55 protein-coding genes and 2 tRNA genes (2 of these 57 running past the window's edge) are annotated in these 56,810 nt (G+C 56.8%); 30 read left to right on the plus strand and 27 right to left on the minus strand.

Annotation, left to right across the window (positions count from 1 at the left end; all coding sequences use genetic code 11):
- The 3 genes from folE2 to AC07ED_RS03145 all read left to right on the plus strand — a co-directional run.
- Window positions 1-825, plus strand: partial view of a GTP cyclohydrolase FolE2 gene (gene folE2, locus AC07ED_RS03135; protein WP_067551638.1) — the 3' portion only. The gene continues 276 nt to the left of window position 1, outside the view; the window shows 825 of its 1,101 coding nt (coding positions 277-1,101); its start codon lies off the left edge, out of view; its stop codon occupies window positions 823-825.
- 117 nt (window positions 826-942) lie between these two features.
- Complete coding sequence (locus tag AC07ED_RS03140) at window positions 943-1,170, plus strand: hypothetical protein (protein WP_105234529.1); 228 nt, start codon at window positions 943-945, stop codon at window positions 1,168-1,170.
- Window positions 1,171-1,248: 78 nt separating this feature from the next.
- Window positions 1,249-2,697, plus strand: coding sequence for a TrkH family potassium uptake protein (locus AC07ED_RS03145; protein ID WP_105234530.1), 1,449 nt, complete (start codon window positions 1,249-1,251; stop codon window positions 2,695-2,697).
- 27 nt (window positions 2,698-2,724) lie between these two features.
- Here the strand turns inward: AC07ED_RS03145 and AC07ED_RS03150 are convergent, their stop codons facing one another.
- Entirely contained in the window at window positions 2,725-4,455 is a 1,731-nt protein-coding gene (locus tag AC07ED_RS03150; protein ID WP_105234531.1) for a trypsin-like peptidase domain-containing protein, read from the minus strand.
- Window positions 4,456-4,628: 173 nt separating this feature from the next.
- On the opposite strand from AC07ED_RS03150, the gene AC07ED_RS03155 reads away from it, so the two are divergent.
- The 8 genes from AC07ED_RS03155 to glmM all read left to right on the plus strand — a co-directional run bounded on the left by AC07ED_RS03155 (window position 4,629) and on the right by glmM (window position 14,961).
- Window positions 4,629-5,561, plus strand: coding sequence for a glycine--tRNA ligase subunit alpha (locus AC07ED_RS03155; protein ID WP_105234532.1), 933 nt, complete (start codon window positions 4,629-4,631; stop codon window positions 5,559-5,561).
- Window positions 5,558-6,091: a DUF6446 family protein gene (locus AC07ED_RS03160; protein ID WP_105234533.1), complete on the plus strand. Its 534-nt coding sequence runs from the start codon at window positions 5,558-5,560 to the stop codon at window positions 6,089-6,091. The genes AC07ED_RS03155 and AC07ED_RS03160 overlap by 4 nt, the downstream gene beginning before the upstream one ends.
- Window positions 6,091-8,151, plus strand: a complete 2,061-nt coding sequence (gene glyS / locus AC07ED_RS03165; RefSeq protein WP_105234534.1) for a glycine--tRNA ligase subunit beta — start codon at window positions 6,091-6,093, stop codon at window positions 8,149-8,151. Before AC07ED_RS03160 ends, glyS begins: the two co-directional genes overlap by 1 nt.
- A gap of 126 nt (window positions 8,152-8,277) precedes the next feature.
- Window positions 8,278-10,782: a putative PEP-binding protein gene (locus tag AC07ED_RS03170; RefSeq protein WP_105236296.1), complete on the plus strand. Its 2,505-nt coding sequence runs from the start codon at window positions 8,278-8,280 to the stop codon at window positions 10,780-10,782.
- A 145-nt stretch (window positions 10,783-10,927) separates the two neighbouring features.
- A complete protein-coding gene (locus AC07ED_RS03175) occupies window positions 10,928-11,605 on the plus strand; it encodes a cell wall hydrolase (RefSeq protein WP_245918116.1) in 678 nt (225 codons plus the stop codon).
- A 91-nt stretch (window positions 11,606-11,696) separates the two neighbouring features.
- Window positions 11,697-12,617, plus strand: a complete 921-nt coding sequence (locus tag AC07ED_RS03180) for a dihydroneopterin aldolase (RefSeq protein ID WP_105234535.1) — start codon at window positions 11,697-11,699, stop codon at window positions 12,615-12,617.
- On the plus strand, window positions 12,614-13,618 hold the full coding sequence (gene folP, locus AC07ED_RS03185; RefSeq protein WP_105234536.1) for a dihydropteroate synthase: 1,005 nt from the start codon (window positions 12,614-12,616) through the stop codon (window positions 13,616-13,618). The genes AC07ED_RS03180 and folP overlap by 4 nt, the downstream gene beginning before the upstream one ends.
- Window positions 13,618-14,961 (plus strand): phosphoglucosamine mutase, encoded by a 1,344-nt coding sequence (glmM, locus tag AC07ED_RS03190; protein ID WP_105234537.1) that lies wholly within the window; start codon window positions 13,618-13,620, stop codon window positions 14,959-14,961. Before folP ends, glmM begins: the two co-directional genes overlap by 1 nt.
- Window positions 14,962-15,047: 86 nt before the next feature.
- Here glmM and ilvC read toward each other — a convergent pair whose 3' ends face one another.
- Window positions 15,048-16,070, minus strand: coding sequence for a ketol-acid reductoisomerase (gene ilvC, locus AC07ED_RS03195; protein ID WP_067551008.1), 1,023 nt, complete (start codon window positions 16,068-16,070; stop codon window positions 15,048-15,050).
- A gap of 138 nt (window positions 16,071-16,208) precedes the next feature.
- Here ilvC and AC07ED_RS03200 point away from each other — a divergent pair, with 138 nt between their 5' ends.
- From AC07ED_RS03200 to AC07ED_RS03210, 3 genes are all read left to right on the plus strand, one after another.
- Complete coding sequence (locus AC07ED_RS03200) at window positions 16,209-16,664, plus strand: Lrp/AsnC family transcriptional regulator (RefSeq protein WP_067551005.1); 456 nt, start codon at window positions 16,209-16,211, stop codon at window positions 16,662-16,664.
- Window positions 16,661-17,116, plus strand: coding sequence for an Lrp/AsnC family transcriptional regulator (locus AC07ED_RS03205; RefSeq protein WP_105234538.1), 456 nt, complete (start codon window positions 16,661-16,663; stop codon window positions 17,114-17,116). Before AC07ED_RS03200 ends, AC07ED_RS03205 begins: the two co-directional genes overlap by 4 nt.
- 64 nt (window positions 17,117-17,180) lie before the next feature.
- On the plus strand, window positions 17,181-17,723 hold the full coding sequence (locus tag AC07ED_RS03210; protein WP_245918117.1) for a hypothetical protein: 543 nt from the start codon (window positions 17,181-17,183) through the stop codon (window positions 17,721-17,723).
- A 1-nt stretch (window position 17,724) separates the two neighbouring features.
- Here the strand turns inward: AC07ED_RS03210 and AC07ED_RS03215 are convergent, their stop codons facing one another.
- Window positions 17,725-18,936: a UbiH/UbiF family hydroxylase gene (locus tag AC07ED_RS03215; RefSeq protein WP_245918118.1), complete on the minus strand. Its 1,212-nt coding sequence runs from the start codon at window positions 18,934-18,936 to the stop codon at window positions 17,725-17,727.
- Window positions 18,937-18,966: 30 nt separating this feature from the next.
- Window positions 18,967-19,611, minus strand: coding sequence for a pyrimidine 5'-nucleotidase (locus AC07ED_RS03220; protein ID WP_105236299.1), 645 nt, complete (start codon window positions 19,609-19,611; stop codon window positions 18,967-18,969).
- 103 nt (window positions 19,612-19,714) lie between these two features.
- On the opposite strand from AC07ED_RS03220, the gene AC07ED_RS03225 reads away from it, so the two are divergent.
- Entirely contained in the window at window positions 19,715-20,365 is a 651-nt protein-coding gene (locus tag AC07ED_RS03225; protein ID WP_067550996.1) for a GntR family transcriptional regulator, read from the plus strand.
- Here the strand turns inward: AC07ED_RS03225 and AC07ED_RS03230 are convergent.
- Together AC07ED_RS03230 and carA are read right to left on the minus strand one after the other, a co-directional pair.
- Window positions 20,362-22,179 (minus strand): glycosyltransferase, encoded by a 1,818-nt coding sequence (locus tag AC07ED_RS03230; RefSeq protein WP_105234540.1) that lies wholly within the window; start codon window positions 22,177-22,179, stop codon window positions 20,362-20,364. The genes AC07ED_RS03225 and AC07ED_RS03230 overlap by 4 nt on opposite strands.
- Window positions 22,180-22,275: 96 nt before the next feature.
- A complete protein-coding gene (gene carA, locus AC07ED_RS03235) occupies window positions 22,276-23,436 on the minus strand; it encodes a glutamine-hydrolyzing carbamoyl-phosphate synthase small subunit (RefSeq protein ID WP_105234541.1) in 1,161 nt (386 codons plus the stop codon).
- Window positions 23,437-23,587: 151 nt separating this feature from the next.
- Between carA and AC07ED_RS03240 the strand changes: the two genes are divergently transcribed.
- Window positions 23,588-24,046, plus strand: coding sequence for a GatB/YqeY domain-containing protein (locus AC07ED_RS03240; protein WP_105234542.1), 459 nt, complete (start codon window positions 23,588-23,590; stop codon window positions 24,044-24,046).
- 41 nt (window positions 24,047-24,087) lie between these two features.
- Here AC07ED_RS03240 and AC07ED_RS03245 read toward each other — a convergent pair whose 3' ends face one another.
- A complete protein-coding gene (locus AC07ED_RS03245; protein WP_211096426.1) occupies window positions 24,088-25,299 on the minus strand; it encodes an aminotransferase-like domain-containing protein in 1,212 nt (403 codons plus the stop codon).
- Window positions 25,300-25,654: 355 nt separating this feature from the next.
- Between AC07ED_RS03245 and ctaD the strand changes: the two genes are divergently transcribed.
- Together ctaD and AC07ED_RS03255 are read left to right on the plus strand one after the other, a co-directional pair.
- Complete coding sequence (gene ctaD, locus AC07ED_RS03250; protein WP_105234543.1) at window positions 25,655-27,328, plus strand: cytochrome c oxidase subunit I; 1,674 nt, start codon at window positions 25,655-25,657, stop codon at window positions 27,326-27,328.
- 120 nt (window positions 27,329-27,448) lie between these two features.
- Window positions 27,449-27,949 carry a DUF2244 domain-containing protein gene (locus AC07ED_RS03255; RefSeq protein ID WP_105234544.1) on the plus strand — a complete coding sequence of 167 codons (501 nt, stop codon included), beginning with the start codon at window positions 27,449-27,451 and terminating at the stop codon, window positions 27,947-27,949.
- On the opposite strand, the gene lipB is transcribed toward AC07ED_RS03255, so the two are convergent.
- Both lipB and AC07ED_RS03265 read right to left on the minus strand, forming a co-directional pair.
- The gene (lipB, locus tag AC07ED_RS03260; protein WP_105234545.1) at window positions 27,946-28,608 is read right to left on the minus strand and encodes a lipoyl(octanoyl) transferase LipB; all 663 of its coding nucleotides are present in this window, start codon (window positions 28,606-28,608) and stop codon (window positions 27,946-27,948) included. The two genes, AC07ED_RS03255 and lipB, sit on opposite strands and share 4 nt — an antisense overlap.
- A 3-nt stretch (window positions 28,609-28,611) precedes the next feature.
- The gene (locus AC07ED_RS03265) at window positions 28,612-29,382 is read right to left on the minus strand and encodes a LytTR family DNA-binding domain-containing protein (protein WP_105234546.1); all 771 of its coding nucleotides are present in this window, start codon (window positions 29,380-29,382) and stop codon (window positions 28,612-28,614) included.
- 90 nt (window positions 29,383-29,472) lie between these two features.
- Here AC07ED_RS03265 and AC07ED_RS03270 point away from each other — a divergent pair, with 90 nt between their 5' ends.
- The 7 genes from AC07ED_RS03270 to AC07ED_RS03300 all read left to right on the plus strand — a co-directional run bounded on the left by AC07ED_RS03270 (window position 29,473) and on the right by AC07ED_RS03300 (window position 37,038).
- The gene (locus AC07ED_RS03270; RefSeq protein ID WP_105234547.1) at window positions 29,473-29,964 is read left to right on the plus strand and encodes a DUF2306 domain-containing protein; all 492 of its coding nucleotides are present in this window, start codon (window positions 29,473-29,475) and stop codon (window positions 29,962-29,964) included.
- A 68-nt stretch (window positions 29,965-30,032) separates the two neighbouring features.
- Window positions 30,033-30,119 (plus strand) — tRNA-Leu (locus tag AC07ED_RS03275).
- 97 nt (window positions 30,120-30,216) lie between these two features.
- Window positions 30,217-31,989, plus strand: coding sequence for a Hint domain-containing protein (locus AC07ED_RS03280; protein ID WP_105234548.1), 1,773 nt, complete (start codon window positions 30,217-30,219; stop codon window positions 31,987-31,989).
- A 224-nt stretch (window positions 31,990-32,213) separates the two neighbouring features.
- Complete coding sequence (locus AC07ED_RS03285) at window positions 32,214-33,314, plus strand: ABC transporter ATP-binding protein (RefSeq protein ID WP_105234549.1); 1,101 nt, start codon at window positions 32,214-32,216, stop codon at window positions 33,312-33,314.
- 82 nt (window positions 33,315-33,396) lie between these two features.
- Window positions 33,397-34,506, plus strand: a complete 1,110-nt coding sequence (locus tag AC07ED_RS03290; protein WP_105234550.1) for an extracellular solute-binding protein — start codon at window positions 33,397-33,399, stop codon at window positions 34,504-34,506.
- A gap of 91 nt (window positions 34,507-34,597) precedes the next feature.
- Entirely contained in the window at window positions 34,598-36,139 is a 1,542-nt protein-coding gene (locus tag AC07ED_RS03295; protein ID WP_105234551.1) for an ABC transporter permease, read from the plus strand.
- Window positions 36,140-36,144: 5 nt separating this feature from the next.
- Window positions 36,145-37,038 (plus strand): ABC transporter permease, encoded by an 894-nt coding sequence (locus AC07ED_RS03300; protein ID WP_067550953.1) that lies wholly within the window; start codon window positions 36,145-36,147, stop codon window positions 37,036-37,038.
- 48 nt (window positions 37,039-37,086) lie between these two features.
- Here the strand turns inward: AC07ED_RS03300 and AC07ED_RS03305 are convergent, their stop codons facing one another.
- The 7 genes from AC07ED_RS03305 to AC07ED_RS03335 are packed head-to-tail and all read right to left on the minus strand — an operon-like array spanning window position 37,087 to window position 43,431.
- A complete protein-coding gene (locus AC07ED_RS03305) occupies window positions 37,087-38,016 on the minus strand; it encodes an AEC family transporter (RefSeq protein ID WP_105234552.1) in 930 nt (309 codons plus the stop codon).
- A 25-nt stretch (window positions 38,017-38,041) separates the two neighbouring features.
- Window positions 38,042-38,839 (minus strand): MBL fold metallo-hydrolase, encoded by a 798-nt coding sequence (locus tag AC07ED_RS03310; protein WP_105234553.1) that lies wholly within the window; start codon window positions 38,837-38,839, stop codon window positions 38,042-38,044.
- Window positions 38,839-39,630: a TatD family hydrolase gene (locus AC07ED_RS03315; RefSeq protein WP_105234554.1), complete on the minus strand. Its 792-nt coding sequence runs from the start codon at window positions 39,628-39,630 to the stop codon at window positions 38,839-38,841. Before AC07ED_RS03315 ends, AC07ED_RS03310 begins: the two co-directional genes overlap by 1 nt.
- Window positions 39,631-39,637: 7 nt before the next feature.
- Window positions 39,638-40,762, minus strand: coding sequence for a DNA polymerase III subunit delta' (locus tag AC07ED_RS03320; RefSeq protein WP_105234555.1), 1,125 nt, complete (start codon window positions 40,760-40,762; stop codon window positions 39,638-39,640).
- Window positions 40,759-41,379 carry a dTMP kinase gene (gene tmk, locus AC07ED_RS03325; protein ID WP_105236301.1) on the minus strand — a complete coding sequence of 207 codons (621 nt, stop codon included), beginning with the start codon at window positions 41,377-41,379 and terminating at the stop codon, window positions 40,759-40,761. The genes AC07ED_RS03320 and tmk overlap by 4 nt, the downstream gene beginning before the upstream one ends.
- A gap of 7 nt (window positions 41,380-41,386) precedes the next feature.
- Window positions 41,387-42,565, minus strand: coding sequence for a D-alanyl-D-alanine carboxypeptidase family protein (locus AC07ED_RS03330; protein ID WP_105234556.1), 1,179 nt, complete (start codon window positions 42,563-42,565; stop codon window positions 41,387-41,389).
- Window positions 42,566-42,585: 20 nt separating this feature from the next.
- Window positions 42,586-43,431 (minus strand): SPOR domain-containing protein, encoded by an 846-nt coding sequence (locus AC07ED_RS03335; RefSeq protein ID WP_105234557.1) that lies wholly within the window; start codon window positions 43,429-43,431, stop codon window positions 42,586-42,588.
- Window positions 43,432-43,617: 186 nt separating this feature from the next.
- On the opposite strand from AC07ED_RS03335, the gene AC07ED_RS03340 reads away from it, so the two are divergent.
- Window positions 43,618-43,707: transfer RNA gene (locus tag AC07ED_RS03340), tRNA-Ser, on the plus strand.
- Window positions 43,708-44,060: 353 nt separating this feature from the next.
- Window positions 44,061-44,468, plus strand: a complete 408-nt coding sequence (locus AC07ED_RS03345) for a hypothetical protein (protein WP_158664486.1) — start codon at window positions 44,061-44,063, stop codon at window positions 44,466-44,468.
- An 8-nt stretch (window positions 44,469-44,476) separates the two neighbouring features.
- Here the strand turns inward: AC07ED_RS03345 and AC07ED_RS03350 are convergent, their stop codons facing one another.
- From AC07ED_RS03350 to AC07ED_RS03400, 11 genes are all read right to left on the minus strand, one after another.
- Window positions 44,477-44,698, minus strand: a complete 222-nt coding sequence (locus AC07ED_RS03350) for a hypothetical protein (RefSeq protein ID WP_245918119.1) — start codon at window positions 44,696-44,698, stop codon at window positions 44,477-44,479.
- A gap of 164 nt (window positions 44,699-44,862) precedes the next feature.
- Complete coding sequence (locus tag AC07ED_RS03355; RefSeq protein WP_105236302.1) at window positions 44,863-46,176, minus strand: recombinase family protein; 1,314 nt, start codon at window positions 46,174-46,176, stop codon at window positions 44,863-44,865.
- 5 nt (window positions 46,177-46,181) lie between these two features.
- The gene (locus tag AC07ED_RS03360; protein ID WP_105234560.1) at window positions 46,182-46,637 is read right to left on the minus strand and encodes a DUF2924 domain-containing protein; all 456 of its coding nucleotides are present in this window, start codon (window positions 46,635-46,637) and stop codon (window positions 46,182-46,184) included.
- The gene (locus AC07ED_RS03365) at window positions 46,634-46,837 is read right to left on the minus strand and encodes a hypothetical protein (protein WP_105234561.1); all 204 of its coding nucleotides are present in this window, start codon (window positions 46,835-46,837) and stop codon (window positions 46,634-46,636) included. The genes AC07ED_RS03360 and AC07ED_RS03365 overlap by 4 nt, the downstream gene beginning before the upstream one ends.
- Window positions 46,834-48,516, minus strand: a complete 1,683-nt coding sequence (locus AC07ED_RS03370; RefSeq protein ID WP_105234562.1) for a DEAD/DEAH box helicase — start codon at window positions 48,514-48,516, stop codon at window positions 46,834-46,836. The genes AC07ED_RS03365 and AC07ED_RS03370 overlap by 4 nt, the downstream gene beginning before the upstream one ends.
- An 11-nt stretch (window positions 48,517-48,527) precedes the next feature.
- Window positions 48,528-49,163, minus strand: a complete 636-nt coding sequence (locus AC07ED_RS03375; RefSeq protein WP_105234563.1) for a hypothetical protein — start codon at window positions 49,161-49,163, stop codon at window positions 48,528-48,530.
- Between the two features lie 3 nt (window positions 49,164-49,166).
- Complete coding sequence (locus tag AC07ED_RS03380; RefSeq protein ID WP_105234564.1) at window positions 49,167-50,069, minus strand: ATP-binding protein; 903 nt, start codon at window positions 50,067-50,069, stop codon at window positions 49,167-49,169.
- On the minus strand, window positions 50,066-50,356 hold the full coding sequence (locus AC07ED_RS03385; RefSeq protein ID WP_105234565.1) for a hypothetical protein: 291 nt from the start codon (window positions 50,354-50,356) through the stop codon (window positions 50,066-50,068). The genes AC07ED_RS03380 and AC07ED_RS03385 overlap by 4 nt, the downstream gene beginning before the upstream one ends.
- Window positions 50,357-50,506: 150 nt before the next feature.
- Complete coding sequence (locus tag AC07ED_RS03390; protein WP_105234566.1) at window positions 50,507-51,124, minus strand: RNA polymerase sigma factor; 618 nt, start codon at window positions 51,122-51,124, stop codon at window positions 50,507-50,509.
- 169 nt (window positions 51,125-51,293) lie between these two features.
- The gene (locus AC07ED_RS03395) at window positions 51,294-52,409 is read right to left on the minus strand and encodes a hypothetical protein (RefSeq protein WP_105234567.1); all 1,116 of its coding nucleotides are present in this window, start codon (window positions 52,407-52,409) and stop codon (window positions 51,294-51,296) included.
- Entirely contained in the window at window positions 52,378-53,580 is a 1,203-nt protein-coding gene (locus tag AC07ED_RS03400; protein WP_105234568.1) for a hypothetical protein, read from the minus strand. Before AC07ED_RS03400 ends, AC07ED_RS03395 begins: the two co-directional genes overlap by 32 nt.
- 326 nt (window positions 53,581-53,906) lie before the next feature.
- On the opposite strand from AC07ED_RS03400, the gene AC07ED_RS03405 reads away from it, so the two are divergent.
- The 3 genes in view from AC07ED_RS03405 to AC07ED_RS03415 are tightly spaced (each overlapping or abutting the next) and all read left to right on the plus strand, a layout consistent with a single transcriptional unit that may run on beyond the window.
- Window positions 53,907-54,113, plus strand: a complete 207-nt coding sequence (locus AC07ED_RS03405) for a DUF6511 domain-containing protein (RefSeq protein WP_105234569.1) — start codon at window positions 53,907-53,909, stop codon at window positions 54,111-54,113.
- Entirely contained in the window at window positions 54,110-54,859 is a 750-nt protein-coding gene (locus AC07ED_RS03410) for a hypothetical protein (RefSeq protein ID WP_245918120.1), read from the plus strand. Before AC07ED_RS03405 ends, AC07ED_RS03410 begins: the two co-directional genes overlap by 4 nt.
- A protein-coding gene (locus AC07ED_RS03415) for a phage/plasmid primase, P4 family (RefSeq protein WP_478241817.1) crosses the window boundary here: on the plus strand, window positions 54,856-56,810 show its 5' portion. 436 nt of this gene lie beyond the right edge of the window; the window shows 1,955 of its 2,391 coding nt (coding positions 1-1,955); the start codon lies at window positions 54,856-54,858; its stop codon lies off the right edge, out of view. The genes AC07ED_RS03410 and AC07ED_RS03415 overlap by 4 nt, the downstream gene beginning before the upstream one ends.

Below are 56,810 nucleotides of genomic sequence, written 5' to 3' on the forward strand. Positions count from 1 at the left end.
CAAATCCAGCACGTCGGGATATCGAACTTCCGTCTGCCGATCCGTTTTCACACCCGCGACAATGGTGATGTGACGCTCGAAACCTCTGTGACGGGGACGGTGAGCCTTGAAGCGGAAAAGAAGGGCATCAACATGTCCCGCATCATGCGGTCCTTCTACAAGCACTCAGAGCAGACGTTCAGCTTTGAGGTGATGGAGAACGCGCTGGACGCCTATATGGCCGACCTCGAAAGCTTTGATGCGCGTATCCAGATGCGGTTCCGTTTCCCGATGAAGGTCCGTTCGCTGCGTTCGGGGCTTGAGGGGTTCCAGTATTACGATATCGCGCTCGAACTGGTCGAACGCGCAGGCGTGCGCAAAAAGATAATCCATCTCGATTACGTCTATTCGTCGACATGCCCCTGTTCGCTCGAACTGTCCGAACACGCGCGCCAATTCCGTGGTCAGTTGGCCACGCCGCATTCGCAGCGCTCTGTGGCCCGTATGTCGGCGGTGATGGAAGACGGCCCGATGCTATGGTTCGAAGACCTGATCGACATGGCGCGTGTTGCTGTCCCGACCGAGACCCAAGTGATGGTTAAGCGTGAAGACGAACAGGCATTCGCCGAACTCAACGCGGCCAATCCGATCTTTGTCGAAGATGCGGCGCGTCTCTTCTGCGAGCAGCTTCAGCAGGACCCGCGTGTCGGTGATTTCCGCGTTGTGGCCAGCCACCAAGAGAGCCTGCACAGCCATGACGCTGTGTCGGTCTTGGTCGAGGGGGAGACCTTTGACAGCGACAGCATTGACCCGCGTTTGTTCACAACGTTGTTCCACGTCGGATAAGTTCTGCATTGCAGCGGGTGAAATGCTGCAATGCAAAAACAACGGTGCACATGCTGACCTATTGGCGCTATCGTTCATGTATGGGGGAAACAACCCGTTCTACATGGATGTTCCAAAATGGCACAAATCGCAGTTAATCCGACCTTTGACGCAGCGCCGCTTCGCGAGAAATTCGACCAGTTCGTTTCTGCTCTTGGTCGCGGTTTTAAGGCTTATGGGGAACGCAAATCCCGCGCTGGCGAATTTGCTGCTCTTAACGCAAAGACCGATGAACAGCTGGCTGCGATGGGTCTTCGTCGTGATCAGATCGCCGTTCACGTCTTCCGCGATATGTTCTACGTTTGATGATGATGTGATCCGCGGCAGGGAATTTGCCCGTGTCGCGGCTTGACAGACAAGCAGCCTAACGCCAAGCCTTCGGCCATGATTGATATGCGCCCAGTTGGATATGTGATAGGATTGCTGACAGCCGTAATGGGGTTGACCATGGTCGCCCCGATGCTGTTCGACCTTTTTCACAACGACCCCGAATGGCAGACCTTTCTGCAAAGTTCGGTACTGACAACTATGGCTGGGGTGTTTCTCGCCTTGGCCTGCTCGAACCAATTGGGCGATGGGTTGACGCTCAAACAGAGCTTTATCCTCACCACAGGTGTTTGGATCGCTTTGCCCGCCTTCGGGGCTATTCCGTTTATGATCGGGGAAACCCAGCTTTCGCTCGTTGATGCGATGTTCGAATCCATGTCGGGCATGACCACGACAGGGGCCACGGCGATTGAGGGGCTAGAGACCCACTCTTACGGCATTCTGCTCTGGCGCGGGATCCTGCAATGGCTTGGTGGCCTCGGGATTGTCATTGTTGCAATGATTTTTCTGCCCGTGATGAAAGTCGGCGGGATGCAGTTCTTTCAGTCCGAGGGCTTTGATACCTCGGGAAAATCGCTGCCCCGTGCCTTGGACATCGCAAAGGGCCTGCTGAATATCTACATCGGTCTCACGGTGCTCTGTGCTATTTGTTACGGGATCTCTGGGATGAATATGCAGGAATCGATCGTGCATGCCTTCACGACGATTGCGACGGGGGGCTATTCGACCTCGGATGCATCCTTCGCCGCGTTCCCTGGTGCGCCGCAGTATGTCGCGGTGGTCTTTATGTTCCTTGCCTCAGTGCCGTTCTTGCGATTTTTGCAAATGGTCACAGGTGATCCGAAACCCTTGTTCCAAGACGCGCAGGTGCGGGCCTATTTCACATGGACCCTCTACGCGACGGCATTGATTGTTGTGTTTCGTATGTTCGCCCATGGGGACTACAGCGAAGAGATGTTCCGCTCTACCCTGTTCAACGTTGTCTCGATCTTTTCGGGGACTGGGTATGGGGACGGGGATGTGGTCGCTTGGGGGCCATTTGCCTTTGCGATCTTATTTGCCGTAGGCATGATTGGCGGCTGTTCGGGATCGACGGGATGTTCGATCAAAGTGTTCCGCTATCAGTTTATGCTGCGTGCGATTTCGGCCCAAATTCGGCGACTTTATAGCCCGAGCCGTGTTGTATCCGTTCGGTTCGAAGGTCGGGCCGTGAGCGACGAGGTCTTAAGTTCCGTCATGCTGCTTTTTAGCTGCTTTGTGATGACCTTCGGTATTCTGGTTGTTCTGATGGGCATGACGGGGCTTAGCTTTTTTGCGGCGATCACTGGGGCGTGGACATCGATCTTTAATATCGGTCCCGTGTTCGGCCCAGAGGTGGGACCGTCGGGCGCCGTGCATCCGTTCCCAGATACGGCGAAATGGTTGATGATCTTGGGAATGCTCTTGGGACGGCTAGAGATCGTATCGGTGTTCGTTCTCATCCTGCCACGGTTCTGGCGCTCGTAAAAAGGGGCGCCGAAGCGCCCCAATTCGTTACCAGCAGCTGACCAAGACGGTCATGTCTGACGCCATGGATGTGAGCGTCTCTGGCGGCATGTAAGCCATCGAGTCCGTTGTTTTTGCCGTCACCCCTGCCGAAGTGAGCGCGTTCAAAATGCCCTGAGCGGAATAGGCAAAGCTGACCTCTTCGGGCAGGATTTGGTTGCCCGTCGCAGGGTGCGGCAAGAGCATGCCGATCACAGCACCGCCATTGTCGAACACCGGACCACCAATGTCGCCATCCTCGGTCTGCATGTCTAGGCGCAGGGTGCTGTCAGACCCATCCAAGCCACGCACATCGGCGAGCGTGCCGAATGTCAGCGTCGGCAAGGTGAGAGCGCCGCCGTAGGGGTAACCACCCACGGTGATTTGCGACTGGATTCGGGGCAGGGCGGTTTGAATGTCCGCCGACCCCATCGGGGCAAGGCGGCTCTGCGGGCGCAGGATGGCAACGCTGCCGTCGTCGAACACAACATCCGCGTCGAAACTATCGTCGAGCGTCACCCGTTCACAGTTCGCAACGGTGGTTGCCGCCGTCACAACTGTGCCCGCGCCATCCACATAGAATCCAGAGCGTGCGAGTTGCGGTTTACGGATCGCGAGGCCAGAAACCAGATCAATGGACTGTTCGTCGGCAGCTTGGGCGGGGTTGAGCACACCGTCCAGCGTTTCAAAGCTCGCTTTCATGATCTCGGTCACGCGGGTGCGGCGTTCGTCGTCTCCAGCGGGCCAAACGAGGGCAAAGCCTTTAATCTGACCACCAGAGAGCGACGCAGTCACATAGGTGTGGATGCTGTCATTCACGCCTTCGATTTCAAACGAGCTGTCGCGGCGATTACGGTCACCCGTTGTCGGCACGATTTCCAGCGTTTGTAGGATTTCATAAAGACCAAAGAACCGTGTCCGATCCCCAGGCTGTGAAATCAGCAGGACCGTTACGCCCGACCCATCCTTTTCCTCGAACCGCGCGAAGGGGGAATCATAAGCTTTGAATTCAACAGCGCCGGTCGGGATTTCAATGGCGATGCCCGTGGCGTCGTCACGGATCAATTCCATGTCCAGACCCTCGAGGACGGCGTTGTATTGCGCCAAGAGGTCGGCACGTTGAAGCGTGGTCAGAACGCCGGTGTTGGTGTAGCCGTTCGCTTCTTGCCATGCGCTCATGGAGGCGCGGGTGCCACGACCAAATGCGCCGTCGATGGAGGAGTTGTAGAACCCCGCCCATTTCAGCGCGATCTGAAGCATCTCACGTTCGCCACGGTCCAGCGCCGCTTCGCTCGCGCGGGCCTCGGCCAGTGTTTCGTCGACGATGGCGGGTTCCGCAGGTGCTTCATCAGGAACAATCGTCACAACGGGGAGGTCGACTGTTTCAGTCGGCAGAGGTTGCGGTTTGATCGGTGCACCAACGCCAATCGGCCAGAATTGTTGGCCAAAGCGTTCGCCGTCGCTGACAAACGCATCGCGCGGGATTTGGCCCGAGCTGCGCAGCTGACGACGCAGGGCTTCGGCATCAGGACGGGTGTAGGGCCCGAGCGCCACGCCATACCAATCCGAGCCCAGATAGAATCCGTTCACATCGTCCAGCTCAGCCGCATATTTACGCGCTGCATCCTGTGCGGCGGTCAATGTGGGGTGCGCTTCGAGTTGGACCCAAGACGACTGCTGGGCAGCCGCAGAAAAAGACGTAAACACAAAAATAAGAAAAACGGATAGGCGACGGATCATACTGTTCCCAATGCTACAGTCAAAGTATGGGGCTTTATGACACCACTCGACGGGCATTACCAAGCCCTCGACGCCCGAAAATAACTGCATTGAAGCGAATGTGACACCGACGCCCCAATTGACCCCGCCCCATGTGCAGCCTATTCAGGCGCGGAACCGAAAAGAGGGCGACCATGGCCGATAAACCCCGTTCTTTCCAAGAGATCATCCTGAGGCTCCAGACCTACTGGGCTGAAAAGGGCTGCGCAGTTCTGCAACCCTACGACATGGAGGTTGGTGCTGGCACCTTCCACCCTGCGACGACATTGCGTTCGCTCGGTGATCGGGCATGGGCCGCGGCCTATGTTCAGCCGTCCCGCCGTCCGACCGATGGTCGCTATGGTGAAAACCCGAACCGTCTGCAGCACTACTATCAGTATCAAGTACTGATCAAACCGTCGCCGCCTGATCTTCAGGACCTTTACCTTGGTTCGCTTCAGGCGATCGGTATCGACCTTGGTCTGCATGATGTCCGCTTTGTTGAGGACGACTGGGAATCCCCGACCTTGGGTGCGTGGGGTCTTGGCTGGGAAGTATGGTGTGACGGCATGGAAGTGTCGCAGTTCACCTATTTCCAGCAGGTTGGCGGACACGACTGTAAGCCTGTCTCGGGCGAGTTGACCTACGGCCTTGAACGTCTGGCGATGTATGTCCTTGGCGTGGATCACGTGATGGAGATGCCGTTCAACAACCCTGACGCTCCGATTGCGCTGAAATATGGCGACATCTTCCGTCAGACCGAAGAAGAATATTCGCGCCATAACTTTGATGCAGCGGATACCGAGAAACTTTTGCGTCACTTCATCGACGCAGAGGCTGAATGCCAGCGTATCCTCGACAACCCCGCGGTTGATCCGAAAACGGGCAAACGTATCGTCATGGCGCACCCTGCATACGACCAGTGCATTAAGGCATCGCACCTGTTCAACTTGCTCGACGCGCGCGGCGTGATTTCGGTCACCGAACGTCAGGCTTATATCGGCCGTGTTCGTGCCTTGGCAAAGCTGTGTGCGGACGCCTTCGTTCAGACAGAGGCCGGTGGATATACCGCCGAGGCTGCGGAATGAATGCGGTAAAAGTGGCTCTTTCGGGGATTGTTGTGTCTGCGCTTCTGGCTGGTGCTGTTCTTTACTACAATCAGGTCTACGCTTTCTATGATCGCGTGGACGCTGCATCGTTTGGTGAGGTTGAACTGACCTCGATCCATACTGGCCAGCCAGAAGGTATCATGACCGAAGGGTTCGAGGCGATCGATAGCGATAGCTCTCCGATCCGTTTCCGCGCGTGTTTCTCGACCCCGATCAGCATGGGGTCGCTGACCGACAATTATGAAATGTATGCAGATCCAGTGCCGCTGAACGGACCAAACTGGTTCGATTGCTACGACGCGAGTAACGTCGGCGCAGCGCTCGAAACTGGTGAAGCTGTGGCCTTTATGGGTCATGAAAATATCACCTACGGCGTTGATCGCGTGGTGGCCTTTACGGGCGACGGACATGGCTATGTCTGGCACCAGATCAACAAATGTGGCGAAGCCAAATTCAACGGCGATCCGCTGCCCGAAGGATGCCCGACACCCGTCGAAGGGACAAACTAATGCCTAATCTTCTGATCGAACTTTTCTCTGAAGAAATCCCCGCACGTATGCAGGCCAAAGCGGCTGACGATCTGCGCAAGATGGTCACCGATGGACTGGTCGAGGCTGGTTTGACCTATGTTGGCGCCGCTGCCTTTTCGACCCCGCGCCGTTTGACGTTGTCGATTGATGATCTTCTGGCGGAATCCAAACCTGTGCGCGAAGAGCGCAAGGGCCCAGCGACCACCGCACCAGAACAAGCCATCGAAGGGTTCCTGCGTTCGACAGGTCTGACGATTGATCAGTTGGAAGTGCGTGACCAGAAAAAGGGTCAGGCCTATTTCGCTGTGATTGAAAAGCCAAGGCGCAAAGCGGCAGAGGTGATCGCAGAGGTTCTCGAACAAACGATCCGCAATTTCCCATGGCCGAAATCCATGCGCTGGGGCGCTGGCCCGCTGCGTTGGGTGCGTCCGCTGCATTCCATCGTTTGTATCCTGTCTGATGCTGACGGCAACGAAGTTGTTCCTGTTGATATCGACGGCATCACCTCGTCGAACACGACCAAAGGGCACCGTTTCATGGCGCCTGACGCCTTTTCGGTCACTGGGTTTGATGACTACGAGGCGAAACTAAAACGCGCGAAGGTTATCCTGCGTGCGGACGAACGTGCTGACGCGATCTGGCAGGACGCCACCAACATGGCATTCGCCGCTGGTCTGGAAGTCGTCGACGATAAGGGCCTTCTGGCTGAAGTGTCGGGCCTTGTTGAATGGCCTGTTGTTCTGATGGGATCGATTGACGACGCCTTCCTCGGTCTCCCGCCAGAGGTTCTGCAAACCTCGATGAAAGAGCACCAGAAGTTCTTCTCGGTTCGCAACCCAAAAACGGGACGTATCGAGAAGTTCATCACGGTCGCCAACATTGAGACCGCCGATCAAGGCGCGACAATCCTGAAGGGCAACCAAAAAGTTCTCTTTGCGCGTTTGTCGGACGCAAAGTTCTTCTGGGAAAACGACCTGCGCACGGTCGAACGTGCAGGGCTCGAGGCGATGGGCGCTCCGCTCGCCAATGTGACCTTCCACAACAAACTCGGTTCGCAGGCGGAACGCATTGGTCGCATTGCGGTGCTTGCCAAAGAGCTCGCGCCTGTTGTTGGTGCGGATGCGGCAGAGGCAGAGCTGGCAGCGAAAGTTGCTAAATGTGACCTATCATCGGAAATGGTCTACGAATTCCCTGAATTGCAGGGGATTATGGGTCGTTATTACGCGAAAAGTGCAAATCTGTCCGATGCCGTAGCTGATGCCTGCCGCGATCACTATAGCCCGCTAGGCCCGTCTGACGACGTTCCAACCGAAGCTGTTTCGGTGGCTGTGGCGCTTGCTGATAAACTCGACACGCTGACTGGATTCTGGGCGATTGATGAGAAACCCACAGGTTCCAAAGACCCGTTCGCGCTGCGTCGTGCAGCCCTCGGTGTGATCCGTTTGATCCTGTCGAATGGCCTGACCTTGAAACTGTCTGACGTCATCGCAAAGGCAAACGCTGGCGCGGATGCGGCGGACCTGCTGTCGTTCTTCCATGATCGACTGAAGGTGTTCCTCCGCGACGAGGGCATTCGTCACGACGTAATCGACGCTTGTCTCGCGATGGACGGAAGCGATGACATCGCGTTGTTGGTCAAACGCGCACGGGCGCTGCAGGACATGATGGGCACCGAGGACGGCACCAACCTTCTGCAAGGTTACAAACGTGCATCGAACATCCTGTCCCAAGCCGAAGACAAAGACGGCGTCGAATATTCGTTCGGTGCGGATGTGAAATTCGCCGAAGGCGATGCGGAAAAGGCGCTCTTTGCGGCACTCGATACCGCAGAGGCCGCGATTGCACCTGCGATGAAGGCTGAGGACTTTGCCGCAGCTATGTCGGCGATGGCCTCCCTGCGTGGACCGATTGATGGGTTCTTTGAGGCGGTTCAGGTGAACTCTGAGAACGAGATCATCCGTCGCAACCGACTGAACCTTCTGTCGCGTATTCGGACGATTTGTACCTCGGTGGCCGATCTTTCGCGCGTCGACGGTTAATAAAACCGTCACGTTACCCTTGCTGCGAATCGCGCTTGCTCTAAAGTGCATCGCAGCAAGGAGTTCGCCGCAGTGCAGCAAGACCGTATTTACGACCCGATTACTCTAATCACCCCGACCGCTTCGATGTCGCCATCGGTGCATGGCGGACGGGCGAAATGTTTGCAGCGTTTGGTGCGCTTGGACATGCCTGTGCCGACGACGGTCGCGCTGTCGTTCGATGCGGTGCGCGATATTGCACGCGGTCAGATGCCCGACATGGAAGAGCTGATCGCGCCATTCGGTGATGCGCCTCTTCTGTCCGTCCGTCCGTCGAGCCAAGATCCCGATTGGGGCGGTCCTTCGGCCATTCTGAATATCGGGATGAACGACGAACGCCATGCCGCTCTGTGTGCCGAAATTGGCGAAGAAGCGGCGACCGCGATTTATCTGCGGTTCATTCAGTCCTACGCTGTGCAGGTGGCTCGCCTCGATCCAGAGCCGTTCTACCTGCCCGACACGCCGACACTTGAATCGGTGCGCGTGATGTTGGATGCGTTTGAATACGAAACCGATGAGGTTTTCCCCCAAGACCCCGTTCAGCAGCTGGGCGAAGTTCTGCGTTCGATGGCGCGGGCGTGGGATGGGACAACGGCGCGTTTGTTGCGGCAGGCCAAAGGTGCGCCGATTGATGCGGGCCTCGGCCTCGTCGTTCAGCGGATCGCCTTGGGCGTGGGGCAGGGGACTTCTGGGTCTGGCGTCATTCAATTCGTGGACGAAGTGACAGGCGAACGTCGGATCAAAGGGCGTTACCTAAGCCAAAGCCAAGGCCGCGAGGCCCTGTCTGCTGCGAAGGGCGCACTCTACCTCGTTCAAGACGGGCGCGGTCCATCTGTCGAAGAGGAACTGCCCGAGTTGTTTGCAGAGCTCGTCCGATTTGGCGAATTGGTTCGTGTTCGTCTGCGCGAGGAAATGCAGATCGAATTCACGATTGAAAACGGTAAGTTGCATATCCTTGACGGTGTTCGGGTTCAGCGATCCAACCGCGCGTCGGTGCGTATTGCCGTTGCGCTAGCCGAGGATGGGATTATCCCAACCGATGAAGCCGTGATGCGGGTTGATCCTGCGGTTCTGTCTGAATTGCTCCACCGTCAGGTTGCGCCAATGACGGAACGCGATCGGATCGTTCGCGGTATCGCGGCGAGCCCCGGTGCTGCGGTGGGGCGCATTGTGTTTTCGGCGAATGATGCGCAGGCCAGTGCCGCGCGGAGCGAGCCTTGTATCCTCGTTCGTCGCGAAACAACGCCCGAGGATATTCGCGGGATGCACGCCGCCAATGCGGTTTTGACCGTGCGTGGCGGTATCACCAGCCACGCGGCTGTGATCGGACGCGGTCTTGGTCTGCCCTGTGTGGTTGGCGCCTCCGACCTTGTGATTGACAAAAAGCGCCGCGTGATGATCGCGCCTGACGGCCGCGAATTTGCCGAGGGTGAGGTAATCACCGTCGATGGTTCGTCTGGCGATGTTCTGGCAGGGACGGCGACGCTCGAAGAACCCGCGCTGGATAACGCGTTCCAAACATTGCTGAAATGGGCGGATGAATACCGTGACATTGGCGTGCGTGCGAACGCCGATACGCCTGCCGATGCGCAAACTGCGCGGAACTTCCTGGCCCAAGGGATCGGTCTGTGCCGTACGGAACATATGTTCTTTGAAGGGGACCGTTTGGGTGTGATGCGCGAGATGATCTTTGCGCATACTTCAGAGGATCGTCGCGCCGTGCTCGAGCGCCTATTGCCAATGCAGCGTGGCGATTTCATCGAGTTGTTCGAGATTATGCAGGGCAAACCCGTCTGCATCCGCTTGTTCGACCCGCCCTTGCACGAATTCTTGCCCGCCGACAAATCGGGCCACCGTGAATTGGCGGAACAGTTGTCCTTGCCTCTGTCCGAAGTAAATGCGCGGGTCGAAGCCCTGTCTGAATACAACCCGATGCTTGGCATGCGGGGGGTTCGGCTGGGACTGACTTATCCCGAAATCTACGACATGCAGGCCCGCGCAATTTTTGAAGCGACCGTCGAGGCGAGCCGTTCCGGTGACCCCGTAGTCCCTGAAATCATGATTCCGCTCGTCAGCGCGATGCGCGAAGTTGAACTGGTCAAGAGCCGGATCGACGCCGTTGCGGGTCACGTGCGGGCCGAGACAGGCACCAATTTCACCTATCGCTATGGCGTCATGGTTGAAACGCCACGTGCGGCTTTGCGGGCGGAAGACATCGTTCAATACGCGGCCTTCTTGTCCTTCGGGACGAACGATTTGACCCAGATGACTTACGGTTTGTCCCGCGATGACGCTGGCCGTTTCATGTCATCCTACGTCAATGCGCATGTTTACGCCGAAGATCCATTCCATACTCTCGACATCGAAGGTGTCGGTGAGTTGCTCAAAATCGGGGCTGAACGGGGGCGTTTGGGTCGCCGCGATGTGGTGCTTTCGATCTGTGGTGAGCATGGCGGAAGCCGCAGCGCGATCGACTTCTGTCGCCGCCAAGGCTTTGATTACGTGTCATGTTCGCCGTTCCGTGTTCCATCTGCGCGACTTTCTGCTGCACAATTGGCAATTTCTGACTCTCGCAGAAACAGTATGCGGTAGTCGAATTCGACCATTGCGCGATATGTTGCTGGAACACTCATTCGTGTTTAAATTTGCACGAATGGGTGGGTAGACTCTGTTCTAATGTTTCTTGTAGTCCCCTCCGGCCAGCGTGGGGCAGACCGCGTGAAACCGGAGCAGAGTGATGAAGAAGTCACTCGTCACTATGACGATCCGCGCCGCAATGACTGCGGCGCTTCTTTTGTCGGGCAGCGCTTATGCGTCCGCACAGAACCTTTTGGCGAGCCGCCTGTCCTCTTTGCTGGGGCAAGAGCGTGAAGCCATCGCAGAGATTTCGTCGTCGAGCATGACTGCTCTGGCGACCCCGCCCGCGCCCGAAGTGCGGAACATCGCGACTGTCCCAGCTGGCCTGTACGAAACCGCGACCCTCGACGCTATGCCGAGCGCGTCCGGCGGTGCCCAGTGGGAATGTCTCGCCGAAGCCCTTTATTTCGAAGCCCGCGGTGAAAGCCTCAAAGGTCAGTTCGCTGTCGGCGAAGTGATTTTGAACCGCGTTGATAGCAGCGCTTACCCGAATTCGGTTTGTGGCGTTGTCAATCAAGGCACGGGCCGTTTGCACGCCTGCCAGTTTTCCTACACCTGCGATGGTCGCGCCGAAGCGATCAACGAACGTGGTGCGTGGGAAGAGGTGGGTAAGGTCGCGCGCCTGTTGCTGGACGGTGCACCGCGTGACCTGACCGCAGGTGCAACCCACTATCACACACGTAACGTGAACCCGACATGGGCCCGCCGTTTCCCGCAGACGGCAGCGATTGACTCGCATCTTTTCTATCGTCAGCCGACCCGCACGGCGTCGAACTAGTCGCGTTTCGGAACCAAAGGGGCGTGCGTGATCGCTTGTCCCTTTGGTGTCGGCCTAGTATGCCGACACTCGAACGACCGAAAGTGCGACAATGACCGACGATATCCGCATGGCTTTTGCCCATCCCTCGGAACGAGCCGAAGCTAGCGCAACCCAACCCTGTGACCGTATTTCCCTGAGCGACTATGTTGTTGAGGTCGAAATCGGTGCGTTTCAGCAGGAACGCGGGCACCTTCAGCGGGTGCGTTTTAACGTCGTGGTCGAAGTCGCGCCGCAGACCGGTGAAATCGACGACGATGTGGATCGGATTTTGTCATACGACACGATTACGGAATCCATTGATGTCGAATTGGGTGCAGAACGGATCAACCTTTTGGAAACCTTGGCCGCACGGGTGGCCGAACGCATCTTGCGTGAACCGCAAGCCCTGCGCGTCTTTGTTCGCATTGAAAAGCTAGACCGCGGTCCGTTCTCCCTTGGCGTCGAAATCGTTCGTGCCAAAGGCGAGGTTGCGCGCAAAGGCCAAGACCACGTTCAGGTGCCGCATCCTCGGGTTCTGTTCCTGTCGAATGACGCCATCATGTCCGACCGTCTCAAAGGTTGGATTGATGAGCTGTCGGCAGAGAAGGCGCCGCTTATCATTGCCGTTGGTGCAGCCGATACATCGGCTCCACAATCTGCTGCAGCATTGGCGCAGCGTCGGATTGATCTCCTGGCCATTGAGCAGAACGCATGGGTTTTGGCGGGCCGCGATAAGCGTTGCATGGTGGTCGGGACGCGGACTGAATTGGATTGGGCGATGAAACATTCGCAGATTTGCGTTTGGGCCCCGTCGAAAATCGTCCTTGATGCAGTCGAAAGCCCCTCAGCCAGCCCGCGTGAGGCCTTGGCGCTGGTGTCGTGGTTCGCTGAACACATGCAAGCCGCAGAGCTTTTGGTCATCGGTGCTGATGCGCCATCGGCCTCTATCCCCGTTCGAACGGCGGAGGTTACGGCGGAGCATCTGCTATGACCCATTATTACCGCGCCATCCCGATGACCGATCCTGCGCGGCCTGCAGGCGCGCTGCCAATTGCGGGGGGCTGGTGCTGGTTTGATCGGGTTGAGGTTCTGTCACGCGGCAAAGCTGCCGAGATTATCCCCGTGACCGAAGCTCCGCAGAGCATTCTGCATGCGATCGCTTCGCCCCGTGGGGATATCGCGGGGCTGTCGATGGCCGAGCCGCAGGTCATGGGTATCCTAAACGTCACCCCAGATAGTTTTTCAGACGGTGGGCGATATATCGACCCTGAAAACGCGCTGTCCCAAGCGCAAACCATGATCCGCGAAGGTGCGACGATTATTGACGTTGGGGGGGAAAGTACTCGCCCTGGTGCGGCTGTCGTTCCTGTCGAAGAAGAGACCGCACGTGTCGCGCAGGTTGTTGAAGCGCTGGCAAATGGCGGCGTTTGCGTTTCGATTGATACGCGAAAGGCAGCCGTCGCTGCAAAGACCGCCGAATTGGGGGCCAAGATCCTCAATGATGTGTCGGCAATGTCCTATGATTCAGCGATGGCCGAGGTTGCAGCCGCTACTGGTTTGCCGATCTGCCTGATGCACGCGCAGGGCACACCAGAAACCATGCAGGCTGACCCGCGTTACGACGATGTTGTGCTCGACGTTTATGACTATCTGGCGGAACGGATTGAGGTGGCCATCGCCGCCGGGATCAAGCGATCACAGATCATCGTTGATCCGGGTATCGGCTTTGGCAAAACACAACAGCATAACCTTGCGCTTTTGCGGCGCTTGTCGATCTTTCACAGCTTGGGCTGTCCGATCCTACTCGGGGCGAGCCGCAAACGTTTCATTGGTGAAATAACCGGTGCGCAGGATGCTGCCGAAAGGATGGCTGGATCGGTCTCTGTCGCGCTCGATGGTATTCGCCAAGGGGTGCAGATCGTGCGAGTCCATGATACTTTGCACACCAGACAGGCCATTAGCCTGCAGACTGCATTGTTTGGGACACTTTAATGACTCGAAAATTATTTGGTACGGATGGGGTGCGTGGGACCGCAAACCAGTATCCGATGACTGCTGAGATGGCCTTGAAAATCGGGGCCGCTGCTGGGCGATATTTTCGCAACGACGGATCGAACGGCCACCGTGTGGTGATCGGTAAGGACACGCGACTGTCGGGCTATATGTTTGAAAATGCTCTGACGGCGGGTCTGACCTCAACTGGTATGAACGTTCTATTGCTCGGCCCCGTGCCGACACCTGCTGTTGGGATGCTGACCACGACAATGCGTGCCGACGTTGGCATCATGATTTCGGCGAGCCACAACCCGCACCACGACAACGGCATCAAATTCTTTGGCCCTGACGGGTTCAAGCTGTCGGACGAAGCTGAGGCCGAGATCGAAGCAATGGTGTTCGCGGATATCCAGCTCGCTCAGTCGATCAATATCGGTCGTGCAAAGCGTATAGACGACGGTCGATTCCGTTACGCTGAACGGGTCAAGGCGACCTTCCCTCAGGGGCAGAACCTCAAGGGTTTGAAGGTCGTGATCGACTGCGCGAATGGCGCGGCGCATAAGGTTGCGCCTGAAGTTCTTTGGGAACTTGGCGCAGAGGTTATCCCCGTTGGCGTTGCGCCGAACGGCTATAACATCAACGAAAACTGTGGCTCGACCAGCCCACGCACTGCGGCTGAAACAATCGTGAGCCATGGCGCTGACGTTGGTATCTGCCTTGATGGCGATGCGGACCGCATCATGATCCTCGATGAAAAGGGCAATGTCGCGGACGGCGACCAGTTGATGGCGCTGATGGCGGGACGTTGGGCGGACGAAGGTCGTCTGTCGGGCGGTGCCTTGGTTGCGACGGTGATGTCGAACCTTGGCCTAGAGCGTTACCTGGACGGTCGCGGCCTGCGGCTGGAGCGTACCAACGTTGGTGACCGCTATGTCGTCGAACGGATGCGGGCAGGGGGCTATAACCTCGGTGGTGAACAGTCTGGCCACATCGTGATGACGGATTTTGCGACGACTGGGGATGGCCTCTTGGCTGGTCTGCAGTTCCTTGCTGCAATGATCGCGACAGGTAAGAAAGCCAGCGAACTGACGAAGTCGTTTGAGACGGTTCCGCAGATGCTGAAGAACGTGCGGTATTCGGCGGGCAGTGATCCGCTCTCTGCAGAGAGCGTGAAGCAGGCGATTGCTGATGCAGAGGGTCTTTTGGTCGGCAAAGGGCGTCTGTTGATCCGTAAATCGGGGACTGAACCGCTCGTGCGCGTCATGGCCGAATGCGAAGATGCGGCTCTGCTAGAGCAGGTCGTTGATGGGATCGTGGCCGAGGTTCAGACCGCGGCTTAACCGCTAGGACACCAGACATGAAAAAAGCGCCCCGTTTGGGGCGCTTTTGCATTTGGGGTGGCGGGTTTTCCCGCCACGCGGCCAAATTAGTTTTTCGCTTTGTCGACCATTTTGCCTTTGGAGATCCAAGGCATCATTTCGCGAAGTTTAGCACCAGTTGCTTCGATCAGGTGCTCGTCGTTTGCACGACGCGACGCTTTGAGGGTCGGCTGACCAACAGCGTTTTCCAGCATGAAGTCGCGAACGAATTTGCCCTGCTGAATGTCTGCCAGAACTTCTTTCATCGCAGCTTTGGTCTGCTCGTACGGAAGGATGCGCGGGCCGGTGACGTACTGGCCGTATTCTGCAGTGTTCGAGATCGAGTAGTCCATGTTAGCGATGCCGCCTTCATAGATCAGGTCGACGATCAGTTTCACTTCGTGCAGGCACTCGAAATAGGCCATTTCCGGTGCGTAGCCAGCCTCAACGAGGGTTTCAAAGCCACAACGGATCAGTTCAACGAGACCACCGCAGAGAACGGCCTGTTCGCCGAAGAGGTCGGTTTCGCACTCTTCACGGAAGTTGGTTTCGATGATGCCCGAACGACCGCCGCCGATAGCGGAGCAGTAGGACAGACCGATTTCGAGAGCTTTGCCAGTTGCGTTCTGGTGAACAGCTACGAGGCAAGGAACACCGCCGCCTTTGAGGTATTCGCCGCGAACGGTGTGACCTGGGCCTTTCGGCGCCATCATGATTACGTCAACGCCAGCTTTCGGCTCGATCAGGCCAAAGTGTACGTTCAGGCCGTGAGCGAATGCGATCGCTGCGCCTTCACGAAGGTTGTCGTGAACGTATTTCTTGTAGGTCTCTGCCTGATGTTCGTCGGGCATGGTGAACATAATGACGTCGCACCATGCTGCAGCTTCAGCGATGTCCATCACTTTGAGGCCTTCGCCTTCGGCTTTTTTAGCCGATGCCGAACCCGGACGCAGAGCAACAACAACGTTTTTCGCGCCAGAGTCACGCAGGTTCAGTGCGTGTGCGTGGCCTTGGGAGCCGTAGCCGAGGATAGCAACTTTAGCTTCTTTGATCAGGTTCACATCGCAATCGCGATCGTAATAAACGCGCATTTTGGCGCTCCTTGTGTATCGGGTTTCGATTGGGGCGAAGAATAGGTTTGGTTTGCGGAAAACGCGATAGCTGTTGCAATGAAATTTGCATAATTTTCGCAATAGTTATTCGTTAGGCGGTCTGATAATGTAAATTTCATGCTTGATGATCTTGATCGCCGTATTCTTCGGCTACTTCAATCCGATCCTACGATGCCTTTGCCCGATCTGGCAGAGGCCTGCGGGCTGACGACTGGCCGCGCGACACGCCGGTTGGATAAACTGCGCGAATTGGGCGTCCTCAAGGGGCAAGAGGCCGTGATCGACTGGCGCGCGCTAGGGTTCGATGTAGCGGTTTCGCTGCGCTGCACGCTGGATAAGACCCAAGGTCGCGCATTTGACGATTTCCTTGAGGCCGCACGTCAGGTGCCCGAAGTGATCGAAATCCAAACCTTCCTCGGGCGTGTGGATGTGCGATTGCATATCGTGGCGCGGGACCTTGCGCATTGGCAGTCCATCTATCGGGATCGCGTTCTCGAACTGCCTCACATTGCTGAAATTGAGTCATTGCTCACCGTGGCGACTGTCAAACGGGAGGAGGCTCTCCCGCTATGATCGAGCTGGATGACATCGACCGCAAAATCCTACGGGCGCTACAGCAGGACGCGACCCAATCGGCGAGCCAGTTGGGACGTAGGTTCGATCTGTCGCAGCCTGCAACATGGAGGCGGATTAAACGGTTGGAAGAGGCGGGGGCCATCGCGGGTCGTCGATTGGTGCTCGACCGTGAAAAGCTCGGTTTCGGGGTGACTGTTTTTCTGGGCGTCAAACTGGTCGCCAAAGGTCGGGTGAGCCTAGAGGACTTCGAACGCGCCGTGTCCGCCATCCGCGAAGTACAAACGGTGGAGCACGTATTGGGGCTCTATGACTACCGCTTGCGTGTCGTTGCGACCGACCTTGCTGACTTTGAACGCGTTTTGCGTCGACGGATCATGACCCTCCCCGGTGTGGGCAACGTTGAGGCGAACGTGCTTTTGACTGAGGAGCGCCGCCCCGGCCCCCTGTGACAAAGTTGTTATGCGCTTTGCTGGGTAAAATCGGTTAACACCTCCTCAACAGAGGGAGATGCCGATGAAATACGCTATTTTTGCACTGATGATCACTGTTGCAGGCCCAGTAGTCGCGCAATCGATGCATGGTCACCCAGTTGATAGCAACGGTATGCCCATGCACGACATGACCAATATGCCCGGATTGCAGGGGACAAACGCGCAGCCGCACGAAAGCGCTGAATTGGCGGTGATGTTCAACAATTTCTCGACCCTCTCGCGCACGGTTGAGAACCTCCCGAACGGTATTCGCTCTGTCACCTCCAGCTCTGATCCTGCGGTGATGGATGCGTTGACCAGTCACGTCGTCGGCATGATCGGGCGGGTTGAGGCGAAGGATAGCCCTGAGATCTTCATCCAAAGCCCAACCTTGGACATCTTTTTCGAACGCGGTGACCAGATTGAGACGACGATTGATGTAACGGATGAAGGTGTCGTTGTGATTCAAACCTCAGACGATCTCGAATTGGTCGAAGCGATGCATGTCCACGCGGCCGAAGTGTCTGCCATGGCAGAACGCGGCATGATGGCCGTTCATGAAATGATGATGCAGCGCAATCACTAAATCAGCGTGCGCCGAGGCCCATTTCCATCAGGGCCTTTCGCACGGGTGCCACGGAATAGAGCGCTTCAATGCCTTTGGCACGCAGGTCGCGGATGCTCTGGGCACCTGCGATTGACGCGCGGTTCAGGGCATCGACGCCTTTGACGCGCAGAACGACTTCGCTGTGACGGCGGCGTTCGTAGGTTGCCAACATCTGCGCATCACCCAAGCCCTCGGGCCGTTCTTTGGCGAGGTCGAGAAGGCAGATCATATCGCCGAGGCTCATGTTCAGCCCCTGTGCCCCAATCGGCGGCACAACGTGCGCCGCTTCCGCGACCAAGGCACAACGCTGCGCGGTCATGCGGTCGGCAATTTGGCTGATGATCGGCCACGCCTGACGTTTGCCGACGACTTGCAAGGGGCCGTAGATGCCCGCGGACCGTTCGGTTGCCGCCTTGTTAAATTCATCTTCGGGGAGGTCGCGCAAACGCAACACCTCAGCTCCGTTTTCCATCCAGACCACTGCAGAGCAGGGTTTGCCGTCTTGATCAGGCAATGGGACCAGCGTGAAGGGACCGCCCGAGCGGTGGACTTCGGTTGATACGTTGTAGTGCGGGGCTTCGTGGGTCACGGCAAAGACCACGGCCTTTTGTCCGTACCGCGTGGTCTTGGCATCTATGCCAGCGGCCTGACGAACGGCAGAGTTGCGACCATCCGCTCCGATCACCAACTTGCACCGCACTTGGGTGCCATCGGTCAGCATGACGAGGGCTTCGGCTTCGCGGGTGGTCATGGATTTGAACCCGACGCCAGCGCGGAAATCGACCGTATCCAATTCAGCCAAACGGGCCACCATTTCACGGCGAAGGAGCCAGTTCGGTAGGTTCCAGCCAAACGGCAGGTCAGAAATGTCTGAGGCGTTGAAATCTTTGATGACGCGTGGCTCGGGATCAACGCCACCTGCATCAACGATCCGCATCACCTGAAGGGGTGCCGCGTGGGCGTCGAGCTTGTCCCAAATCCCCGCATCGGCGAGGAAATTTCGCGACCCTTGGAAAAACGCTGTCGTGCGGTGGTCAGAGTCTGCGCTGGTATTATCCGTCACGGGCGGGGCGGGATCCACGCAAACAACCGAAAACCCAGCCGCCCCAAAGGCCGCCGCACAAGACAGGCCGGCAACGCCGCCACCTGCGATCACAATATCCGCAGAAATCCGTTCCATACGGCTAGACATAGGCCTGTCTAAGGGCAGGGAAAAGGTCTGTTAGATCACCTGCGACAGAAAAGCCGCGAGATCATCGGTGTGGTGGTGAATATGCGGGGCGGGCAAGGGATCAGGGCCTACGTGAACGGTGCGCATACCCAATGCATGAGGCACCGCGAGGTTGCGAACATCGTCCTCGAACATCGCGCCGAATTCGGGCGCTAGATTGTCGAGCGCAAAGATCGCCTCGAAAGCGGCTTGTTCAGGTTTGGGGCGATAGCCCGCGTGTTCAACGCCGTAAACAGCATCAAACAACCCCGCTAGCCCACGTGCCTCTAACACCTTCAGTGCATAGGGGCGGGCGCCGTTGGTGTAGACGACCTTGCGTCCAGGGAGCGCGTCTATCCGAGCCGCGAGGGCTGGATCAGGCGAAAGCACTGAAAAATCTATGTCATGGACCGCATCGAGGTAAGGATCTGGGTCAATCGAATGTTCGGCCATCAATCCCGCTAGCGTGGTGCCGTATCGCTTCCAATAGGTGTCGCGCAGGTGGTCGGCGACCTTTGTCGAAACGTTCAACGCCTTTGCCACATAGTCGGTCATTTTGACTTCGATCTGGTCAAAAAGCCGAGCCGAGGGCGGGTACAGCGTGTTGTCCAAATCAAAGACCCACGCGCGGACATGTTTGAAAGATGCAGCAACCATGACGACACAGGTAAAGCGACGCATTGACGCCTGCAACGGCTTTGGCTTGATTGCGGGGCGAAATGATGACTAGGCTCTAACACTCAATATGACGAAAGTGGCCATGCAAGACCCTAAACACGCCCAAAAAGACGCCTATCAACTGATCCTCGAGGCAATCGACAGCCACATTTACAAGCCGGGTGACCGGTTGGTGGAAAGTGACCTTGCAGATCGGTTCGGTGTGTCGCGGACCCCGATCCGTGAAGCGCTCCAGCGTCTTGAGACGCAGAGCCTGCTGACCCGCGATGGTCGGTCGCTGATTGTGGCGTCCTTGGATCATACGCAAATGGCCGAGCTGTACGTGGTGCGTGGTGAACTCGAAGGGCTGGCAGCACGACTTGCTGCGCGGCACGCCACGCCCGAAGAAATTCGCGTGTTGAAAGACATGGTTCAGGCAGACCGCAAGTTGCTGGGGGATCCGTCGGCGCTGAGCCGCGCGAACAAGCGGTTCCACAAACAGATCCACCTTGCTTCACACAATCGGTTCTTGGTTCAACAACTCGACCTTGTGCATCGGTCGATGGCTTTGCTGGCGACGACATCATTGGCGGCGGAGGGGCGCGGTGATGATGCGCTTGCTGAACATGATGCGATTGTTGAGGCGATTGCGGCGGGGGATGGAGATGCGGCGGATAAAGCGCTGCGCGAACACATTTCAAAGGCTTTCGTCACGCGATTGAAGCTAGACGCGGCGAAGGTCGAAAACAGCTAAGCTCCACCGAATTTTCCATGCGCCGTCTTGTCCCAGTAAAACGGGCGGTGCAGGAGTTCGCCTAACCCCTTGTAGGCTGCGAGGCTGGCGAGCGGGAAATAGAGGTGCAGTGTGGGCACCCATGGTAAAAGCCACAGCCGTCCCGATGCCCTAGCCCCGAGGATAGCAGCGGTGAGGTGGACGGCTTCGGAGGTCGCGAATAGAACCGACAGCGTGATCAAGCCTGACGGTGGTAGAACGTCTCTGACTGGATGCCAAAGGCCGAGCGGGATGGCCCAAAAACTCCACATTAGCGGCGCGGTTACGAATTGGGTCAGTGTACCGAGGAATTGTACCTGAAACCCTAAGAATTTCCGCCAGCCAAGATCGCGGAGCAATTGTTGCGGGTTTCGCATGTGAACACCGTAGGTGATCGCATAGCCTTTAAGCCATCGTGACCGCTGTTTGATCCACGGCCAGACGTGACTGTTGGCCTCTTCACCTGTGACAGTTCGAACGATTTCAGTGCGATAGCCATGTCGAGCAAGCCGCACGCCCAAATCCGCGTCCTCTGTCACATTATGCGCATCCCAACCGCCAAGCTTTTCTAAAACGGATCGTCGGAAAAAGAGGGTAGTGCCGCCAAGGGGGATCAGAAAGCCGAGGCGTTCTAGCCCAGGGAGGATGACGCGAAACCAAGTGGCGTATTCCAGCGCGAAGCAACGCGACAGCCAATTGGTTTTGGCGTTGTAGAAATCGAGCATCCCTTGAAGGCAGACGACCTTGGGTCCGACAGCGGCAAAGCGGGCGACAATTGCGCGGATTTGCTGCGGGTCGGGGGCGTCTTCGGCATCGTAAACGCCAATGATGGACCCTCTGGCAAAGGTTAGTCCGTAGTTCAGAGCGCGCGGTTTCGTTTTTACGGTCCCTTGGGGCACAACGATAGCCCGCATAAAACGGGGGAGCGTGGTCGCCAGCAAGGCCTGCCGTGTCATCTGATCGTCAGCTTCGAGCAAGAGACACACGTCAAGCAGATCGTGTGGATAGTCCAAGGCCGACAGTCGATCCACCAACCGCACAGCGATTTCGCTTTCGTGGTAGAGCGGCACCATGATCGTCACGATCGGTAGGCGGTGGGGCGTGATAGGAGGCGCTGGCTTTGCTGTCGGTCGGAATTGCATGACAACTGCGGCAGCCTTAAGCGCGGTATTGGCGGCGGTCCAAAACAACATGATGCCAAAGAGCGCAATCGCGGTCGGACCAAACCACGCAAAGAGGCTGGCAATGGCGAACGCGATAAAACCCAACGTAATATTCGCCGCCTGACGAGCATTCCAGCCGCGGCAGCTTTCCCCGCTCGCCACTTTTTCTTCGGCAAGACGGGCGAGGGTGTCATTCGCGCAGGAACGAATGGCGGCGTGAAGCACAGCTTCGGTCGTTACAGCCCACCGAATTGCTCCGAATTGCGAGGTTAGCTTTTCGCGGTGGCGGGCAAAATCTTCGGGGCGGGCGGTTAGGATAATGACCTCGCCCGCCATAGACCGCCACGGAAGAATAGCATTTTCGATACAGTAGGTCGCGCCGATTTGATGCAGAAGCCGCGCGTCGGGTTTGTGTTTGCAAGGATCAACCACGCCGACACCTGCGACGGCGGCCTCGACCTCTGCCATTTTGGCCGCACTGATTGACAGTCGCAGGCGCAAGGTATCCGCCAATCGACAGCCCTGTCTGCTCGCGTCCTGTTCCGCGACCGCCACGCGCTGGGCAGAGGCGAACCCACGGCGGATCACCTCTTTGCCCAAAGGGCTCAGAGACGGTGCAAACGGTTCTACCACAACCGTCCTGAAACTGCGCGTGTGCTGCAAAAAGAAAACTCCCGACTTTTCAGGCGGGAGTTCACTCTATTTCGACTTAAGGCCGCGTTAACGCGATTACGCTTTGCGCGCTTCCATGGCGTCGGCGAAACGCTCGAACAGGTAGAAGCTGTCCTGCGGGCCCGGCGATGCTTCAGGGTGGTGCTGAACCGAGAACACTGGACGATCAGCCATGCGGATACCGCAGTTCGATCCGTCAAACAGCGAGATGTGGGTTTCAACAACACCTTCGGGGAGCGTCTGGCTGTCCACAGTAAAACCGTGGTTCATCGACGTGATTTCGACCTTGCCCGTGTCTTTGTCTTTGACAGGGTGGTTTGCACCGTGATGGCCGTGGTTCATTTTCACAGTCTTTGCGCCGAGCGCGAGCGCCAGCATTTGGTGCCCGAGGCAGATACCAAAGACGGGTAGATCGGTGGTATCCAGAACCTGTTTGATCATCGGAACAGCGTACTCGCCGGTCGCCGCTGGGTCACCAGGCCCGTTCGAGAGGAACACGCCATCAGGATTGTGCGACAGGACGTCTTCGGCGGTTGCTGTTGCAGGCAGAACGATCACGTCGCAGCCCGCGGAAGCAAGGCAGCGCAGGATGTTACGCTTTGCGCCATAGTCAACGGCAACGACCTTGTGTTTCGGTGCGGTGTTCGGCTGATAGCCATCTGGCCACGCCCAACGCATTTCGTTCCATTTGTAGGATTGTGCGCAGGTCACATCTTTGGCGAGGTCGAGACCGACTAGACCTTTGAACCCACGTGCCGCAGCGACGAGCGCTTCCGCGTCGAAGTTACCTTCGGGATCGTGGGCGAGCGCCACGTGCGGTGCACCTTGCTGACGGATAGCGCGGGTCAGGCGACGGGTATCGATGCCGCCGATACCGATGCGACCTTTCTTGGTGAGCCAAGCGGTCAACTCTTCGGTCGCACGCCAGTTCGACGGCTCGGTCGGGTCCCATTTGACAACCATGCCAGCCGAAACGGGATCGGCTGTTTCGTCGTCTTCTTCGTTGACGCCAGTGTTGCCGATGTGTGGGAAGGTAAAGGTGACGATCTGTCCAGCGTAGGACGGATCGGTCATGATTTCCTGATATCCCGTCATCGCTGTGTTAAAGCAAAGCTCTGCGGTGGTCTGGCCCGTCGCGCCGAACCCCTTACCATAAAACAGAGTGCCATCAGCTAGCGCGAGGCAGGCGGTCGGTTTTTGGGCGGTTCCGTTCGGCATGGCAGCGACTCCTTATGGTCAAATTGCTGCGTTACTAGGCATGAGCCACCATAGGGTCAAGGCCGTAACGTTCCAAGCCTCAGATGAGGTTGTCACGAACGGATAGGACAGGTAAAGCTGCGCGGATGTTATCGCTCGCAAGGGGAACGGGATGGACATGCGTGAACGGATTAACGCAGCACTCAAAGAGGCGATGAAGGCGAAAGACGCGGGACGGCTTTCGACACTTCGTTTGATCAGTGCTGCGATCAAGGACCGCGAAATTGCTGCTCGTGGGGATGGTGAAGAGTCAGTCATCGGTGATGATGAGGTTCTCGCGATCCTTGGTAAAATGGTAAAGCAACGTCAGGAAAGTGCCCGCCAATACGAAGAGGGCGGTCGTCTGGAACTGGCTGAAAAGGAACGCGGCGAGATCAGCGTGATCGAAGATTTCCTGCCGCGTCAGTTGGGTGACGCTGAGGTTGAGGCGGCGATCACAGCTGCAATGGCCGAAGTTGGCGCGGAATCGATCCGCGACATGGGCAAGGTGATGGGGGCCCTAAAGGCCAAATACACCGGCCAAATGGACTTTGGCGCTGTTGGCCCGATGGTAAAAGCAAAACTGGGATAAACAATTGGGGGACGCTGGCCCCCCTTTTTGTTTCTGCTGTCTTACGCGACAGATCGGATCAAACGACCCAAGCGGGCGATGCCTTCGTTGATTTCTGGCGGGCGGGCGCAGGAGAACGACAGGCGGATCGTATTTCCGTTCGACCCATCCGCGAAAAAGGCCCGGCCGGGCACAAATGCGACCCTTTCCGTTCCAAGCGATTGCGCGAGAAGCGTTGCGCCGTCGATATGCGCGGGCAGGGTGATCCAGACAAACATGCCGCCTTCGGGGCGGGTCCAAGTCACACCCTCGGGCATTTCGCGTTCCAGCGCGCTGAGCATGTTGTCACGACGGCTCGAATAGACTTCGCGCAGTTTGGCGACCTGATCGGCAAACCCATCTTTGGCGACGCGATGAATGGCGATTTGGTTCAGGGTAGAGGAATGCAGGTCTGCTGCCTGTTTGATCAGAACGAGACGCTGAATCACAGGTTTCGCGGCAACAGCCCAACCAACGCGCAGACCAGGGGCGAGCGTTTTGGAGAAACTGCCACAATATATAGAACGCGTGTTTTCAATGCCGCCCGACCGCTGAATGTCGAGCGCGAGGATCGGCGGGACCGCCTCGCCATCATACCGCAGACCTTGATATGCAGCGTCTTCGATCACGGGGATATCGAGCGTTTCAGCAAGATCCAGCAGCGCATTCCGTGCGCGTTCATCCAATGTGATACCCGTTGGGTTCGCAAAGTCAGAGCTGGTATAGGCGAATTTCACCTCGCCACCCGCCTCTTCGGCAGAGGCTCGGTAATCGGCGGCAGAGCGGTTTGATGCTGGATCAAGGCGGTCGTACGAGGGTTCGTAAGCGTTAAACGCCCCCAGTGCGCCCATGTAAGTTGGCCAACCCACCAAGGCTGTATCGCCCGGGGATAGGAACAGTTTGCCCAAGTAGTCCAAGGCTTGCTGCGATCCCGATGTGATCAGGATGTTTTCAGTGGTGCAGTCGATCCCAATGTCGCGCATCTGGCTCGCGATCCAATCGCGAAGCGGCAGGTAGCCTTCGGAGACGGAGTATTGCAGGGCTTGTTCAGCCTGAAGGCCACTGAACAGGTCCGCAAACGCGTCCGCAAAGGCTTCTTTGGGGAAAAGTGCGGGGTCAGGAATGCCGCCCGCGAAAGAAATAATGTCAGGCTGGTCCAAAAGTTTGAGCAATTCGCGGATTTCAGACGCCTTCATTCGTGATTGGCGCGTTGCGAAAACCTGTTCCCAGTCCATGATTCCCTCCCGTGGGGTCTGTGATGGGTGAGAATTGATCTGGCCTGTCATTAAGTCAATAGGGCTGACCTAACAGTCCCGTTAGCGCCAAATTTTATGGTGTTTCGTGAAAAATTTCTTTTTGGACATGTAAAATTTGACATGCATCAAAGTATTCAGGGGGTGCGAATGGCATCGTGAACTCACGGCGCGCCTTGACGCTACCTCCCCTGCGGTTGGGGTGCGCCATAATATCTCAACGTATCAGACCTTTCGAATATTGCCGAAAGCGCGTTGAGGCACTAGAACCTCCCCAAAGCTCGGGCGGAGTCTGTGACTCGGTCCGCTCATGATTTGACCAAAAGGGGAGAGCCACATGGCAGATGCAGCCATCCATGGCCATGAACATCACGACGAACGGGGCTTCTTTACCCGTTGGTTCATGTCCACCAACCACAAAGACATCGGGATCATGTACCTGTTCGTATCGGGTATCGTAGGTTTCATCTCGGTCGCCTTTACCGTCTACATGCGTCTCGAGTTGATGCATCCGGGCGTTCAGTACATGTGCCTTGAAGGTGCGCGTTTCATCGCGGACGCTTCGGCGCCCTGTACTCCGAACGGTCACCTCTGGAACGTTATGATCACCTATCACGGTGTTTTGATGATGTTCTTCGTGGTTATTCCGGCTCTGTTCGGTGGCTTCGGTAACTACCTGATGCCGCTGCAAATCGGCGCTCCGGACATGTCGTTCCCACGTATGAACAACCTGTCGTTCTGGATGTATGTCGCTGGTGTTGCGCTGGGTGTTGCGTCCATGCTGTCGCCGGGTGGTAACGGTCAGCTCGGTTCGGGCGTTGGCTGGGTTCTCTACCCGCCACTGTCGACTTCCGAAGGTGGCTATTCCATGGACCTCGCGATCTTTGCGGTTCACGTCTCTGGTGCTTCGTCGATCCTTGGTGCGATCAACATCATCACGACCTTCCTCAACATGCGCGCGCCGGGCATGACCCTGCACAAAGTGCCGCTGTTCGCATGGTCGGTCTTCGTGACTGCATGGCTGATCCTTCTGTCGCTGCCTGTTCTGGCTGGCGCAATCACCATGCTCCTGATGGACCGTAACTTTGGTACCTCGTTCTTCCAGCCTGCTGGCGGTGGTGACCCGATCCTGTATCAGCACATCCTGTGGTTCTTTGGCCACCCGGAAGTGTACATCATCATCATCCCGGGCTTTGGTATCATCAGCCACATCATCTCGACCTTCTCGAAAAAGCCGATCTTCGGCTACCTCCCGATGGTCTACGCAATGGTTGCAATCGGTGTTCTAGGCTTCGTTGTTTGGGCACACCACATGTACACCGTTGGTATGTCGCTGAGCCAGCAGTCCTACTTCATGCTCGCAACGATGGTTATCGCTGTTCCGACTGGTGTTAAGATCTTCTCATGGATCGCGACCATGTGGGGCGGTTCGGTAGAGTTCAAATCGCCGATGCTCTGGGCGTTCGGCTTCTTGTTCCTCTTCACCGTTGGCGGCGTGACCGGCATCGTTCTGTCGCAGGCAGCAGTCGACCGCGCCTACCATGACACTTACTACGTGGTTGCTCACTTCCACTACGTGATGTCGCTGGGTGCTGTGTTCGCGATCTTCGCAGGTATCTACTTCTACCTGCCGAAATTCTCGGGCCGCGCTGCACCGGAATGGGCTGCAAAGCTGCACTTCTGGATGATGTTCATCGGTGCAAACCTGACCTTCTTCCCTCAGCACTTCTTGGGCCGTCAGGGTATGCCGCGTCGTTACATCGAGTACCCAGAAGCATTCGCTCAGTGGAACTACGTATCGTCGATCGGTGCATTCATCGCCTTCGCATCGTTCTGTTTCTTCATCGTCGTTCTTGCGTACACCCTGTTCGCAGGTCGTCGTGAGACCCGTCCGAACCCGTGGGGCGAATTCGCTGACACGCTGGAATGGACCCTGCCATCGCCGCCGCCGGAGCACACCTTCGAGCAGCTGCCGAAGCAGGAAGACTGGGACAAACAGCACGCCCACTAAGATACGCAAAACCCCGGCCTTAGCGCCGGGGTTTTCATTTGTGGGACCGCGACAGGGCGTCCCCTTTACCCATGTCTCTGCCCACCTATAGTTACGCGCAGAAACAGCTGCAAAACTCACATGCCTTACGAATGGATTGACCCTGTGCCAGAGGCCGACGCGCCCTTGGCTGAACTGCACCTCTGGCCTTATCGAAGCCTGCCCAAAGCGGGGTTCGTCTGGTTTGTCGGGGGGACGGTGTCGTTGCTATCACTACCGCTTTTGGCGGTCATTGGGACGGCGGTTCTGTGGGGGCTGCTGCCGTTTATCTTGCTCGTCACGTGGGCGATGTGGGCCGCGCTCCAGCGTAGTTATCGGGATGGCGAGATATTAGAAGAGCTATTGATCTGGAGCGATCACCTCACGCTCACCCGTCACAACCCGCGCAAGCCGACCCAGAATTGGGAGGCCAACCCCTATTGGGTGCGTTTGACCCGCCATGCGACTGGCGGTCCTGTGCCAGAATACCTGACGATGAAAGGCCAGTCTGACCGCGAGGTAGAGATAGGGGCGTTTCTCACCGTCAGCGAACGCAAACGGCTCTATTCGGAAATTCGAGAAGCGCTAGATCGCTGCCGTTAACCCGCGCAGCGCGGTGTTACCACACGGTCGAACGTCGACATCAACGCAACGTCGACATCTTCCATGGTCACGGGAAGTCCTAGATCAACGAGTGACGTGACACCGTGCTGAGTGATCCCGCAGGGCACGATTCCGCCAAAGTGGCTGAGGTCGGGCTCTACGTTGATCGACAGGCCGTGGAAGCTCACCCATTTCTTGAGTCGAACACCAAGGGCCGCGATTTTGTCTTCTCGAACAGATCCATCGGGCAAGAGGGGTTTGTCAGGGCGAGGCACCCAAACACCGACGCGACCATCACGAATTTCGCCGTGCACGTTGAATTCGGCGAGGGCTGCGATGATCCACTGTTCCATATCGCGCACAAAGCACCGCACATCCCGCCCGCGTTCCCCCACGTTGAGCATCACATAGGCCACGCGCTGACCAGGGCCGTGGTATGTATATTGACCGCCACGTTTGCTCTCGTAGACTGGAAACCGATCAGGTTCGAGCAGGTCCGCAGGTTTCGCAGAGGTGCCCGCCGTGTAGAGCGGTGGATGTTCGACCAGCCAAATTGCTTCTTCAGCCTCGCCCGCGTGAATGGCTTCGGCGCGTGCCTCCATAAAGGCGACGGCTTCGTTATAGTCGGTCAATCCAGTTGAGGTGATCCATTCTACCATGGTTCATGCGGGCAAAAGCCCTGCCTCCTTAATTGCGGGGATGTAGGTTCGGCTGACGGGAATATCCGTGCCATGCGACATCGTCAGGATCGCGCGGTCGCCCGTTCGTTTTGCCGATGTGACTGCGGCGGTGGCAACCCAATGGGACCGATGCACCTGTAGGCCAGCGGTCTGCCCCACCTCTTTGATCGCATCTGCCAAACGCATCAGAATCATCTCTTCGCCCTTATCGGTTCGGATACGGACATAATGATCCTCGACCGAAATCGCCACCAATGCGCCGCGCTTTTCCATCGGCAGACGCGAGAGGATCGGGGGGAGGCTGGGAGCCTCAACGGGCTCTATCGATGGTTTGGCGACGAGCTGTAGGATCAGGGTTACGACCGCACCGATAACAAAGACCGATAAGGGCAGGGTATAGGCGTCCTGACCTGACGGCACAAAATCGATAAGCGCCCAGTTCACCGCAAGAACGATCGCCATGATGGTCAGACCATTTGCCACAGCCGTGACGAGAGAGCGGAGAGGCAGGGAAAAGTGGCCTGGCATGGCGGCGCGGCAGTATGCGCTGACACCATAGCCGCCCGCGTAGGTCAGGACGATCATCACCAGCCAGTAGCCAAGGCGCGGGAGCGCCCGCATCGTCTCTCCCGATCCGAAAGGAGCCACCACGGTGAGGACCACAGCAACGCCCACAATCACAGCCGCCGTAACAGGTTGGCTTAAATGGCGTCGCAATTCACGAAGCGCAGAATGCGATGGCTGTGTGGTCACGGTCGTCTCACGCCTTTTCACGTATCCCGCGTTGAGCGGCTTGGTTGGTTCGGCTTCAACCTAAACAACTCATTCCCAAAGGAGAAGCAAATGTCGTTCGCCCCATTCCTCGCAGCCTCACCCACTATTCAGATACATGCCATCGCCGCCACTCTCGCGCTCGTCCTCGGACCTGTTGCGATTTACCGTGATCGGCGGGACGTGCTGCACAAATGGATCGGCTATATTTGGGTGATTGCGATGCTCTGCACGGCGCTATCGTCCTTTGGAATCCGCGCATATGCGGTCATTGGTCCCTTTAGCCCGATTCACCTGCTGTCATGTCTGGCAATTTGGTCGATTTGGGTGGGGATGCGCTACATTTATCAGGGAAATATTCGCGCCCACCGGAAAACTTTTCAAAGTCTTTATTGGAATGGTGTCCTTGTGGCGGCTTTGTTCAATTTCTTGCCCGGACGCATCGTAAACCGCTTGTTTTTCAACGATGCGCGCGAAATTGGCTGGGTTGTGATCGGCGCTGGAGGGGCATTTTTGGTGGGCCGTATCCTCGTGTCACGACAGTTGTTTGCACGACTGACATGATTTCTTCATTTTTGCTCTTGAGGTGGGTGCGTGGTTGGTCTAGAGACCGCGCACCAAGCCTAGACAGTGCGGTCGTGGCGGAATTGGTAGACGCGCAGCGTTGAGGTCGCTGTGGGGTAACTCCCGTGGAAGTTCGAGTCTTCTCGACCGCACCAACTACTCTCCTGAGATTGTTGATTACATTAAGTAAGCGCCCCTTAAACGGGTGCGTTTTCTGCCGTTACACCGTTCAGCGTTTGTACGGAGTAACCAATGGCGATTTACACCAAAGTAGGGTTTGGTACCTCGGATCTGATCGGATTTACGGGGAGCACCTTCACAGTCGGGTCAACAATCCATTTGGACCCGAACTGGTCTGCATCGACCGATGGTTACAACTTCTCCATCGACGACGCCGATTTGCTGTTGTTGATCGAAACCTCAGATACGCTTTTTGGTGGTGACCGTAATAACGACGAAGTTGGTGACGACGGCTACAAGCAAACGCTCACTTTGCGCGATCCTTCGGGGAATGTTGTCGCAAGCGGCAGATCCTACCTAGAAGATGTCTATGTGTTTCGGGCGCCCGATGGCTCTGAAGTTCGGCTTTACACGGTAGAGGTTGGAGGCGTTTGGGTCGGCACTCTTGCTGACAAGCAAATGACGCCAGGTGTGACCTATGAGCTGGTCTCGGCCTCCAATACCGACGGTGTCAGCTACAGTACGCTCGTTAGTCAAACCTACGAGTCATCGCAGTTTAACACCATGGTTGGCTCCAACACTTATGGTGACACGCTTTATGGCGGGATCGGCAATGACACCATCATTGCACAAGGCGGCGATGATACTATTGACGGCGGGTCGGGCGACGACACCATTTATTACGGGGAAGGGAATGACCTCGTTTATGGTGGTGATGGCAACGACGTTATTGACGATGTCAGTGGCACCCAACTGAGCGGTGCCGATACCGTTTATGGTGGTGCAGGGAACGATACAGCTTGGCTCGGTCAAGATGGTGATACGTTCTATGGCGGAACTGGAAACGACACCGTTTACGGCGAAAGCGGGAATGACACGCTTTACGGTGAGGTCGGCGACGACTGGCTTCAAGGCGATGATGGTGATGACATCCTCGCCGGTGGTGATGGAAACGATGTTTTGTTCGGTGGGACGGGTAATGACGTTTTCGTCGTCTCGTCTGGTTTGGATTACATCGGGGATTTTGACCTTGGCGACAGCAATTTTGATGGTCGCACCAACGATCAGCTCGACGTCAGCAACCTAACGAACGCAACCGGCAACTCGATCCGAACTGTTGATGTAACGGTTATCGACGATGGCTCTGGGAATGCAAAGCTGATGTTCCCGAACGGGGAGCAATTGATCCTTACCGGCATTGCGCCATCTCTGATTGACACTGGGCCTGAGCTGTTCAAGATCGGCATCCCATGTTTCACCGCAGGCACAATGATTTTGACGCCGAAAGGCGAGGTGCCTGTCGAGAACCTCCGCGTTGGTGATATCGTTGTCACCCGAGACAATGGACCGCAGCCCATTGTGTGGTGTGGATCGCGGCATTTGTCATCGGATGAATTAGACGCCTCACCAGACCTGAGGCCTATCCGCCTTGATGCGTCGATATTGGGCGGCGACCGAGGACTACTCGTGTCTCCCCAACATGGAGTGTTCACGAAGACCGAAGAACGCGGTGGTTCCGATGCACTTGTGCGGGCAAAGCACCTCGCTCGGCTCAAGGGCGGGAAGGTTCGGGTGGCTCAGGGTGTGAAAAAGGTGACCTACGTGCATCTCATGTTCGAGAAACACCAGATCATCTACGGCAACGGAATTGCGTCGGAGAGCTTCTATCCTGGACCTTGGGGATTAACCGCGCTTGAGCGTGAGTCGGTGTTTGAGGTGCTACGTTTGTTCCCAGAATTAGGTCGACTCGGAGCCGAAACGGGCTATGGGCAAACTGCGCGACCAGTAGCGAAGTTCCGCGACCTTCCAGAATCTATTAGCGACATGGCTTTGTCGCATCTATGAAGGACAGTCGCTTGACGTTAGGCAAGCTAGAACGAATTTTTCCTGAAGGGCCCCGAAACCAAAGTTTATTTGACTGATGTTTGCGCAAACTAAAGTCATTTGTCGGGAATTTAGGAATGTGATGGGTAAAAACAACCTAACTGGTTGCAATATCGAAAGTGGACGGGAATAGTTCTCCTTACAAACGGGCGGGCAAACCGCTGTAGATATCAGGGAGTGCCGTTTTGGCTTCAAGCGCAACGGACAGCGCGTTCGTAGAATTCGAACGCGTGCAGAAAAGTTATGATGGCGAGACGCTCGTCGTTAAAGATCTCAACCTGAGCATGCCGAAAGGCGAGTTCCTTACCATGCTTGGACCGTCAGGGTCTGGTAAGACCACGTGTCTTATGATGTTGGCAGGGTTTGAAACCGCAACTCACGGTGACATCCGTATCGGCGGCGTCTCGATCAACAATATCCCTCCGCACAAACGTGGTATCGGGATGGTGTTCCAGAACTATGCGCTCTTCCCCCACATGACGGTTGCTGAAAACCTCGCTTTCCCGCTTGAGGTTCGCAAAATCGGCAAGTCGGAGCGTGAAGAGAAAGTGCAGCGCGCGCTCGATATGGTTCAGATGGGTCGTTTTGGTGGCCGTCGCCCGGCCCAGCTCTCTGGTGGTCAGCAGCAGCGTATCGCACTTGCACGTGCTCTCGTGTTCCAGCCAGAACTGGTTCTCATGGACGAACCGCTTGGCGCGTTGGATAAACAGCTCCGCGAACACATGCAGTTCGAAATCACGCGCCTTGCGCACGAACTGGGGATTACGACCGTTTACGTGACCCACGACCAAACCGAAGCGCTGACCATGTCTGACCGCGTTGCCGTGTTCGACGATGGCCGTATTCAGCAGCTTGCGCCGCCGGACCAACTCTATGAATCGCCACAGAACAGCTTTGTTGCGCAATTCATCGGTGAAAATAACACGCTCACTGGCGTCGTTAAGGAAATCGGCAACGGCAAGTGCCTCGTCCAGCTGGATGGCGGCGATTTGATCGACGCAAAGCCAGTTAACGTGAAAAATGTTGGCGATCGCACCAAGGTGTCGATCCGCCCAGAGCGTGTCGAGATCAACAAGGACCGTCTGTCCCCAGATGCCCATACCCTCAAAGCTGAGGTTTTGGAGTTTATCTACATGGGCGACATCTTCCGCACACGCTTGCGCGTTGCTGGTCATGATGATTTCGTTATCAAAACACGTAACGCACCTGATCAGGTACGTTTGCAGCCCGGCGCGATGATCGACATCGGCTGGTTGCCAGAGGATTGTCACGCACTCGACGCTTGAGTTCGTGATTAATGAATGCGGGAGGCCCCACCCGGGCGGGCCCCTGCAAAATCAAATCACCGGGAAACCACGGGAGAATAGTATGAAACTTACTAAGACACTTCTTGCTACTTCGGCTCTTACCGTTGCTGCTGGCGCTGCATTTGCAGACGCACACATGGCTTCGGATATGACCCTTGTTAGCTGGGGCGGCGCTTACCAAGCATCGCAGACCAAAGCTTACTCGGAGCCCTATATGGCTGCGAACGCTGGCGTAAACATCGTTTGGGACGAATCCTCGGCTGAAGCCGTTGCGAAACTCCGCGCGATGAACGAGTCGGGCAACATCACTTGGGACCTCGTTGACGTAGAAGCTGCTGACGCTATCCGTCTTTGCGACGAAGGTCTGGCGATGGAAATCGACCACGACGCCATGCTCGCTGCTGGTAACGACGGTTCCACCGCGTCCGAAGACTTCGGCGACTCGATCATCTCTGACTGCTTCATCCCGCAGATCGTGTTCTCGACCACTGTTGGCTACCGCGCAGACATGGTTGGCGACAACGCACCAGACTCGATCTGTGCGATCTTTGACACCGAAACCTACCCGGGCAAGCGCGCACTGAACAAGCGCCCGCTGGCAAACATGGAATGGGCTCTGCTCTGTGACGGCGTTGCAAAAGACGACATCTATGACGTTCTCGCAACTCCGGAAGGTCAGGACCAAGCGTTCGCAAAACTCGACACCATCAAAAACGACGTGATCTGGTGGTCGGCTGCTGCTGAAACTCCGCAGCTCCTCGCTGACGGCGAAATCGTAATGGGTTCGACCTACAACGGTCGTCTGTTCTCTGCGATCGCAGAACAGGGCCAGCCGATCGGCATGCTCTGGGACGCTCAGATGCTCGACTTCGACGGTTGGGTAATCCCAGCTGGTCTGCCGGAAGATCGTCTGGCACGCGTTCTGGACTTCGTATCCTACGCAACCGACACCCAGCGTCTGGCTGATCAGGCTGCATACATCTCCTACGGTCCGGCTCGTGCATCGTCCGCTCCGCTCGTAGGTAACCACGCTGAGCTGGGTATTCCTATGGCTCCGCACATGCCGACCGATCCGAACAACTCCAAGAACGTCTTTGTCACCCAGTACGACTTCTGGGCTGACTACCGTGACGATCTGGACGCTAAGTTCCAAGCCTGGCTCGCCCAGTAATCGGACCTAGTTTGGCCCTGCTGTCAGGGCCAGACAAAAAAATGCCACGGCCCCAATCGCGGGCCGTGGTCACTCGGGACGGGACCATTTTATGACTGACGCGACCACCGACGCCGGTAAGCTGACGACAGCTGACGGCCAGAGCCTCAAAAAAAGTTTGCACAAAGCACTCCGCCGCCAAAAGGTACGGGCGTTGATGCTTATTGCACCTCTACTTCTCTTTATTCTCTTGAGCTTCATCGCTCCCATCTTCGACATGCTTTTGCGGTCTGTAGAGAACGATATCGTGCCGGATACGATCCCGCGTACAATCGTTGCACTTGACGATTGGGATGCAACTTCGGACGAAGCGCCGGGCGAAGACGTCTTTGCCGCGTTCTACACCGACTTTGCGATTGCCGAAGAATACAAGAGCCACACTCGTCTTGGTTCGCGCCTGAACTATGAACTGACTGGTATCTCGTCTCTGTTCCGTTCCACTGGCCGCAAGGTTGGTAAGTTTGAAACGGAGTCCTACACTGAACAATTCACCGCGGCCGACGCTGCATATGCTGATCCTGCACAATGGGCTGCATGGATGGCGGATGATGCGGTGCGCGCGGCACTCCCGCAGACGGCGGACGCTTATGATGCATGGTCCAAGATTGTTGTCGATCTGAACAACGATGTTCCATCCGAAGAAGTCCCTGCAGATTTCGTTTATACTGGTCTTTACAATGACTTGCTGGACGGAGCTTCGGTCGCGTCTATGCCGTCGGTCGACGTGACTGCATGGGAGCCTGTGTCCCTTCGTGAGCAGTTCATCGACGCGAATGACGGCTGGGCCGATCCTGCGGTTTGGTCGACGATCAAAACCTATGGCGGTGACTACACCAGCGGCTACTTCCTAAACTCGGTCGACATGCAGCTGTCTGGCGAAGGCGTGACGCAGCGCCCTGAAGACGAGCGTATCTACATTACACTGTTTGTCCGCACGATCATTCTGTCGATCGTCATTACTGGGTCGTGCATCCTGCTCGGCTACCCGATTGCATTCCTTCTGGCAAACCTGCCACTGCGGAGCGCGAACGTCCTGATGATCCTCGTTCTGCTGCCATTCTGGACCTCGCTTCTGGTGCGGACCTCGGCATGGAAGGTTCTGCTGCAGAACCAAGGTGTGATCAACGATATCCTCGTTTGGCTTCACATTATTGCTGACGACAACCGGCTTGAGCTGATCAACAACGCAACAGGTACCATCATTGCGATGACCCACATCCTGTTGCCGTTCATGATCCTGCCGCTCTATTCGGTGATGAAAACGATCAGCCCGTCCTATGTTCGCGCTGCGAAATCGATGGGTGCGAATGACTGGACTGCCTTCTGGCGCGTCTACTTCCCGAACTCGGTTCCGGGTATTGGCGCTGGTTCGATCCTCGTGTTCATCCTGTCCATCGGCTACTATATCACCCCCGAGCTGGTTGGCGGCACCAAAGGTGTCTTCATCTCGAACCGGATCGCATACCACATCTCCAGCTCTTTGAACTGGGGTTTGGCAGCGGCTCTTGGCTCTATCCTGCTCATCCTCGTGCTTGCGCTCTACTGGCTCTACGACCGTATCGTTGGCATTGATAACGTGAAACTCGGAGGCTGATCACAATGGCACTTCCCGCATATGCAAGCACCGCTCAACGGGTGTGGCACTACAGCTACCGGACGATTTGTGGACTGATCTTTTTCTTCCTGATCGCACCGATCCTCGTGATTATCCCGCTGTCTTTCAACGCGCAGGACTTCTTTACGTTCACGCCTGAAATGCTGCGCCTTGATCCGGCTGGGTATTCGTTGAAGCACTACAACGACTTCTTCAGCAACTCCGACTGGCAGTTGGCGCTGAAGAACTCTCTGCAGATCGCACCGATTGCGACCCTCGTGTCTGTAAGCCTCGGCACGCTGGCTGCTATCGGTCTGTCGCAGAGCCACGTTCCGGGTCGTCGGGCGATTATGGCGGTGATGATTTCGCCAATGATCGTTCCGTTGATCATCTCGGCGACGGGCATGTATTTCTTCTACTCGAACCCTTACATCCCTGTTCCGTTCTACGGCAAAGTTTACCTGCCGTTCACGCTGACAGGCACACGGGCTGGTGTTATCCTCGCTCACGCGGCTCTGGGTATCCCGTTCGTCATCATCACTGTGACCGCGACGCTGGTGGGCTTCGACCGCTCGCTGACCCGCGCTTCTGCGATGATGGGTGCGAACCCTGTGACCACGTTCTTCCGTGTTCAGATGCCGCTCATCTTGCCGGGTGTGATCTCTGGCGCGTTGTTCGCCTTCATCACCTCCTTCGACGAAGTGGTGGTTGTGCTCTTCGTGGGTTCGGCTCAGCAAAAGACGCTGCCGTGGCAGATGTTCATCGGCCTGCGCGAGCAGATCAGCCCGACGATCCTCGCTGTTGCAACGATCCTTGTGGTGCTGTCGATCATGCTGCTGACCACGCTGGAACTGCTGCGTCGTCGGTCCGAACGCCTGCGCGGTATGTCACCGGGCTAAGGTTTCGCGGAATTGAATTGAAAAGGGCGGCCGCTTGGCCGCCCTTTTTTATGGGAGAAGGACTAGCCAGAACGAGGCCGTCAGTATCGATACCGCCGTTCCCAGAAGAACCGCTGACGCAGCCACCCGCCGTGCTTGGCCATACATGTTGGCAAAGTGAAAGGCGTTGACTCCGGGTGCCATCGCAGAGGTCACGACGGCAGAGCGGAATGACGAAAGCGGCAGCCCCAGCATCTTGCCCATGCCCCAGACGACGAGAGGGTGCACGATAAGCGACACGGTGATGATAAAGCCCACCGTGGGAAGGTCGCCGTCTGGACGATAGCGGAACAAGATGCCACCCAAACCAAACAGAGCCGTCGGAAGCGCCGCGCGAACCATGAGGTCGATTGCTTCGGTCAGGGCAGACGGAAGCGTAAAGCCAGACAGGTTCACGATCACACCGCAAATGATCCCGATGATCAGCATGTTGCGGAACATCGCGCGGAGCACCTTTGCGGGGAGTTGCGCGATAGACCCGCCGCGATTTTTGACGATCTCCATCGCAGTAATGCCAACGGCGTAGCAGAACGGTGAGTGGATCGCGATAATCGCAAAGTTGGCCGATAGGGCATCGACCCCATAAGCACGCTCTGTGATCGGCAGGCCCAGCAGGAGCGAGTTCGAAAACAGACCGACGAAACCAATCGCAATGGCTTCTTCCCATGTGCGGTGGAAAATGAATCGTGCACCGAGGATGCCGACGCCAAAACCCGTCAGCGCCCCCACATAGAACGACGCCCAGAGCGCGGCATCAAACGATCCCGAAAGGTCGAGGTTCATCATCGACCGGAACAACAGCATGGGGATCGCGAACCCTTGGGCAAAGGTCATGAGCGCGTCCACGGCCTCGGCCTTGAACCAACCGCGCCACGCGGCGACATAGCCAAAGGCAATGACGATAAAGACAGGTAAAACCACCTGTAGCAAAGCAGACATGAGGGAGCCTTCCGAGACGGAAAAGTTAGATGTCGAACGACAATGTCATGCCGTCATAAGCAGGCATGATATGGTTTGGCGTTTCCGCCGCAACCGTTTCGTAGTCAAGGTCGACATGCATGTTCGTCAACACGGCCTGTTTTGGCGCGACCCGTTCAATCCATTGGAGCGTTTGTTCCAGATGCGAATGGGTCGGGTGAGGCGTGCGACGCAGGGCGTCGACGATCCAGCAGTCGAGGTCATTCAGATGGTCCCAAGCCTCGTCGTAGAGGTAGGCCACATCGGGCAGATAGGCGACATCGTTGATCCTGAACCCAAGCGCATCGATAGAACCGTGGTTGACCCTGAACGGGTTCAGCGTGACATCACCGCCCGCGCCAGAAATGGTCACGGGGCCATCGATCATGTTCAACTCACAGATCGGCGGGTAGGGCGATCCTTTGGGCTGCACAAAGGCGTAGCCAAAGCGCGACAGAAGGCTCTCTGACGTGTCGCCATCGGCCCAGACCTGCAACCGTTTACCCGTATTGAAAACGATCTGACGCACATCATCGAGGCCATGCATGTGGTCGGCGTGTGCATGGGTAAAGACCACGCCGTCAAGCTCTCCAACGCCCGCATCGACCAGTTGGTCTTTCATATCGGGGCCAGTGTCGATCAACACGCGGGTCGCATTGTCGCCATCCCAGCGGGTGACGATGATCGAACAGCGACGGCGGCGGTTCTTGGGATTGGTGGGGTCACAATCCCCCCAGATGCCGCCAATGCGCGGCACACCGCCCGACGATCCACAGCCGAGAATTGTAACCTCAAGCCGAGCCATCAGAGTTTCGCCTTTGTGAACAGGCGATCAAAGTTCGCGGTCGTCGCTTGGGCGAAGTCCTCATAGGAAACGCCGAACACGTCCGCGCCGACTTGCGCCGTGTGGATCGTATAACCTGGTTCGTTGCGTTTGCCGCGGAATGGTTTGGGCGCGAGGTAAGGGCTGTCCGTTTCCACCAAAATTCGATCGAGCGGGGCGGATGCGAAGATGTCCCTGACCTCTTGGGATTTGGGGAAGGTCGCGATGCCAGACATCGACAGATAGAACCCCATATCCAGCGCAGCGCGGGCCAGTTCTGGACCAGAGCTAAAGCAATGCATGACGCAAGTGTAGGCGCCGTTATCCATGCCTTCACGCAGGATTTGCGCCATATCTTCGTCCGCATTGCGGGCGTGGATGATCAGCGGCAAACCTGTTTCGCGGGCGGCGTCAATGTGGATGCGTAGCGACTGTTTTTGCAGTTCGGCGCTGTCGGGCGTGTAGTGGTAGTCCAGACCTGTTTCGCCAATACCGACCATTTTTGGATGTGAAGCATAGCCAACCAGTTGATCGACCGTGACAAGAGGCTGTGCCTCAACGCTCATCGGGTGAATGCCCACGGCGTAAAAGACTTCGGGATGGGCCTCTGCAATGGCGCGGACCTTGGGTTCGTTGTGCAGTTTGGTGCAGATCGTCACCATGCGTGTCACGCCAGCCTCAATCGCGCGGGCGATCACGTCATCGCGTTCCTCGTCGAAATCGGGGAAGTCGAGGTGGCAGTGGCTATCAACGATTTGGGCTTTGGGGGACATATCTGCCTCAGTCTGCGGCCACGGAGCGGGCCGTTTCTTCGATCCTGAAAACCATATCAAGGATGAGCGCGGCAGGGTCAAGGTTCACCGCCCGACCACGGCGCACCTTGAGCGACAGTTCCTGCTGTAGTTCTGCCCATCGACGCGCAGCGAGGTCATGCGGCGCGATCCGTGCCAAGAGGCGTGCTTCGCCCATCGCACCTTGGGTGCTGGGTTCACCGACGAGGCCTGTCCGTGCCGCACGTGCAAGCAATAGATCGATCAAGTCGAGCGCCATCGGGAACCGCGCCTCGGCCCCTTTACCGGCGCAGCTTTCCGCGAGCTTCAAAGCGGCCGTGCGATCAACGTTCGGCAGTTTGTCGAACATATGCACCAGATCGTGATACATCTGCAGCCCGTCGTGGTTCATCAAACGGATCGCTTCGCCAACAGAGCCGCCTGACAAGGTGGCGAGCGCTTCTGTTTCGTCCACGTGAACGTCGGCCTGAGCCAAGGCTTGCGCGACGTCGGCAGGGGACAAGGGCTTGCACCGCAGTTCGCGGCAACGCGACCGAATTGTCGGCAACAGCCGCGAAGGCTGGTGGGCGAGCAGCAGGAGCGTTGTGCGTGCTGGCGGCTCTTCGAGTTCTTTGAGGATCGAGTTCGCGGCTGTGACGTTCATCTCATCGGCCACGTCCACGATCACCACGCGGCGACCACCGTCAGCGGCGGACATGTGAAAGAACTTTTTCAGGTCCCGCACAGGGTCAGCGGTGATCTCAGTGCGCAGTTTGCCTGTCTTTTCATCCACTGGACGCCGCACGATCGAAAGCCGCGGATGACTGCCTGCACGGATCAGCGCCATGTCGGGATGATCGGCACTGATCGACAGTGATGTCGGGGCGGGGGGCGCGTCACCAAAGAGGCCATCGTCGGCGGGTTGTTCGGTGAGCAAAAACGCAGCGATTTTGTAGGCGAGGGTCGCTTTGCCGATGCCTTTGGGCCCTGTGATCAGCCACCCCGAATGGAGGCGACCCGAATTATAGGCTTCTAAGAACGCGGCTTCTGCTTGCTCTTGACCGAACAGGGTTTCGGTTTCACGCGGGTGGGGTGCACCCTCGATCCGATCTGGTTCGGGGAGGTCATCGCTCATGCGCGATCCTCAAAAATGGCGAGGACTTCTGCAGCGACTTCATCTGCTGTGCGATTGCCTTCGACTACGACACAGCGGTCAGAGTGCGCACGTGCAATCGAAAGGAACCCGTGACGAACGGTTTCTTGGAACGAGAGGCCGAAATCCTCAAAACGGGCCTCTGCATCGGGGCGGGCCAATCCACGCGCCAGAGCGATTGCAGGATCCATATCGATGATAAAGGTGAGGTCAGGCTCTTGACCGATCATCAGGTCGTGAAGCTGATCGACTTTCGCCCGCAGATCGCCACGGGTCGCACCCTGATAAATACGGGTGCTGTCCGCGAAGCGGTCACAGACAACAATCTTTCCCGCCTCAAGTGCGGGGCGAATGGTCTTTTCCAAATGATCACGGCGAGCCGCAGTGAACAGCAAGATTTCCGTTTCAGGGGACCAGCGATCGGTGTCGCCTGTCAGGATAAGTTGACGGATTTCTTCGGCGCCGACGCTGCCGCCAGGTTCACGCGTGTGGATCACATCGTGGCCCTTGGCACGCAGCCGTTCAGCCAACATCTTGGCCTGAGTAGATTTGCCGGACCCGTCGATCCCTTCAAAGGTAATGAGTTGTCCGCGGGTCATTATCGCCTCAGGCATTATCGTCTGTTGTTGCCGTATCGGCGTTGCTCATGACTTTGTCCAACAGAACCATCACGGCGGTGCGCATACGGATCGCAAACCCACCAACAGGAACGTCAGCTTCAGCGACGAGCGGGATGCGACGCTCTGGAAGATCATCAAAGCGAATGATCAACTCGCCCAAGTTTTGGCCAGCGGCAATCGGCACCTCAATCGGAGCGTTGAAAACAACTTCACCGTCGATGCTATCCCCGCTCAGGATTGGCACGAGCATCGATACGTCCTCGGCAACGGTCAGTCCAACGGTTGGTGCTTGCCCCATCCATACGCTGGCTTCTGCGACGCGGGTGCCTGTTTCGATCACATTTTTCTGGGCAAATTGACGAAAGGACCAGTTCAGGATGCGCTGCCCCTCTTCGGCGCGAGCGGCTGCACTGTCGAGCCCCGTGACCACGAATACAACGCGACGGTCACCCTGTTTTGCAGAACCAACGAGGCCATAGCCTGCTTCTTGGGTGTGGCCAGTTTTCATCCCATCGGCTCCGAGGCCAAGGCCAAGGATCGGGTTGCGGTTCTGGCTGTTCGACGGAACGCGACCGTCAAAGAGGAACTCTTCCTCTGCGAAAATCGGGTAGTATGTTGGGAAATCGGTGATTAGGCGTTGAGCGAGGATACCAAGATCGCGCACAGACATACGCTGGTTCGGGTCAGGCCAGCCGTTCGAGTTGGCGAAGGTGGAATGCATCATTCCCAGATCTTGGGCACGCGAGGTCATCATGCGGGCAAAGCCAGCCTCGGTACCATCAGGCGACAGGTTTTCCGCCAGAACTGCGCTTGCGTCGTTGCCCGACAGGATAATCACGCCGCGGATCAGATCTTCGACGCGGACACGCTCACCGCTGCGCAGGAACATCGACGACCCTTGGTAGCTCATCGCGTGTTCAGACACGAGCAGTTCGTCGTCGGGCGACAGTCGTCCGTCTGCTATGGCCTCAAACGCGAGGTAAAGTGTCATCAGCTTCGACATTGACGCCGGGGGCAGTGGCGTGTCCGCATTTTTTTCCAACAGGACCGTGCCTGTCGTCATGTCATAGACATAGGCAGCACGGGCATTGGTTTCGAACGATTGCGCGGCGGCAAACGTTGCGGTCAGGGCCAGAAGGCATGCTGTCAAAAGGCGGATGATCATCTTAAAGCAATCCGTTTCGTTTAATTGGTCACAGCGTAGGCATCAGCATATCCAAGGCCTTTTACGCGCGAAAGAAGGTCAGACCGTTCAGCCGAGCTCTGCGCAGGGCCAACAACGACCCGCCAGAATGGGCGGCCTTGGCTTTCTTGGGCAAGAATGGTCGTGGTGATGCCATTCCCATTCAAGATCTCAGCCGTGCGGTCCGCGTTCGATTGGATCGAGAAGATACCGATCTGAATATAGGGTTTCGTTAGGGCCGATGTCGCGACCGCTGCTTGCGGCGCAAGAGCGGCTGTCGCCACTTGTTCCGCTTCAGCCGCAGAGATCGCCGCCTCAGCATTCGCAATCGGGTCAAGCGACGTGGTCTGAACCTCTTCGCCCGCAATCGCCGTTTCATCGAAGTTCGAAATTGGGGCGGGGGCCTCAACCGGAGCTTCTTCGCGGCGGAGCGCGGTCACTTGCAGTGATGCAGGTGCGCCAGCCAGCATACCCAATGCCGCAGCCGTGTCAGAGGACACTTGCAACGCAGGACCAGGCTGTTCGCGTTCACGGCGGAACAGGGCGCCAATCACGAATTTTCCGTTTTCTGTGTTGCGAATAATCACGCGCTCTGGGTCAACGACATCAGGATGCGCCACCCAAACACCGCCCAAGGACGGACGCCCGTCCCACAGGCCGTTATCAGTGACTTGGAACACTTCGGGGGCTTCAACGTCGCGCTCTACCAGCTGCACGCTTGGGCTTGCTTGCTCGGTCGAGGCCGCGCCGCCCAACTGTGGGAATTGGAATTGGCCGTTGCTGTCACAGCCTGTCAGAACGGTCGTTGCAAGAAGGCCTGCCACAACCCACGAAATTTTGCCCGACATTATGTTGCCCCTATCATTATGCGGATATGCCGCTGCACCTGTTTTAGTGCGTTCTGCTCTCGTCGTTAACACCATAGCGTTGCGCCACCACGTTTTAAAGCCTTCAGCGCCAAAGGTCGGCGGTTTTCCGAACATTGGTTTTTAGCTTCCAGAATCAAAAGCATGCCGTTAGTCACCGCAGGCGCAGGAAGTGTGGCCGAGTGGTTTAAGGCTCTAGTCTTGAAAACTAGCGTGCGGGGAACCGTACCGTGGGTTCGAATCCCACCGCTTCCGCCACTTACACATTGCGAACCCGAGATGAGGTCCCTAGCGGGGCCTTTTTTCTTTTTGGTTCAAAGAGGTTTAGCGAAGCCACCCGACTTTCGGAGACTAGCGTTTCTGCCGAAATCGGTCTCTGAACGCCCCGTGTCTCTTTCCGCCCGCCCTTCACCCAAATCGAGACGCATACAAAAAGGTTCGCCTTTTCAGGTGCTTGCCAAAAATGGCTTGCGCCGTAGTTGAGGCCGGTTCGACTGCTATCAAAGCAAACGGAGACACTCGAAGGCGGCGTGGTTGTGCGGGGTGCTTCGCGGTTGTGCTACAAGAAGTTCATTCATAAAAATAATGAAGCTAGAATCGGAGATGAGGCGATGAGTGACGAAGAAGGTATTAAATTGGAGCATGTAGTTATCGTTGTTCTGGGTTTGTTTGTTATCTTTTTAGTAGTAAAATTCTTAAGTGCGCTAATCGTATTGGTCCCATTGACCCTGGTTCTCGTTTACACCAGCCCCCGTATTGGTCTGATCATTTCCGGTTCCGTAGGATTTGTAGGTCTGGTTGCAGGCTCTCTGATACCAGATCTATGGTTCGTTCAAGGAACTCAGGACTCAATCAGCTTCGCTGCTAAGATGGCATTAGGTGGTGTCGTAGTTACCATTGCGTCTTTCTGGTCATTGAAAAACCCAACCAAGTGGCAAGGTTGGCAACAGAGAATAGTCACCGCAATCGATCGAGTGCTAAAAAAAATAGGGTTCATTTCTGATGAAAAACCAGATTGATTGATGACTCAGTCGCTCGCAAATGCCCGCCACACTTGCTTATGCCAAGCCTCCCCCGCCAGAAAGCACAGATCATATAAGCTAACTGATGACGCCTCGCGCCCGCATGTCAGCCGCTTGAGAACCTCCGGCGCCAGATAGGCAAGCCGTAACTGGCGGCTGACGTGCCGTTCGGCAAGTCCGACGGCCTCCGCCAGTTCCTGTATCGTCGCAAACTCTCCAGCCTCCATCCGCCGCCTCCACCCCCATGCTCGACCGATGGCGCGCAAGATGTGCGGATCTTGAGTGTGCTCCTCGCTGGGGTGGTAATCTGTAGGCGGCAAGATCTTTGGCCGCCCATTTTTCCTTCGTACCTTGAGTGGAACGAACACTTGAATGGTATCTTCCGTACTCATTATTCGGCTGCCTCTGATTTGCGTGGCGTCATTAATTCACGCATCACGCCGGCAATTCCGTCGGTGCGAAGGTCGATAGCTAGGCCATCAGCAATCACCGTGACGCGCTGGACAAGCAACTGAATGATGCGTGCCTGCTCGCTTGGAAAGAGTTGCTCCCATAACTGCTGAAACTCTTGCAACGCGGAAATGACTTCAGCTTCAGGTATGTCGTCTCGGTCCAACGTTGCAATGACTTGAGCCGTGGTCTCAGGTGTTCGCAATACTCGGCGCATTTCAGTGATGACAGCCGCTTCAACGGTGTCTGCTGGTAAACGGCGTGGGATGCCGTCCTCAGGCGCTTCTCGGTTTCTCAGAAGATCCATGGAAACGTAATATCGATATCTTCGTGAACCTTTCTTTGTGCTGGAGGGGGTCATGGCTGCGCCTGTGGCGGTGAAGAGCAATCCCTTGAGCAGCGCAGGCGTTTGCGTCCGACTGTTGTTGGCCCGCTTTCGAGGGCTTTCTTGTAGAATGTCATGAACCTGTTCCCAAAGCCGGAGGTCAATGATTGCCTCGTGCTCACCTGGGTATGATTGGCCTTTATGAACGGCTTCTCCTCGGTAGACCCGGTTGTTTAGGATCCGGTAGATATAACCTTTGTCTGCGAGGGTGCCCTGCTTCGTATGGAGACCTTCGGCGCGTAGTTGGCGCGCCAAAACTGTAGCAGAGCCAATCTCAACAAAACGGTGGTAAATCTCTCGTACCTTGGCAGCTTCCTCTTCATTTACCACCAGTTTGCGGTCGACGACATCATAGCCGAGAGGCACATAGCCGCCCATCCACATGCCTTTCATGCGCGAGGCTTTTACCTTGTCGCGAATACGTTCGGCAGTGACCTCCCGTTCGAACTGGGCGAAGCTCAGTAGGATGTTCAACGTCAACCGTCCCATGGAGGTGGTCGTATTGAACGACTGGGTGACGGAGACAAAAGTTACGCCGTTCCGGTCAAAGACTTCGACCAGCTTAGAAAAATCCATGAGCGAACGGCTGAGGCGGTCGATTTTGTAAACAACGACCACATCGACCAATCCGTCCTCAATGTCAGTTAGCAACTGCTGGAGGCCTGGGCGTTCCAAGGTGCCGCCGGATATGCCACCATCATCATATTTATCGCGCACCAAGGCCCAGCCTTCGGAGCGCTGGCTTGCAATGTAAGCCTCACAGGCTTCCCGCTGTGCATGAAGCGAGTTGAACTCCTGCTCAAGACCTTCCTCGCTCGATTTGCGGGTGTAGATGGCGCAGCGCAAGCGACGTTTTGGTTTCGATGTCATATCGTTCATACTTCCCCTCGCTTCCGCTCGCGCAGGCCAAAAAAGCGATAGCCATTCCAGCGGGTTCCCGTAATTGTTCGTGCGACTGCTGAGAGCGACTTGTAGCGTTGGCCGCGCCATTCAAATCCGTCTCTCAGGACTGTCACTGTATGTGCCTCGCCGTTCCATTCTCGGATGAGTTTTGTCCCGACTACCGGGTTCCGAGGATCAGAAATTTGGGATTTACGCTTCAGCGTGCCTTCGACTTCATCGGCCAGTAGGTCCAAAACGCGGCGTGTTTGCTTGTCGGGTCCTCCATAGGTCAGTTCTTGGATGCGATAAGCCAACCGGCTTTCCAGGAACCTGCGGCTATTGTTCGGGGCAGGGGTGTTGAAAAGTACCTGCCACTCGCTCTTCAGTTCATTGACAGACAGGGTTTTCAAAGCGGCCAGGCGCGCTAAAATCGGATCGTGTGTGGTCATGCAGATCTCCTCTGAGTTGGAGTTGCAGTACCGCTCTGTTCGAACGGGAAGTGTAGCGAACTATCTCTTGTATTTTGAGATAATTGGTCTGCTTCCTGATTATTGAGGCGAGCCACGGCTATTGCCAGCAGACCATATAGCTCGGTCAGGCGTTCATGCGCTGTCATGCGGTCAGGGTTGAGGGGGTTAGGTTTATTCATGCCACGCTCCGAGGTAGATCTTTCAGGATCGCTGTTTTGATTGCCGTGTGGTTCCAGTGGAAATTTAGGTGGCAATTAGCGGCGTATTTGGACATGCCGAAGTCAAGTCCACAGGCGGTGAGGCCGGCTTTGTGCAGAAGCTCGACCTGGCGCAGGCTGGCAGGATCGTTGATCCAGCGTTTGCTCTTTGCGGCTGCGCTGCTGGTCTCAGTTTCTCGGAGGAAGTCATCTGCTGCTGAGAGCGCCTGAATTCGGGTTCCTACAGCCAGAGCGCGGATGTGCTTACGTTTTGGACGGCCGAGCGCGTGCCAAAGCGTTCCATCATGGAATACGCCCGCCCATCCTTCAAAGCCACTGGCCATAAGCGCTAGACCGTCTCCGTACAGATCGACCCAGGAAAACGGCGAGCGATCGAGCAGGGCAATCTCTGTCATCTCGAACGAGGTGAGAACCTGCGCTTCACTGACCGCGCGGGCAAATTCATGGCCACAAAAATCGCATATTGAGGCGCCAAGGGGCAGTTCTGCCTCGCAAGACGGACAGGTTTTCCAAGGCTGTGCACCTGCGGGGGCTTCATCCTCATCGAGCGAGATGTCTTGTTCTAAAGAGCCATGCCGAAGGGCCGCGCCGGCAAAGTCGAGCACGATACAGTCGGTCTTGATGATGCCGGGGTAGCGCTCTGGATCGACGCGGCGGAGACCGCGGCCGACGGCTTGGATGAATGTCCCCTTGTGAAGCATTGGACGCAGGATGCCAATGCACCCTACAGGCTGGCTGTCGAAGCCTTCTGTGAGAACCATGCAGTTGGCAAGAACCTGAATGTCCCCGCGATCAAAGCGTGCGATGAGATCGCTGCGCTCAGAACCTGCCATGTCTCCGGAGATGACAGCCGCGGAAATGCCCTCTGCCATGAAGGCCTCTGCCACGGCTTCGGCATGTGCAACGGTGGCGCAGAAAAAGATCGTAGGCCGGTCAGATGCTTTGTCTTTCCAATGCTCAACCACAGCTTCGTTCAGGACAGACCTGTTCAAGACCTTGTCCGCTTGGCGCATGTCATAGTCACCTGCCGTGCTGGTAAGTCCTGCCAATTCGTCATCGACGCCAAGGTCGATGGTGAAGGTGCGCGGCGGCACTAGAAGTCCACGGGCAATCAGCGTGCCGATCCGTAGATGATAGCCGACATTGTTGAAGGTGCGGCGCAGACTGCGCCCGTCACCGCGTCCTGGGGTAGCGGAGAGGCCAAGCAGTTTTGCCTGCGGGTTTAAGGCGCGAACATGGTCAATGATGGACTGATAACTGGTTGCAGCGGCGCGGTGGCACTCATCAACAATGACGTGAGAGACTGCCGACATCGCGTCGCGCCTGTTGGCCCGCGCTAGTGTTTGCACGCTCCCGAAAACAAGCTGTCCGTCCCAGTCATCGCGCTCTGCTTTGACAACGGATGAGGGCAGGCCTGAGATACGGGAAATCGCAACGCGGTTTTGTTCGATGAGTTCATCGGTGTGTTGGAGGACGAGCACCTTTGCATTGCGCTGGCGCTCTGCTTCTTCCGCGACAAAGAAGCCGGCGATGGCCGTCTTTCCAGCGCCCGTCGGCAAAACCAACATTGTGTTGCCATGCTCTGATGTGCGGTCATGGGCGGCGTTAACCGCCGCCCTTTGATAATCACGTGGGATCATGCGTGCCTCCTTTAGCGTGCCCAGAAGGGTGCGCCGCCGTCAGAGGCAGTATCAGATCCAGCATAGGGGTCTTGTACCACGCCACCGCTGTAGCCTTGTGGAGCAGTCGAAGGCAGTTGGGCCGGCGCCGTGTGGCCACCCATAACTTCGGTATATTGGCGATGCTCTGGCCCTACAGCGGCCTTGATAACATTGCGTCCAGGCTCGTCAGGCTCGTCACGGTTCTTTTCGATGCCGATCTTGGCTACAAAATCTAAGCTGTTGAGATCGCCCAGGCTTCGGATCAGACGAGCTGCGCGCGCGGCCTCGGATTGATCATTGGCCTTGATGCCGCGCGCCGACTCCAGAATGCCCCGAATAAGCGCGCGCCCGCGGTTGGCATATTTGTCGACGCCACTGGCATCCACGTCTTTGCCGCGAAAGCCAATGCGCGTGTAAATTCGGCGACGCGCAAATGGGCCCTCCATCACGATTGCGTCTGTGTTGAGGTACTGCGCGGCGCTTGCCTGGCTTTGGGTCAACCAACCTTCTGGGCCAGCGCCACCGGGGCGGATGGTTAGAGTAACTTTTACAAGGGTATTGGCCGGGATGAGGTCGAACGCGGCGTCTTGGGCATCGGCGCCATTGAAATCCATATCACTTGCCATTGTTTATGCTCCTTGCGTCTGTGTTGGGGTGGGAATGGCGTCGACCTCGGACGGCATGTCGAAGGTCAAGGCGCGTGCATTTGTGGTGGGCTGACCGTTTCGGATCTTCGACATCAGACGCCCGAGATGGGGCTCTTCAATCGTACCTAAGCGCCCGCTGCGATCTTTGGCGGGATAGCCGTAGGGGTTGATCGTGGTGCAGACGAAGGCTCGGTACGCCTTGCCCTCTGTGGGTTGGATTTCGGTGAGGGTAATGACCTCATCGACGATCCCCGGCAGTTCGAGGCCGGTTTTGGACCCTTCGACTTGCAGCGCAAAATAGGGCTTTCCGAAATCATCGATTTTTTTGTCGAGCAAACCAACGAGCCAGATGTTTTTGCGCGGCGTATGCTGGAGGTGTGTCAACCAGCCGATCATTTCCTGGCCAAGCAGGCCGTAGGCGCCACGCAGGTCGAGCTTGCCGTTGCGATCGGATTGCACCTGCGGCTGGCCTTTGCACCACTGCATGCAGATGCGGGAGGCGACAGAAATCGAATCCACGAAGATCGTGTCGTATTTGTCGAGCAGGCTCGGATCGCCAAACAGGCGACACACCCGCTCATAGTCGTTCTGGCTATAGGCCTGATCGTCCCGCATTGCCGGGTTGGGGCCACCAATCCAGGCTGCGAGATCACGGGCGCGCTCCCAATCACGAACACGGACCTCGTCGCCCGGCCAGCCTTGGACGGCGAGTTCGCCGGCCTCAAGGTTTACAAAAAGCGTGCGGTCTGCATCGAGGGACCAAAGCTGGCTGGTTTTGCCAATCCCGGAAATTCCGGTCAAGACACCTTTGATGCCGCGGGTTTCTTTCAAACGCTCATCGGCTGTGATGATGCGAAACGATGTGGGTGCGGTTGAACTGTTCATTGACGTGCCTCCAATTCCTGGGTGGCGGCGGTCACAGCAATATCGGCGCCCAATGCCCCCTGTTTGCGGGCCATCGTGATGATTTCTTCGAGGGCCATGATTTTCTGACCAATCGCGCGGCGTTCCTGCTCCAAGGGCAAAAGCGCGAAAGCGATTTGATCTAGAGTGGCGCGCTCAATGGGCAGATTGCGGGCGAGCCTGCCGCCAATGGGGGGGACCGCGATCGTGTCGGGAAGAGCGCTGAGCCAGTTCGACTGGCGGAGTTTTTTCAGAGGTGATGTGAACATCGTCCAGCTCCTGTTTCGTCATGCTCCGGGGTGGTCATAGGGGTTGCAACTGCCGGGCCCGACGCCGCCCTGGAGCTTGCGGTCGAGGTGTTTCCTCAAGGGTTTTGCATTCCCCCGAAGGCCCGGCATGTCTTTGAATGTCTCTTGGCTCTACTTACCGACGCGGGGTGCAAACTGTCGGGGCGCTGCCTCGAAATACCCGTCGAGACCCATGGCAATGGCAGCTTTCCGGATGACGCTGAGGCGCTCGTAGATCGTGCTGCGGTGAAGGCCTAAATTACGCGCTGCATCTGCCACCGATCCTTGGCTTACAGCGATCGCGATACGGCGCGAGGTGGGGCACAGGGAGGCGAGGAACTTGGCCACATCGGATTTTAGGTCTGCACCATGCGCAGCGGCAAAATCATCTGCGCCAAAGAGAGGGGATGTCTCGCTGAGCGTATCGGCAAGTGTGAGACCCTCTTGGCCATTATGGGTAAGGATTGGGGTTTCAAAAGATTGCGTCTTGCGGCTGGCCTTTGAGGCCTGGCTAATTCGTGCGAGATCCGAGATCCGGTTTTTTATGATGCGATCGACAAATGTGTCGAAACAAGCACGTTCGGGGTCGAACAGGTCTGCGCGACGCAGAACCTCCTCCCTTAATTCCTGTGCGATGTCTTCGGCATCAAGACCGGGCGCTGCGCCAGAATACGCCAGGCGCGCGGCGCGGATGTTGATATTGCGATTGATGCGGGATGCGGGGTCAATCAGTGCGTTGAGATGCTCCATAGCATTCGCCTTTGTCCAGGTGGACGGGCTCGAGGGCCCGAATACCCGGCTCCGGCGAAATTTCGTCAGAAGGCCTGTTTAAGCGTGTTGAAAATGGAAGAAGCCGCAGAAATCAGTGTGATTTCAGCGGCTTGAGAGCGGAAAATATTTTGAGTTTTTTCGCTGGGCCTCAGCGAAATTTCGTTGAGATTTGTCCCTGGCGGCCCTGGCGGCCCTGGCGGAGTTCGTCTGCACTTAGGACGAATTGAGTGATGTATTCGCCTTTCACGACCGGAATTGGGTCAAAATCAAGCCCGAAGGCTTTCTTCAAGGCCTTCGAGAGGGCCTGCTTGTTTTTCTGCAGGAGTTGCGTGTCCTTTGGGTTGTTGCAATGCACTGCGTGCCGTCCATTTTGGATGCCAAGTGCCAAGAAGAACTTCCAGGCTTCCTTGAATGCAGTTTCCTGCGTCTTGGTGTTGCGCAAGCCAAAGGCATCAGGCTCAAAGGCTCGGGTTACACCGCCAACGGAAACGTTGATCCAGGCTACGGCCGTGAAGCGGATCGTCATGTCTTCCCATCTCGTGCCAGGAGGTAGATCCCATACGCGCTGAGGACCTTTTGCTTGCGTGGCAATATCATACATCTGTTCAAGCAAGTTCTGCATGATGGCATTACCTTGTGGGGTTAGAGCAAACTTGCCGGGTCCGCGGGCTATCACGGAGATGTCGAGCGGTAAGACAGTCACGCCCCAGCGCCTCAATGGCTCTGACATGGCGTCTGGAAGTGATCCCGTTCTCGGGCAAAGCAGAACGCTTGGCGTAGGGGTTTCTAAAATCTCGTCCAAATCTTTAGGACCGTGCGATGGCGTCGACCCCGGGATGCATAGAAAAACTGGCACACCCAATCCGGCCGCGCGTTCGCGTGTACCCAATCGCACGATCAATGATGGGACTTTCTGTTGGGGCAGGGGCGACAGTTCAAACGCGGCGACCAGAGCGGCTGCGAATTTTCGTATGTCCAGCGCATGGATACGGATCGCATCGATGGACACATCAAGCGTCTTGCAGGATTTGGGGCTGTCGCCACAAACGGCGCTCGCTGTGCCATCGCCGTGTTGAACCACTCGCCTTGGGCAGCCGGCGGCGCCAGGATTGGGACAGGCAAGGGAAGCCGCCAATTTACCCGTTGTGGGCAAAAACGGGGCGACCGCTTTCCACTCATCGCTTAGTCGCAGGTCCCAGCCGTGGCGGGAAGAGCCGTTGTCGCTCAGTTCATCAAGCGCTTTCCAGAACTTCGAAATCATCATCGCCCTCGGCCTCACTTGTTAGGTTCCAGAAGCCTCGGGCTTTGAGCCACTTCTCAATCAGGCTGGTATCGGCGTCGCGTTCATAGCGTGCAACGTTTACCGGGCGGATCATCACGGAACGCTCTTTCTTCTCTCCCTCAAACCCGACCTTGAATTTCGCATAAGTGAGCCGCCCGAAGCGCAAACGGGCCGCCCAGTCATCGCCATAGGTGTCAAAGAGATCATCCGATCGGCGGGATTCATATTCAGGGACTTTTCCGTCCCATAGGCGTCCGAATTCGACCAATCGCACCCGAGACAGGCCGGGGATGTCATCACAGACCAAGGAGGCAGGCCCATGATCTATGAGTGGCTGCAAGTTGTAGCGTTCAGCCAACTCAAAATGTGTAGCATCCCCAAATAAAACTGCACCAATCGTTTCAAGATATAGCTCGCGCTCGCCTTTGGTCCCTGCGTTGACGCCAATTTCGTTGACCTCGGCGTCATAAATCAGAACGTCGTCCTTTTGGGGGCGGTAAAAGGCGATACTGTCTTTGCCATCCTCTTTGTGCTCCCCTTCGCGGCGCATTGGCATGCCATGACGGATCAAAATCCAGATGCGGCTTTCATGCGGAAAAACGAACACGCGTGACCCACGGCCCCTGCGCTTTTTTTCGAACCAAGGATCCATCAAAGCCTCCATCTCACGGCATTGCGCCTCGGAGATTGTCAGGCCTATGCCCGACGTGACGGTTTTGGTGTGTTGCCCCGCGAAATAGGTAAAGTTCGAGCGATTGAACGCGACGGTTTCTGCGTGTTGGCGTTCGAGGAGATCGGGCTTGGCGAGCCAGATCTGAACAGCGACATCAGCAGGCGTGCTTTTCTCATCGTGCTCGATCTCTAGGCCAGCTGTTTCCGCTCGTTCGATGAGCTCTTCCATCGGCTCATGGCTTGCCGTTTCGTGCACGTAATAGAGCGCGTTCACCATACCTTCGGGGGCATCTTGGTCGGGGTTCATCAGAATGCTGGCGATGGTATCAAACGGCATGTCCGAGGTGCCTGCAGTAGCCAGGTCGAGGCCTCGGCCGATAAAGTAATCCGACCATGCTGATAAAAATAGAATGAGGCGATCCGGGGCGATTTCCTTTAGCCGAGACGGGTTGGTGAATACACGTGGGTTGAATGCGGCCATGAGCACTTTTCCTTTTCTACGGGGTGTTCTGCGCCGGCGAATCGGACTTTGCACAGGCAGTAGTCACATCTTACGTGGCTCTCGTTTTGTGTCCATATGTTGTTTTTTGATTGTTGAAAATACAACATATAGTGTTTATGCGCTGTTTGTGACGGCATTTTGGAAATCCAACCACATTTGGATGTTCCTGTAATGTTCTAATCCGACATTTTGTGGGTCTCATCGGTAAGTGAGGAAGGTCCCCCTGGAGATCTTCTCGATGAAAACAGACTGCATATCTTTGCTCTTGCCAGAGCATTTTGTCCTTCCAGTTACGGAGGGCGCCTATGATTGATCCTAATGACCGCGAGCGCAAAGCGCTGACGCAGGCCATGAAATCCATGGGCCTCCTCATGGACGAAATCGGCTGGTCCACCCGCTTCAAAGACCTCACGGCCATGCAGGCCGGAAAGCTGGCTGAAGCAGCCGTTGATGGTTTCCAAGCAAGCCTCTTGGCCTCGGCGCCACGCATGACCTCGGAGGTACCGTTTTGACCGACGCCTTCCTGGATTTTAATCACCGCGAACAGTCCCTGAGCTTTGCTGAGGGCGTTAACGCGCTCATTGATCAAGCGCTTGTCATGGAAAATGACGCGCGGCCAACCCGCGATTATCTTGGCGGCAGTCGTTTGGGCGATGCTTGTGCGAGGCGCCTACAATACGAATACCTAAAGACCCCCGAGGATGAGGGTGGCGGATTTTCGGGGCAGTCGCTTCGGATCTTCGCGCTTGGTCATGTGCTGGAAGACCTCGCGATTGAATGGCTGCGCAAGGCGGGCTTCGATCTACGTACGCGCAATAGGCATGGCGATCAGTTTGGGTTTTCTGTGGCCGGCGGGCGGGTCAAAGGGCATGCCGACGGTGTAGTTGTCGCCGCACCAAACAGCATGGCTGTGCCTGCGCTTTGGGAATGCAAATCGGCCAATGCCAAGAACTGGCGCGCCATCGAAAAACATGGGGTGGTCAAGGCCAAGCCCATCTATGCGGCTCAGATTGCCCTCTATCAGGCTTATCTCGGACTGACGGAGACGCCGGCGCTCTTTACGGCGATCAACAAAGACACCTGTGAGATTTGGCACGAGTTAGTCCCCTTTGATGGGGCGCTTGCGCAGGCCTCCAGCGATAAGGCTGTAAACATCTTGCGCGCCTGCGATGCGGGTGAGCAATTGCCGCGCCACACGAGCGATCCTGAGCATTTTGAATGTCGGTTCTGTGCTTACACCTCGAGGTGCTGGGCATGACCGATCATGTGCAAACAGTTGATGTGGCTGAGCCTGTTGTACCGGACGCGAATACGATCGCGCTCTATGCGGATGTGGTATTTGGTTATTGCGAGTTCCTCGCACCTGTTCGGGCTCTGGCGGAGAAGGGCGCCCTCGACGCGCCACCACATACGCCATTCCTGCCAGTGGATGGTGATCTTGGGGTCAAGCTCGCCCATCAGGCGGACTGGGCCGCGCAAACGGGGATGGCGCTCTTTGTCGTGCCGGGCACAGTTCACGAGGCGGGCGCTGCACGCTCTGAGCATATTGCGCAGATGCAGGTTGTCTTGGTCGACATTGATCACGGCGATATAGCGGCAAAACGTAGCCATTTGATCCAGCACCTCGGCACGCCAACGCTCGAAGTGGCTTCAGGTGGTGTAACACCCGAGGGGCAGGATAAGCTCCACCTCTACTGGCGGCTAACAGAACCTGCTGAAGGGGAGGACATCGCCCGGGTCTGCCGGGCGCGTCAGATGATTGCCGCCAAGGTCGGTGGCGATCCCTCATTCAAATCTGCACATCAGCCTATTCGTGTGGCGGGGTCCGTTCATGCGAAGTCTGGTGTCAAACGGCTTGTTTCTATCCTCGATTATCGCCCCGTTGATTTTGACCTTGGGGAACTGGCGGAGGCCATCTTCGCTATGCCGCCAATGGAGGGCCTTGCTGCCGAGGAGCTGGATTTCACTGCCGCCCCCGGAGAGCGCGGCAGTGTTCCTGAGCTCTTCGCCAAACCCGTTCGAGAAGGTGGGGTGGATGGCACGACCCGCTTTGACGCACTCTCACGCGTCATCGGGTATTGGATCCGTCGAAGCCGGGAAGGGCATGTTACGCCTGCGGAATCCTGGGCGGAGATCGTTGCCTATAATGACGCGCGAATTGATCCTCCTTGGGCAGAACTCCGACTGAGGCAAGAGGCCGAACGCCTTTGGCGGCTGGATCAAACCCGCAATGGGGACATTCCCGATGAAGAAGTCCTAGAGCCTGAAACTGGTTACGGTGGAGGCAATGGGTCGGGTAATGAGGGCCCAACCCCTGTACGGTTCTCAGAGGATGCCCTGGCATCGACGTTCGCAGCCGAACATTCTGATGCTTGGCGCTATGTTGCGGGCTGGGGCCAATGGTTGACTTGGACAGGCCGTATCTGGAAGCGCGAGGACACGCTGCAGGCCTTTGATCTGGCACGCCAAGTCTGTCGGGCGGCGGCCGTGCGCTCGCCGTCCTCAAAAGTGCGCACGAAGCTCTCCGCCGCTTCGACGGTTGCAGCTGTTGAACGCTTGGCCCGCAGTGATCGTCGCCATGCCACGACAACCGACATATGGGATCGAGACCCTTGGCTCTTCAACACAACAGCTGGGGTGCTTGATCTGCGCAGCGGGCAATCGCAACCCCATGACCAATCGCTTTGCATTACAAAGATCGCGGCTGCAGCACCAAATGGCAGCTGCCCGACATGGCTCACTTTCCTGGATACGGTCACGGGCGGTGACACCGAGTTACAATCCTACCTGCAGCGTATGGCGGGCTACTGCCTCACCGGCGTCACCAGCGAGCACGCTCTCTTCTTCCTCTACGGTACAGGGGCCAACGGGAAATCTGTCTTTGCCAATACACTGACGGAAATCCTTGGCGACTACGCCACTGTCGCGCCAATGGACATGTTCATGGCGAGCCATGGCGATAGGCATCCGACCGATATGGCAGGGCTGCGGGGTGCACGCGTGGTCACGTCCATTGAGACCGAACAAGGTAGCCGGTGGGCCGAAAGCAAGCTCAAAGCGCTGACTGGTGGCGACAAGATCACCGCCCGCTTTATGCGACAGGATTTCTTTGAGTTCATACCGCAATTCAAGCTGCTGATCGTTGGCAACCACAAACCCACCATTCGCAATGTGGATGAGGCAATGAAGCGCCGCCTGCACATGGTGCC

The sequence above is a fragment of the Aestuarium zhoushanense genome, assembly GCF_056431045.1.

Bases quoted from the DNA above. Each gene is read 5' to 3' on its own strand.
- AC07ED_RS03140 (WP_105234529.1), top strand. From the start codon at position 943: ATGGCACAAATCGCAGTTAATCCGACCTTTGACGCAGCGCCGCTTCGC.
- AC07ED_RS03145 (WP_105234530.1), top strand. From the start codon at position 1,249: ATGATTGATATGCGCCCAGTTGGATATGTGATAGGATTGCTGACAGCC.
- AC07ED_RS03150 (WP_105234531.1), bottom strand. From the start codon at position 4,455: ATGATCCGTCGCCTATCCGTTTTTCTTATTTTTGTGTTTACGTCTTTT.
- AC07ED_RS03155 (WP_105234532.1), top strand. From the start codon at position 4,629: ATGGCCGATAAACCCCGTTCTTTCCAAGAGATCATCCTGAGGCTCCAG.
- AC07ED_RS03160 (WP_105234533.1), top strand. From the start codon at position 5,558: ATGAATGCGGTAAAAGTGGCTCTTTCGGGGATTGTTGTGTCTGCGCTT.
- glyS (WP_105234534.1), top strand. From the start codon at position 6,091: ATGCCTAATCTTCTGATCGAACTTTTCTCTGAAGAAATCCCCGCACGT.
- AC07ED_RS03170 (WP_105236296.1), top strand. From the start codon at position 8,278: ATGTCGCCATCGGTGCATGGCGGACGGGCGAAATGTTTGCAGCGTTTG.
- AC07ED_RS03175 (WP_245918116.1), top strand. From the start codon at position 10,928: ATGAAGAAGTCACTCGTCACTATGACGATCCGCGCCGCAATGACTGCG.
- AC07ED_RS03180 (WP_105234535.1), top strand. From the start codon at position 11,697: ATGACCGACGATATCCGCATGGCTTTTGCCCATCCCTCGGAACGAGCC.
- folP (WP_105234536.1), top strand. From the start codon at position 12,614: ATGACCCATTATTACCGCGCCATCCCGATGACCGATCCTGCGCGGCCT.
- glmM (WP_105234537.1), top strand. From the start codon at position 13,618: ATGACTCGAAAATTATTTGGTACGGATGGGGTGCGTGGGACCGCAAAC.
- ilvC (WP_067551008.1), bottom strand. From the start codon at position 16,070: ATGCGCGTTTATTACGATCGCGATTGCGATGTGAACCTGATCAAAGAA.
- AC07ED_RS03200 (WP_067551005.1), top strand. From the start codon at position 16,209: ATGCTTGATGATCTTGATCGCCGTATTCTTCGGCTACTTCAATCCGAT.
- AC07ED_RS03205 (WP_105234538.1), top strand. From the start codon at position 16,661: ATGATCGAGCTGGATGACATCGACCGCAAAATCCTACGGGCGCTACAG.
- AC07ED_RS03210 (WP_245918117.1), top strand. From the start codon at position 17,181: ATGAAATACGCTATTTTTGCACTGATGATCACTGTTGCAGGCCCAGTA.
- AC07ED_RS03215 (WP_245918118.1), bottom strand. From the start codon at position 18,936: ATGTCTAGCCGTATGGAACGGATTTCTGCGGATATTGTGATCGCAGGT.
- AC07ED_RS03220 (WP_105236299.1), bottom strand. From the start codon at position 19,611: ATGGTTGCTGCATCTTTCAAACATGTCCGCGCGTGGGTCTTTGATTTG.
- AC07ED_RS03225 (WP_067550996.1), top strand. From the start codon at position 19,715: ATGCAAGACCCTAAACACGCCCAAAAAGACGCCTATCAACTGATCCTC.
- carA (WP_105234541.1), bottom strand. From the start codon at position 23,436: ATGCCGAACGGAACCGCCCAAAAACCGACCGCCTGCCTCGCGCTAGCT.
- AC07ED_RS03240 (WP_105234542.1), top strand. From the start codon at position 23,588: ATGGACATGCGTGAACGGATTAACGCAGCACTCAAAGAGGCGATGAAG.
- AC07ED_RS03245 (WP_211096426.1), bottom strand. From the start codon at position 25,299: ATGGACTGGGAACAGGTTTTCGCAACGCGCCAATCACGAATGAAGGCG.
- ctaD (WP_105234543.1), top strand. From the start codon at position 25,655: ATGGCAGATGCAGCCATCCATGGCCATGAACATCACGACGAACGGGGC.
- AC07ED_RS03255 (WP_105234544.1), top strand. From the start codon at position 27,449: ATGCCTTACGAATGGATTGACCCTGTGCCAGAGGCCGACGCGCCCTTG.
- lipB (WP_105234545.1), bottom strand. From the start codon at position 28,608: ATGGTAGAATGGATCACCTCAACTGGATTGACCGACTATAACGAAGCC.
- AC07ED_RS03270 (WP_105234547.1), top strand. From the start codon at position 29,473: ATGTCGTTCGCCCCATTCCTCGCAGCCTCACCCACTATTCAGATACAT.
- AC07ED_RS03280 (WP_105234548.1), top strand. From the start codon at position 30,217: ATGGCGATTTACACCAAAGTAGGGTTTGGTACCTCGGATCTGATCGGA.
- AC07ED_RS03290 (WP_105234550.1), top strand. From the start codon at position 33,397: ATGAAACTTACTAAGACACTTCTTGCTACTTCGGCTCTTACCGTTGCT.
- AC07ED_RS03295 (WP_105234551.1), top strand. From the start codon at position 34,598: ATGACTGACGCGACCACCGACGCCGGTAAGCTGACGACAGCTGACGGC.
- AC07ED_RS03300 (WP_067550953.1), top strand. From the start codon at position 36,145: ATGGCACTTCCCGCATATGCAAGCACCGCTCAACGGGTGTGGCACTAC.
- AC07ED_RS03305 (WP_105234552.1), bottom strand. From the start codon at position 38,016: ATGTCTGCTTTGCTACAGGTGGTTTTACCTGTCTTTATCGTCATTGCC.
- AC07ED_RS03310 (WP_105234553.1), bottom strand. From the start codon at position 38,839: ATGGCTCGGCTTGAGGTTACAATTCTCGGCTGTGGATCGTCGGGCGGT.
- AC07ED_RS03315 (WP_105234554.1), bottom strand. From the start codon at position 39,630: ATGTCCCCCAAAGCCCAAATCGTTGATAGCCACTGCCACCTCGACTTC.
- AC07ED_RS03320 (WP_105234555.1), bottom strand. From the start codon at position 40,762: ATGAGCGATGACCTCCCCGAACCAGATCGGATCGAGGGTGCACCCCAC.
- tmk (WP_105236301.1), bottom strand. From the start codon at position 41,379: ATGACCCGCGGACAACTCATTACCTTTGAAGGGATCGACGGGTCCGGC.
- AC07ED_RS03330 (WP_105234556.1), bottom strand. From the start codon at position 42,565: ATGATCATCCGCCTTTTGACAGCATGCCTTCTGGCCCTGACCGCAACG.
- AC07ED_RS03335 (WP_105234557.1), bottom strand. From the start codon at position 43,431: ATGTCGGGCAAAATTTCGTGGGTTGTGGCAGGCCTTCTTGCAACGACC.
- AC07ED_RS03345 (WP_158664486.1), top strand. From the start codon at position 44,061: ATGAGTGACGAAGAAGGTATTAAATTGGAGCATGTAGTTATCGTTGTT.
- AC07ED_RS03350 (WP_245918119.1), bottom strand. From the start codon at position 44,698: ATGGAGGCTGGAGAGTTTGCGACGATACAGGAACTGGCGGAGGCCGTC.
- AC07ED_RS03355 (WP_105236302.1), bottom strand. From the start codon at position 46,176: ATGACATCGAAACCAAAACGTCGCTTGCGCTGCGCCATCTACACCCGC.
- AC07ED_RS03360 (WP_105234560.1), bottom strand. From the start codon at position 46,637: ATGACCACACACGATCCGATTTTAGCGCGCCTGGCCGCTTTGAAAACC.
- AC07ED_RS03365 (WP_105234561.1), bottom strand. From the start codon at position 46,837: ATGAATAAACCTAACCCCCTCAACCCTGACCGCATGACAGCGCATGAA.
- AC07ED_RS03370 (WP_105234562.1), bottom strand. From the start codon at position 48,516: ATGATCCCACGTGATTATCAAAGGGCGGCGGTTAACGCCGCCCATGAC.
- AC07ED_RS03375 (WP_105234563.1), bottom strand. From the start codon at position 49,163: ATGGCAAGTGATATGGATTTCAATGGCGCCGATGCCCAAGACGCCGCG.
- AC07ED_RS03380 (WP_105234564.1), bottom strand. From the start codon at position 50,069: ATGAACAGTTCAACCGCACCCACATCGTTTCGCATCATCACAGCCGAT.
- AC07ED_RS03385 (WP_105234565.1), bottom strand. From the start codon at position 50,356: ATGTTCACATCACCTCTGAAAAAACTCCGCCAGTCGAACTGGCTCAGC.
- AC07ED_RS03390 (WP_105234566.1), bottom strand. From the start codon at position 51,124: ATGGAGCATCTCAACGCACTGATTGACCCCGCATCCCGCATCAATCGC.
- AC07ED_RS03395 (WP_105234567.1), bottom strand. From the start codon at position 52,409: ATGATGATTTCGAAGTTCTGGAAAGCGCTTGATGAACTGAGCGACAAC.
- AC07ED_RS03400 (WP_105234568.1), bottom strand. From the start codon at position 53,580: ATGGCCGCATTCAACCCACGTGTATTCACCAACCCGTCTCGGCTAAAG.
- AC07ED_RS03405 (WP_105234569.1), top strand. From the start codon at position 53,907: ATGATTGATCCTAATGACCGCGAGCGCAAAGCGCTGACGCAGGCCATG.